The following is a 55380-nucleotide window of genomic DNA, read 5'->3' on the forward strand; positions in this document are numbered from 1 at the left end:
ACGTCGTTGGCGGCTTGAAGCAGGTCGGTGGTGTTGGTGGATTCGAGGACACCGCGCATGTTGGCAATCGTAGTGGCATCGTCAGTAATGGAAAGGGTGTTGGGGCCTTGTGCGCGGTAGGTGATGCGCACCCCTGGTTTGGCTATGCGTTTGGAACGCAGTTCTTTCAGGCGTGTGGCGGCGACGGTGGGGATGCGGTGTGCGGGTGTGGCGGTAAGTCTGACTCTCAGGTTCCAGGCGTCGAGGGTTTTCTTTACTTTTGAAACGTAGGTTTCAATGAGTGTGAGGGTGCCTAGGCTGTGGCGTTGTTGAATGGCGGCAGCGCGTGCCTTTTTCTGTTTGCCGGTGTAGCGGGTGGGGCCGAAGTACACCTGGTGCAGGCCTGCGAGTTCGGTGGCGTCGGCTGGGTCAGCGCCGAGCGCGCGGAGCTCATCGGGGGTGCCAGGTATATGCTCCACCAGCGCAATCCCCGAGTTGCGGAGGCGGAGGTAGGTTTCGATATCCCCCATGGGCACGAAGATTAAACCAGCACCCGCAACCCCGCAACCGGAGGAACAAAATCCCTGGGTAAAAGGGTAATGGGGCTGGTACGAGAAAAGCCCCTCAACAGGAGGGGCTAGACGCGGTGTTAACCGCGGTCGACGGCGCGGTTGCGCAGGGCGCGGGCGAGGCGGTCACGCTGCTCGGTCACGGCGCGGCGCAGGCCACCGGCCAGGTCGCGGGAGAGGAACTCGTCGGCGCGGTCGAGGGTCTCCTGGCTGACATCCCAGCGCGGGAACAAGCCGGTCACCGTGGTCAAGGCAATCTCGTTGGACTGCGCGGACCAGATCTTTTCCGCCACGTCGAAGAACTCTGCACTCGGCAGGAGCTCGTCTGAGCCAACAAAGGTCAGGCCCGCTAGCTTCGACTCCAAGTCGCGGTTGCCCAGTTCGCCGGCGACAATCTCGTCCCACACTGCGCGCTTGTTGTCCTCGGTGTTTACGGCAGCCAATGCCTTAAGCGAGGCCTGGTAGCCCGTCGCGGTGTTATCGCGGTTGAGTTCCTCAGCCACCGCCGTCATGGCGGCGCCGGCGGCTTCGGGGCCGGTGACGTCGGCAAGCGAGCCATCGGCGATGAGCGCAGTGAGTGCCTTCCAGCGCAGGCCCGCATCCGAGGAGGTCTTAAGGAGCTCTTGGAAGAAGGTGCGGGAGGCGTCGTGAAGCTTGATGCCGGCCAGCGCCTGGGTGAAGACGATGGAGCGCTCGGCGTCATCGGATCGGGCGCCGGCGAGGAGGGCGTCGGCAAGCTGCGTATTCTCCTTTGCCCACTCCGGGTCGGCGTAGGTGGACTGGGCCGTTGCGGCCTGGGCGAGGATGCGCTCGAGCACGGCGAGCTCAGTCTCCGCCACCGCACCGCGGGCGACGAGTGCCACGAAATCGCGGGCGCGCATCGAGCCCGCGCGGGTCATCTCCCACGCGGTGGACCAGCACAGAGTGCGGGCCATGGGGTCTTCGAACTTGTCGACATTCTCCAACAAGAACTTTAAGGAACCCGCATCCAGCTCGATGAGGCAGTAGGTGAGGTCATCGTCGTTAGGCAGCACGAAGTCGATGTCCGCTTGCTTGCGGCCGATGAGTTCCGGGATCTCGGTGGAGGCGCCATCGATATCCATCTCGATGCGCTCGGTGCGCACCACCTTCTCACCCTGCAAGGCATAGACGCCGACAGCGATGCGGTGCGTGCGCAGGGTATCGCCGCGCTGGGTGAGGTGGGCCTGCGTGATGGTACCGGACTCGTCCGCCTCCAACGCCACACCCAGTGTGTTGACTCCTGAGGTCTTCAACCACTGTTGCGCCCAGAATGAAAGGTCACGCCCTGAGGCCTCCTCCAAGTGGCGCAACAGATCCCCGAACGTGGCATTCGACCACTGGTGCTCCTGGAAATGGCGGCGCACGCCGGCGAAGAAGTTCTCACGGCCCACATAGGCCTGCAGCTGCTTGAGCACCGACGCCCCCTTGGCGTAGGTGATGCCGTCGAAGTTCTGCTCCACAGTCTCAATATCGGAGGCATCCGTGGAAATCGGGTGCGTCGTGGGCAGCTGGTCCTGCTGGTAGGCCCAGGCTTTCTCCACGTTGGCAAAGGTCACCCACGCGGTGTCGTACTGGGTCTCCTCCGCCTGGGAAATCGCCGCCGACCAGGTGGCGAAGGACTCGTTGAGCCACAGGTCATCCCACCACTGCATGGTCACGAGGTCACCGAACCACATGTGCGCCAGCTCGTGCAGAATGGTGTCCGCGCGGCGCTCGTACTTGTAGTGCGAGGCTTGCGACGTAAAAACATACTCGTCGCGGATGGTCACGCAGCCGGCGTTCTCCATTGCGCCGGCGTTGAACTCCGGAACGAAAATCTGGTCGTACTTGCCAAAGGGGTAGGCAAAGCCGAAGTTGCGGTGGTAGAAATCAAAACCCTGCTTGGTCTCCGTGAACAGGCGCTCGGCGTCGAGCGAATCCAGCAGCGAGGGGCGGCAATAAATACCCAACGGCACCTCAACGGTTTTAGCAGGCGAGCCCTCCGGGTGCTCCGCCAGCGTGCCCGTCCACGTATCCGTCACGCCCACATACGGGCCCGCACACAGAGCAATCAGGTACGTCGACAGCGGGTAATCCACCGCCGCGCGCACGGTGTTGCCTGAACGCGTGATGGGGGAGTTCGTAATCACTGTCCAGTGCTCCGGAACCTCAAGAGCCAGCGAGTACGTAGCCTTCAGATCCGGCTGGTCAAAGCAGGCGAAGACGCGCTTGGCGTCGGCAGTCTCGAACTGGGTGTAGAGGTAAGCCTCGCCGTCGACCGGGTCGACGAAGCGGTGCAGGCCCTCGCCCGTGCGGGAGTATCGAATCTTCGCCACGACCTTCAGCTCATACTCCGCCACCTGCAAACCCGACAGCGGGATCCCGTACGTCGGGTCATAAGCACTGGTGGGCAGGGGAGCGCCGTTTAGGCGGACCTCGAGAAGCTCGTCACCGCGCAAGTCAATAAACGTAGAACCGGCCTTCTTAACTCGGAACTTCACCACCGTGGTGGAGGTGAAAAACTCTTCCCCAGTGAGGTCGAGGGCGACGTCGTAGTGGCTTACCTCCAGCATGCCGGAGCGCTGCTGGGCTTCCTCGCGGGTGAGGTTAATCGAGGTCATGTAGGTTACTCCTCTTCGTCGGTGATTAAGTCTCTGCACCAGCGTAGTCACACGCCTAGGGTGGGGTGCCACAGACTACACAAGCAAAGGAGATTTACTGTGGCCCAACAAGTAACCTTCTGGTTCGACTGCTCCTGCCCCTTCGCATGGCTGACCTCGCGCTGGATTAAGGAAGTGGAGAAGGTCCGCGATATCGAGGTGACCTTCCAGCCGATGTCCCTCTCCGTGCTCAACAAGGGCCGCGACTTGGACCCGGAGTACATGAAGATGATGGAGGCCAACTGGGGCCCTGCCCGCGTAGCAGCCAAGATTGCCGTGGAGGCCCCGGACAAGGTCGACGCCTTCTACACCGCCATGGGCACCCGCATCCACACGGAGGGCCAGGGTGGCAAGAAGGGTTACGGCGCCTACGACGACATCATCAAGCAGGCGCTTGACGACGTCTCCCTCCCCTCCACCTTCGCCTCCGTGGCCAACACCGAAGAGATGGATGAGAAGCTCACCGAGTTCCACAACCGCGGCATCTCTGAGGTTGGCGATGAGGTCGGCACCCCGGTGGTGAAGTTCGGCGATACCGCTTTCTTCGGCCCGGTCATTACCCGCGTTCCCACCGGCGAGGAAGCCGGCGAGCTTTTCGACGCCTCCGTGCGCCTCGCCAAGTTCCCGTACTTCTTCGAACTCAAGCGCTCCCGCACCGAATCCCCGCAGGTTTAGTGCGTGGGATGGCCCACAGGCCGGTAGGATGTGGGCCATGCGCGTTTATTTAGGAGCAGACCACGCAGGGTTCGAGATGAAAAACATCATCGCCGAGCACCTGAAGAAGCAGGGCCACGACGTCATTGACTGCGGTGCCCACGAGTACGACGCCGAGGATGACTACCCGGCATTTTGCATTGAGGCCGCGCTGCGAACCGTCAACGATCCGGGCTCGCTCGGCATCGTACTGGGCGGTTCCGGCAACGGCGAGCAGATCGCCGCGAATAAGGTGAAGGGCGCGCGCTGCGCCCTGGCGTGGTCCCCGGAGACCGCACGCCTGGCCCGCGAGCACAACAACGCCCAGCTCATCGGTATCGGTGGCCGCATGCACTCCGAGGAGGAGGCACTCGCGATCGTGGATGCCTTCCTGGATCAGGAATGGTCCCGTGCTGAGCGCCACCAGCGCCGCATCGACATTCTTGCTGAGTACGAGCGCACCAACATTCCGCCGGAGCTTCCGGAGGCCTAGTTCATGTCCTTGGGGTGAGTGCCGCCGCGGCCCTCTTCCCCGAGGTCAAGATCAGTAATCGCAGCCATCTCGGATTCATCGAGTTCGAAGCCGAATACATCGAAGTTCTGCGCGATGCGCTCCGGGTTTTCGGACTTCGGGAACACGATGACGCCATTTTGCAGGTGCCAGCGGATGATCACCTGGGCGGGGGAGACGCCATACTTTTCGGCAGGCTCGGTGATTTCCGGCTGCTCGAAAAGGTCCGTCTTACCCTGGCCTAGTGGGCCCCAGGCTTCGATGTGCACCTGGTGGGCGCGGAAGGCATCGAGCTCACGCCAGCGCTGTAGGTAGGGGTGCAGCTCCACCTGGTTGACCACGGGGGTCTCATCAGTCTGGGTTTCTAGCTGGTCCAGGTGCTCGAGTTCGAAGTTGGAAACACCGATGGACTTGGCCTTGCCGGCCTTCTTTAGTTCAATGAGCTGCTTCCATGCCTCGACGTAGTGGCCGTTATCTGGGCAGGGCCAGTGGATGAGGTAGAGGTCCACGTAATCGAGACCTAGCTTCTCCAAAGACTCGTCGAGAGCTGCGGCCGCATCAGTCTGGCGGTCGTTCCACAGCTTCGTGGTGATGAACAGCTCCTCGCGGGGGATGCCGGACTTGGCAATCGCGCGGCCCACACCTTCCTCGTTGCCGTAGATGGCAGCGGTGTCGATGTGGCGGTAGCCCACCTTGAGGGCTTCGAGGACCAGTTCCTCGGTCTTGTCGGGTTCTACCTTGAAGACACCGTAGCCGAGCTGGGGGATGGTGTTGCCGTCGTTGAGTTCAATAATGGGTACAGTCATGCGGCCCACTCTACGTAGGGGCGGCGCATTCTGACAGAAAAGATGCATGGCCAGGCATGATGCGGCGGCAAAACAAGCCATGGGCGCTAACGAATGTGAAAAACGACTGAAGCCGCACCGGCTACCTAAAATAGGTGGTCAATGCAGCTTTTCGTGGAGGGAATGACGGGAATCGAACCCGCGTCTTCAGCTTGGAAGGCTGAGGTATTAGCCACTATACGACATTCCCACAACCGGCAATCTTCAACTTTCAAGGCCTTGACTTTGAAAGCCGTTGAATCGGCGTGCCGATTACTTTAGCGCACGTGGTCGCTGAAAGGAAAATGGGAACTTAAGCGGGGTAAAGCGCGTTACTTTGAGTAGGTGTACAAGCAAAACAACACATAGTTCAACACGCAATTCAACTCTGAGATGAAAGTGGTGCTTTCGTGAGCTCGTTATTGCTCCTTATCCTCGTCGTCGGTGGCGGCGCATGGTTCCTGTCCTCGCGCAACGGGAAGAAGCAGCAAGAGCTGCGTGAATCCCAGCGTTTTGAGGACGCGATGGCGGATGCACGCCGCTGGACCGAGCGCCTTGGTGGACAGGTCATGAACTTAAGCGGAACGGACACCGCCTCCCAGCAGGCCATGGCGGATGCGTCCGAGCGTTTTACCGCCGCGAACTCTGCGATTTCCCAGGCCACGACGGTCAAGCAAGCACACCTAGCGCGCGAATCTGCGCTGGAGGGTCTTTACTATGTTGCGGCCGCCCGCGAGATTATGGGCATGGATCCGGGCCCAGAGCTGCCGCCGCTGGAGGGCCAGCGCCAGGCCGGCAAGGTGACGGAGACCCGCACGGTGGAGGCAAACGGGGAGACGCTGACGGCGTCGCCAAGCGCATCTGCAGAAACCCCCAACTACTACCCGGGTGGTGTCGTAGCAGGACGCCCGGTCCCGGCCGGTTGGTACTCACGCCCGTGGTGGGCTGACGCGTTGACCACCGGCGTGTGGATGGTGGGCTACTCCATGATGTTCAACGCGATGTTCGCGGGCATGTCCGGCGTTGGTTACTCCGCCGCAGCCGCAGAAAGCGGTGACTGGGGCGGAGACATGGGCGGCGCCGACGGCATGGACCCCGGTGCCATGGATGGTGCCGGAGACATGGGCGCCGGTGACGCCGGGGGAGGCGAGGAAGGCGGCTTCTTCGATGGCCTCTTTGGCGGCGACGGGGGTGATGGCGGAATGTTTGATTTCGACTTCGACTTCTAGCGCTAAAGCTGCCCCTGACGTGGGGAAACAAAGTTTAATTGGGGCCGGTGTTGGGATAGTCAAGCAGCTATCGGTACACTAGCCCCAGTATGAAGCGCAGCTGCGTGCGGAACTTCCCGGCGCAGAGGCTTTCCATACGGGGCGTGGCGCAGCTTGGTAGCGCACCTGCTTTGGGAGCAGGGGGTCGCAGGTTCAAATCCTGTCGCCCCGACGTATGGGGGCCTGGACACTCATCCAGGCCCCTTAATTTCATCTTTGAACGATCACAATCAGGAGAGTTTCTCGTGAAGACCACCGTAGACAAGCTGAGCGATACCCGCGTCAAGCTCACCGTCAACGTTCCGTTTGCTGAGCTGGACAAGGAAATCGATCAGGCCTACGCGGCGATCGCGCAGCAGGTTTCCATCCCGGGTTTCCGTAAGGGCAAGGCTCCGCGCCAGCTTATCGACGCCCGCTTTGGTCGTGGCCCCATCCTCGAGCAGGTAGTCAATGACATGCTGCCGTCCCGCTACGAGCAGGCCGTTGAAGAAAATGACCTCAAGGTTATTGGTCAGCCGGAGATCGACATCGCCAAGCTGGAGGACAACGACTTTGTCGAGTTCACCGCTGAGGTAGATATCCGTCCGGAGTTTGAGGTGCCGGACTTCTCCAAGATTTCCGTCAAGGTGCCGGCGCTCGAGATCGGTGATGAAGACGTAGACAAGGCGCTCGAGGATCTGGCTTCCCGCTTCGGTGAGCTTAAGGACACCAAGCGCAAGATGAAGACCGGTGACTTCTGCATCGTGGATATCACCACTGAGGTCGACGGCACCAAGCTGGAGGAGGCATCCCACGAGGGGCTGACCTACCGCATTGGTGACGACAACCTCATCAAGGGCCTCGACACTGCCCTGCGCGGCATGAAGACCGACGAGGACAACGAGTTCACCACCACCATCCAGTCCGGTGAGCACGAGGGCGACGAGGCCACCGTCAAGGTCCATGTCCAGCAGACCAAGGAGCGCAAGCTGCCGGATCTCGACGACGAGTTCGCGCAGATGGCTTCCGAGTTCGACACCATCGACGAGCTGCGCGAGGACACCAAGACCCGCGTCGAGGAGTCCAAGAAGTCCGAGCAGGCTGCCGCCATCCGCGATGAGGTCCTGAAGGCCGCTCTGGCAGAGGTTTCCTTCGAGCTGCCGTCCTCCATCGTTGATGAGCAGGTTCACGCTCAGCTGCACCAGGTCATGGGTCAGCTGGCTCACGACGAGAAGGCTCTGGCCCAGCTGCTTGAGGCACAGGGCACGACCCGCGAGGAGTTCGACGCTGATGCTCGCAAGTCCGCTGAGGAATCCGTTCGCACCCAGCTCTTCCTCGACGCCCTGGCTGAGATCGAGGAGCCGGAGGTGTCCCAGCAGGAGCTGACCGACCACATCCTGTTCACCGCGCAGTCTTACGGCATGGACCCGAACCAGTTCATCCAGCAGCTGCAGTCCAGCAACCAGCTGGGCAACCTGTTCTCTGACGTTCGCCGCGGCAAGGCCCTGGCAACGGCTATCTGCCGCGCCGAGGTTACTGACGAGGCCGGCAACAAGGTTGACGTTGACCAGTACTTCGGTGAGATCGAAGAAGAGGACGCTGCTGAAGCTTCCGAGGAGAAGTAATCTCCCGCTTGTAACGCGCTGCTGCCACATGTGTGGTGGCGAGCGCGCATGAAACCCCGGATTCAGGTAACTCAAGGATGAGCCTGAATCCGGGGTTTTGTCATTGTGAACGCCCTCTAGGAGTCTTTGAGTACTTCGTAGAGGGCGTGATGGGTGTTGGCTAGGGATATCGCTAGCCGTTCGTGGCTCTACCGGCCTCGTCGGTTAGCTGCAGGAAGCGCATGACGTAATCCTTGACAAAGTCTGCGGTACGTTGATTGAGATGTCCGGACTCTTCGAAAAGGGTGGGGGATTGGCCCAGAAATACTTCGGGCTGACCAGGGAGCGGCATATCGAAGTAGGACAGGGCGAGGCGAAGGTTCTTCTGTGAACTGTAGCCGCCCATGCGGCCTACAGAGTGGCTAATGATACCTGCGGGAAGGTTCTTCCACGCCACATCTGAGTTGGGCTTAGAGCCGATGTCCACTGCGTTCTTGAGGCAGGCAGGGATAGTGCGGTTGTTCTCTGGCGTAATGAAGAGGATCCCGCTCGAGTTCTTGATGGTCTCGCGAAAGGTGGTGTACTCAGCCGGAGTGGGCTTGTCCGTGACGGCGGGGTCATCGTAGTCGAAGTCATAGAGCGGCAAGTCACGGATTTCCACGATGTTTGCCTCGTAGTCTTCAGGGATCATCGTGAGCACCTCGTGTGCAATCTTGCGTGCAAATGACTCTCGGCGCAGGCTGCCGACGATAACGCTGATACGTGGGGTGGTCATGGTAAACCTTCTTTCTTAGTTGGGTGTAGGGAGACGTGGTCAAGGGAGAAAAGGCTTGCAGCCAAAGGCCGGTGGTGGGCCGGCAGCGTGGGCGGCGGTGAGGAAGCCATCTACTTTGTCTCCTTCTTCATGGCGGAAGTACAGTTCGATGAGTCCTAGAAGCCCCCCGAGGACGGCCTCTCGTGCGGCGGATGTATTCAACAGCCGCATGGCTGCGGGTTGGTTTCCTTCGCGGATGGCTTCAAACAGCGCGATGGTCTCAAGCCAGCTTCCTTGGTCCGGTCGCGGAAAAGGTTTAGAAATCCCAGTCATCATCACTCGTTTCTTCAGCAGTACCAATGACATAGGAGGAACCAGATCCAGAGAAGAAGTCATGGTTCTCATCTGCTCCGGGGGCTAGGGCGGCGAGGATTTCTGGGTTCACTTCCGTTTCTTCGGGCGGGAAATAGTCCGGGTAGCCCAAATTCATGAGTGCCTTATTGGCGTTATAGCGAACGAACACGGCTACATCATCCATGAGTCCCAAAGGCTCATATAGCTCGCCGGAATAGTCCAGCTCTAGTGCATAAAGCTCTTCGAGCAAAGAAATGGTGAAATCATGCATCTCCTTCTGCCGTAGCGGGGTCGTGGATTCAAGACCGCGCTGATATTTGTAACCCGAGTAGTAGCCGTGCACTGCCTTGTCACGCAGAATGAGGCGAATCATGTCTGCCGTATTTGTCAGGGTGGCGTGGACAGAAAAGTGCAAGGGAAGATAGAAACCCGCGTAGAGAAGCAATGAGGAAAGCAGCGTCGATGACACCTTGCGTTTGAGTGGATCCGGCCCAAAATAGTGCGCGAGCACTTTCTTGGCGCGTGCCTGGAGAAGGTCGTTATTCACCGCCCAGCGGTATGCTTCATCAATTTCCTTTGTACTGCTCAGGGTAGAAAACACTGAAGAGTATGAACGGGCATGGACTGACTGCATGAAGGCGATGTTGGTATACACGGCCTCCTCGTGTTCGGTGCGGGCATCTTGAATCTGACAGATTTCTCCCACAGTGGCCTGGACAGTATCCAGGGTGGTGAGTCCCGTGAACACCCGCATGGTGAGGTTGCGTTCCTCGGGTGTCATCTTCTGCCACGCCGGGAGATCATTAGAAAGCGGGACCTTCTCTGGCAACCAAAAATTGGCGGTGAGACGGTTCCACACTTCAAGATCCTTGTCATCGCTCACCCGGTTCCAATTGATGGCGCGGATGCGGGCTGAAGGATCATGCCGGTAGCTCGGCGGAGTAACTGAAATGCTGGTTAGTTCAGCACTGTTTGATGTTGAAGACATAGCTTCCTTCTTTCTGAGTGAATGGTTGTAGACAAGGGGAGGGCCGTGCTCCTACAAAGCACAGGAGACGCAGCCTTCGACCTCGGTTCCTTGGAGCGCGGATTGGCGTAAACGGATGTAGTAGAGGGTCTTGATTCCGGCTTTCCAGGCATAGATTTGTGCCTTGTTGATGTCCCGCGTGGTGGTATCAGCGGTAAAGAACAAGGTCAGGGAAAGTCCTTGGTCCACGTGTTGGGTGGCCATGGCGTAGGTGTCGATGATTTTTTTGTATCCCACGGCGTAGGAGTCATCGAAATACTCCAGGTTGTCGTTGGTCATTTCCGGCGCGGGGTAGTACACGCGCCCCAAGCGGCCTTCCTTGCGTATTTCAATTTTGGAGGCAATCGGGTGGATGGACGCGGTGGAGTCATTGATGTAGGAAATTGATCCAGTGGGTGGAACTGCCTGCAAGTAGGCGTTGTAGATGCCGTCTTGCATCACTTGTTTCTTGAGCCGTAGCCAATCCTCGCGTTGAGGAATCTGCACGCCTGCTTCATGGAAGAGCTGTTTTACGTGTTCAGTGGCTGGCACCCAGTCTTTGTCGATGTATTTGTCAAAGTAGGCGCCAGTGGCATAGGTGGATTCTTCGAAGCCTGTGAATCGTTGACCTTTTTCAACCGCGAGTGCATGGGATGCGCGGAGCGCATGGTAGGTCACCGTGAGGAAATAGATATTTGTAAAGTCCAGTGCCTCGGCGCAGCCATAAGGAATACGCTGTGAAGCAAGGAAGCCGTGGAGATTCATTTGGCCCAGACCAATGGCATGCATGGAGGCATTTCCGTGAGCGATGGAAGGAACAGCTTCGATATTCGTCAGGTCTGAAACCTTCGTGAGGGCACGTACTGCGGTTTCGACGGTCTCCCCAAAGTCCGGTGATTCAAAAGCCTTCGCAATGTTGAGCGAACCTAGATTGCAGGAAATATCCTGGCCGACGGTGGTGTAGTCACCCGAAGCTCCGTAGGTCGATGGCGTGTTGACCTGGAGGATTTCACTACACAGGTTGGACATATTGATATGTCCTTTGAGGGGATTAGCGCGGTTGACCGTATCCTCAAAGAGGATGTAGGGGTATCCGGATTCAAACTGAAGCTCAGCCAGCGTGGTGAAAAACTCGCGGGCCTTAATGGTCGTGTGAGAAATTCGCGGATTGGCAACCAACTCGTCGTAGCACTCGGTGATGGACATGTCAGACATGGCTACGCCGTACTCGCGAGCGATGTCATACGGGCTAAAAAGATGCATATCCTTGTTCTCTTTGGCCAGCCGGAAGGTTATATCTGGAATAACAACCCCCAGCGAAAGAGTCTTGATGCGGACTTTCTCATCGGCATTTTCCCGCTTGGTATCCAGGAAGCGAAGAATATCTGGATGGTGCGCATGCAGGTAGACGGCTCCAGCGCCCTGCCGGGCGCCCAATTGGTTGGCATAGCTGAAGCTATCTTCGAGAATTTTCATGACTGGGACTACGCCGGAAGCCTGGTTCTCAATCTTTTTGATCGGGGCTCCGGATTCGCGCAGATTGCTCAGCAACAAGGCCACTCCACCACCGCGCTTTGATAGTTGCAGTGCAGAGTTCACGCTGCGGCCAATGCTCTCCAGATTGTCTTCGATTCGCAGAAGGAAGCAGGAGACCATTTCGCCGCGCTGGGCTTTGCCTGCGTTGAGAAAAGTAGGGGTGGCGGGCTGGAAGCGTCCGGTCATGATGTCATCCACCAGCTTTTCTGCGAGCTCTTCGTCGCCCTGTGCAAGGTATAAAGCTGTGGTGGCGACACGTTCTTCGTAGCCTTCTAGGAATCGGGAGCCATCAAAGGTTTTCAGTGCATATGAAGTAAAGAACTTAAATGCGCCGAGGAAGGTGCGGAACTGGTGTTTAGCTTGGTGTGCTCTGTCGTACATGGCGCACAGAAAGGCGTCATCATAAAGCTCAAGGAAATCCCGCTCGTAGTACTCGTTATCAACCAACCATTCCAAGCGTTGCTTGGTGGAATCGAACTGTTGCATGCGGGGAGCGACATGGTGTGTGACATAGTCTTGTGCTGCCTGAATGTCCTTGTCAAACTGGATTTTTCCAGAAGCGTCGAACAAGTTCAGCTGCGCGTTGAGTGCGTGGTAGCTTTTGCGCTTGCCGACACCGCCGGCATTGTCTGCTGAAACGGTGCGGGGCGTAGTGCCATTAGGTTGTGTGGGGGTGGCATCGAGAGGCCACATTGTGTTTTCCAATCTGTGTGATGCGGATGTGTTCTTCATCTTGTGGGGGATTAATGGGGTGTCATCGTTAGCTGCTTTTGCTGCTCCCAAAACTTTTGAAGGCCCTGCTTTACGGTGGCAATGTCCTTCTGGGTGCCGAGAAGCTCGAAGTGATACAGCTCGGGTACGTGGCACTTGGCGGAAATGATGCGTCCGGCGACGCAGTAAGCACTTCCGAAGTTGGTATTCCCTGAGGTAATAACGCCCCGGATAAAGGAGCGGTTGATTGGGTCATTGAGGAAGTCGATGACCTGTTTGGGGACTGCGCGTTTGAGCGAGCCTCCGCCGTAGGTGGGAACGATGAGTACGTACGGGTGTGAAACCTGGATCATCCCGGTTTTCTTGGGGCGCAGTGGAATGCGCACCGCGGGTCTATCTAAGCGTTCGACGAATCTTTTTGTATTTTCTGAAACGCTAGAAAAATACACCAAATCTGGTGAGTCTGACATAGCAATCCTGCTCATCCTGGCCTTAGCCATAAGTGGGATAGGTGATATTCGAAAAGACTAACTACGCAATGGCGTAGTTGCAACTACGGCCCAACGTAGTTTTGAAAAGGGCAGGTGAGAGTAGGATTAATGCAAAGGGGAAGGTCTAACGGCTGTGGTGTGCTACAAACACTGCGTCGGTAGCTGGGCGTCCAAGCACTACCCACTGAGTGCTGCCGGCCACCTGTATTTCGAGAGAATCTGAAAAGGGCGCTCCCTCGCGCGTGCTAAGAACAGCCCCTGTGACAATGCCGCGCTCTTCAAGGAACTTCAGCAGTTGTGGGTCGGAATCAGAAATGCGTTCCACGGTCACTTGCGGTTGTGCACCGCTGTCGGTGAGACGGTGCGCACTGGGGATTGTGATCTGTCCATCAACCGTAGGGATAGGATCGCCGTGCGGATCCCTAGTGGGGTAATTAAGGAACCTATCTACACGTTCTATGAGCATGTCGGACACCGCGTGTTCGAGATTTTCGGCTTCATTATGGACTTCGTCCCACGTGTAGTCCAATGCTTGAACCAAAAAAGACTCAAGCAATCGGTGGCGGCGCACCATGACCAATGCGTACTGCCTGCCAAGTTCGGTTAACTCCACAGAGCCATAGGGCGTGTGTGACACGAGCCCTTGCTTCGACATTTTGCGCACTGCATCGGAGACCGAGGAGAGCTTGAGTCCCAGCTGTTTCGCTATAAGTGTGGCGGTAACGGGCTCGGATGACCATTCTTTTAGCCCCCAGATAGCTTTCAAATAGTTCTGGGTACTGGTGGACAGCTCGGAAACAGACATGAGTAAATGTTAACCCAGCTTCCGTATGTGCCTTTGGCGCTGTGCCCCAACGCTTATAGCGAACAGAGGCCAAGTTTGAGAGGAATGCCGGTAAGGTGGGGCCAGTTAAAGCATTCTTCACTTCAAGGAGAACCACTAATGTCTGAGAATATTTCCATGGACTCATCCTCAACGGGTATGAACCTGGGTGATAGCGTCTATGAGCGCCTTTTGCGCGAGCGCATTATTTTCCTGGGAACCCAGGTGGATGATGAGATTGCCAACAAACTGTGCGCCCAGATCCTCCTGCTGTCCGCAGAGGACCCAACGCGCGATATTTCGCTTTACATCAACTCCCCGGGTGGCTCCGTCACCGCGGGCATGGCCATCTACGACACGATGAAGTACTCGCCGTGCGACGTGGCTACCTATGGCATGGGCCTGGCTGCCTCGATGGGCCAGTTCCTGCTGTCAGGCGGCACCAAGGGCAAGCGCTACGCGCTGCCGCACGCCCGCATTATGATGCACCAGCCTTCTGCCGGTGTTGGCGGTACTGCTGCAGACATTGCCATCCAGGCGGAGCAGTTCGCGCAGACCAAGCGTGAGATGGCGGAGCTCATCGCTGAGCACACGGGCCAGACCTTCGAGCAAATTACTAAGGATTCGGACCGCGACCGCTGGTTTACCGCCCAGCAGGCCAAGGAATACGGCATCGTCGACCACGTCATCGAGTCCGTCAACGGTCCTATCACCAACTAGGGAACAAGGAGTTTTATCACTATGTCTAACCTTCAGATGCCTTCTTCCCGCTACGTTCTGCCGGAGTTCATTGAGCAGAACGCACAGGGATCGAAGACCACCAACCCGTATTCCAAGCTTTTTGAAGAGCGCATCATCTTCCTGGGCACCCAAGTCGATGACACCTCTGCTAACGACATCATGGCGCAGCTGCTGGTCTTGGAGTCCCAGGACCCGGATCGCGATATCACGATGTACATCAACTCCCCGGGTGGCTCGTTTACCGCGTTGATGGCCATCTACGACACCATGCGCTACGTGCGTCCTGACGTGCAGACCGTGTGCCTGGGCCAGGCGGCATCCGCAGCGGCCGTTCTGTTGGCCGCCGGTGCTCCGGGCAAGCGCGCCGCTCTGCCGAACTCTCGTGTGCTGATTCACCAGCCGCGTACGCAGGGCACGCAGGGCCAGGTGTCGGACCTTGAGATCGAGGCCAACGAGATCGAGCGCATGCGCCGCCTCATGGAGGAGACCCTGGCTGAGCACACCGGCCGCACTGCGGAGCAGGTGCGCATCGATACCGACCGCGACAAGATCCTCACCGCGCAGGAAGCCGTCGAATACGGTCTTATCGATACCGTCTTTGATTACCGCAAGCTCAACGCATAGCTGAATAGACGAATTCAGCCCCGCTTTCGGATGTTTCCGGTAGCGGGGCTTGACGTCGTTATAAGGCTCTTAGCTCTCGTAGGGAGGCAGGATAGCCTCCGGGGACTCAGGCAGGATCTGGCCGCCGTCAATGATGAGGGTCTGTCCCGTTATGTAGCCTGCCTCGCGGGAGGCGAGGAAGGCCGCGGCGTTGCCGATATCGCGCGGGGAACCTAAGCGGTGCATGGGGACGGAGCGTGCCATTTGGTCGAGGTACTCCTGGCCTTGGCCCTCCAAACCCTCGGTGAGGATGTTGCCTGGCAGAACACCGTTGATGGTGATGCCATCACGGGCAACTTCCAGTGCCGCGGAGCGCATGAAGCCTTGTTGTGCGGCCTTCGAAGCGCCGTAGTGCGCCCAGCCTGGGTAACCGGTGTGCGAGCCGGTGATAGACGTCGTGATGACGATGCGCCCGTAGCCCGCTTTCTTCATATAGGGCAGTGCTTCCTGCACCACGGTGAACGTGCCGTGCGTGTTGATGGCGAACATGGCGTCCCATTGCTCGTCGGTCATGTCCTCGAGCGGGCAGTTGGGGAAGACACCGGCGTTGGAACAGACGATGTCGATGCGGCCATAGCGCTTGACGACGTCCCTGTAAAGGTTGCGGACGGAGTCGCGCGAGGTGACGTCGACAAGCAGGGCGTCCGCCCCGAGTTCTTCGGCGGCCTTCTGGGCGGCCTCGAGGTTGAGGTCAGCGATGACGACGGTCGCGCCGGCTTCGCGCAGAGCGCTGACGATACCGCGGCCGATTCCGGCGGCGGCGCCGGTGACGATGGCGACGTGGTCCTGAAGATCAAACATGTGGTGCTCCTCAGCGGTTGGGTCTGTGTGCGCCCTCCAGCCTAGGCCGCCACAGGCTGGGGTGCTGTCTGCTTGGTGGTTGCCGTGTAGGCGCGCACACCGATGAGGGAGACTGCTGCAAGTACTGCGGTGACACCAGCAAGGGTGTACAGGCCGGTGGGGGTCCAGCCGCTTTCGAGGAGGTAGCCCGCCAGGATGGGGGCGAGGGTAGCGCCCACGCGAGCGATGCCGATGGCAGCGCCCGTGCCGGTGGTGCGCAGCGCCGAAGGGTAAGCCTCCGGGGTGACGGTGTAGAGGCCGGAGATGCAGGCGTTGAGGGTAAGGCCTACGCCAACGCCGAGGGCAAACATGAGGGAAGGCACGGTGGTGGAGTTAATGAAGCCGATAAGGACGACGGAGGAGATAAGACAGAAGACGATGAGCAAGGGACGGGCGTCGATGCGCGTGGTAAATAGGCCGAAGAGAATGGCGCCGATGGCACCGCCGAAGGAGAGCATGATGCCCCCGATGATGCCCTGTTGCGCGGTAAGTCCCTCGGCGGTGAGCAACTTCGGGGTCCACTGCGAGGTGAAGTTGTAAGCAAACATGATGAAGCTAAAGGCCAGCCACAGCTTGATGGAGGTGCGCAGGAATTGCGGCGAGACGAGGTCCTTGTAGGAGGCCTTGTGGGCGGTGCGGGGGCGGACGCTGACCTCTCCCGTGAGGCCGAGTTTGGCAGCGATGGTACGGACAGAATCCATGCGGCCGCGCGCGGCGAGGAAGTCGGCGGACTCGGGGACGAAGGCAACAGTGAGGATAAGGGCGACAACGGTGAGTGCTGCCCCGACCCAGAAGATGGGCTGCCAGCTATCGAAGGAAGAGGCGACAACGCCGCAGAAGGAGGCACCGAGGCCATAGCCGGAGGCGTAGATGGCGACGGCCAGGCCGCGGAAGCGCAGGTTGGAATACTCGCTGACGAGGACGGTGACGCAGACAAGCACGCCGCCGACTCCGATGCCGGTGATGAGGCGGCACAGCAACAGCAGGCTAAATGTAGGCGCGAGGGCGGTGAGCACGAGGCCGACGAGGTCAATGACGAGCGAGACCGTAATGAGGGTGGTGCGCCCAAGGCGGTCAGCCAACGGGGCGAGAAAGAGCGAGCCAAGGCCGATACCGATGAGAGCGGAGGACAGGAGCCAGCCAAGGGAAGAATCGGACAGCGCGAACTCTTCGCTGACGGTGCCTGCGCCGAAGGCCATGGCCACCATGTCGTAGCCGTCGAGGGCATTGAGGAAGAGGGCAATGGCGATGATGAGCCATTGGCGTGCGCCCATGGGGGAGCGGTCGATGAGTTCGCGGATGTCCATGAAAATCTTTCTGCTGATAGAGCGGTTTCGATGTAAGTTAGTGAACCGCTCTGTCTATGTCCACTAACTGCCGTTTTAAATTCAAGGGCGCGCCGCTGAGTGAGGAATAGCGCTCGAGTCTGAGTGGTTTACTAGAGTGGAACAAACTGCGGTAAAATCGCCCCCACCATAACCCCAGAGAAAAGAGTTGAAAGGCCTTCATGGCACGTATGCAAGAAAGCGCTGACCTGCTCAAGTGTTCCTTCTGTGGAAAGAGCCAGAAGCAGGTGAAGAAGCTTATCGCCGGCGGCGGCGTCTACATCTGTGACGAGTGCATCGAGCTTTGCAACGAAATCATCGAGGAGGAGCTCGGCGCGGCTCAGGCCGAGGCGGACGAAGAGAAGGAGATGCGCCTTCCGCGTCCTTCGGAGATTTCGGCTTTTCTGGATAAGTACGTCATTGGCCAGGACCAGGCCAAGCGCGTGTTGTCGGTGGCTGTGTACAACCACTACAAGCGCATCAAGGCTGAGGAGGCCGCGGGCCTGGAGGGCCGCCGGAAGAAGGCGCAGGATGAAGAAGTTGAGATTTCTAAGTCCAACATCCTGATGCTGGGCCCGACGGGCTCCGGTAAGACCTACCTGGCGCAGACCTTGGCGCGTTTGTTGGACGTCCCCTTCGCCATTGCGGATGCCACGAGCCTGACCGAGGCTGGTTACGTGGGCGAGGATGTGGAGAACATCCTGCTCAAGCTGCTGCAGGCAGCGGACTTTGATGTGGAGCGCGCACAGCACGGCATCATCTATGTCGATGAGGTGGACAAGATCTCCCGCAAGTCGGAGAACCCCTCGATTACCCGCGATGTGTCCGGTGAGGGCGTGCAGCAGGCGCTGCTGAAGATCCTTGAAGGAACCGTGGCAGCTATCCCACCGCAGGGTGGGCGCAAGCACCCGAACCAGGAATTCATCCAGCTGGATACGACCAACATCCTCTTCATCGTGGCCGGCGCGTTCGCGGGTTTGGACAAGGTGATTTCGGAGCGCGTGGGTAAGAAGGGCGTGGGCTTCGGTGCCAAGCTGGAAACTAAGGATGAGAAGGAATCAGTCGACTTCTTCTCACAGGTGCGCCCGGAGGACCTGGTGAAATTCGGCCTCATCCCTGAGTTCATCGGCCGCCTGCCGGTGGTTGCCACGGTGGATAACCTGGACCGCGAATCGCTAGTTAAGGTGCTCGTGGAGCCGAAGAACTCTCTGGTCAAGCAATACCAGCGCCTGTTCAGCATGGATGGTGCGGAGCTGCACTTCGAAGACGCAGCGCTGGAAGCGATCGCTGAGCTCGCGCTCGAGCGCAAGACCGGTGCCCGCGGCCTGCGCGCCATCATGGAGGAGCTGCTCGTGCCCATCATGTATGACCTCCCAGACCGCGAGGACATCGCCAGCGTCCACATCACGAAGGACTGCGTGACTGACGGCGGCGAGCCGGAGTTCGTGTACTCGGACGAGGCGAAGGAATCCGCCTAAACGGCATCTCTTAAAAGGCATCTTCAAGGCTGAAGATGCCTTTTGTGCTGTCTACATGGCGTTTTCAGCCCGAAAACGCCGTCTGTCAGATGCCATCTGCCTGTTGGGGGCAAAGGAACCAGATGAATGGGACCATGTAGCTGTGGCGTGAGATCGTGACCTGGGCTTTTGCTCAGGCCGGCGCGCACATGGTTCCTCTGCTTTGGTCTCTTTGCCCGCGCGGTGCTGGGAGAGGGATCTAGCCGTAGAGACCCGTGGGCACGTCGCCCTCATCCTCGGTGGAGTAGACATCCAAGGGTGCTGACTCGGCGTCAAGCTCAGTTTCGTTCTGAGCGAGGTAGGACTCAAAACCGATGTCGGGGATATTCGCTGTGAGGAAGGCCAGCACGGCATCGACGGCCATGCGGTGTAGGCCTTCGGTGTTGTTGTGGGTATGCATGTCGATGTCGAGCAGGTTGCTCATCATCGCGTGATTCGTCACCCGGTACATCGTGAGCGCAGAAATCAACGTGAAGATGTCGTTGGCGGAAATGCCTGGGCGGAACGCGCCGGAATCTTGGCCCAGCATGAGGAGCTTGTCGAGGTGGAGGGAGATCTCGGAAACGTCGACAAGCGCCTGCGAGGACTCCAGCACACTGTGGGAGGATTCCATCGTCAGCATCCGAATGGCCTCAGGGTTATCCACATGCTGGCGGAACAACCAATCCACCAAGGTGCGCACGCCCTCGACCGGAACGGCGGAGTTGATCTCCAGGCTGCCCTCCGGCGGGTTGAGGCGCCGCGCCGCCGCCGCCAAGGCTTGCTGGTAGAGGCCCTTCTTGTCCCCGAAGTAGTAGTGGATCATGCGCTTGGACATCCCAGAGAGCTTCGACACGGATTCGAGCTTGGTCTCGGCATAGCCGTGCTCAGCAAACTCTGCAATCGCAACATCGATCACGCGCTCAACAGAGCCGGAGTCGACCGATGCAGTCTCAGTGCTCATGGAAAGTCCCGTCTAGTCGATGAATATGCGTACAGTTGTCCACTATGCCGAAAAAAGACGGTCATGGAGCTCAAGTACAAAGAACTCGCATCTTTCGGGGGTAAAATTACACCCCATGGGGGCGAAAAACGGGACTAGGCTGGGAAGGTGAGTACCGAGCCGAAAGGATTCACACATGACTGCTTCCCAACCCGTCAAGATTACCGTGACCGGCGCCGCCGGAAATATCGCTTACTCCCTGCTGTGGCGCATCGCTGCGGGCGATGTCTATGGCAAGGACACCCCGGTGGAGCTGGCTTTGCTGGAAATCCCGGACGCCATTGGCGCAGCTGAGGGCGTGGCGATGGAGCTTCATGATTCCGCATTCCCGCTGGTACGCGGCATCACCGTGACCGATGATCCGAATGTGGCCTTCAAGGACACCAAAGCCGCTTTCCTCGTGGGCTCCCGCCCGCGCACCAAGGGCATGGAGCGCGCAGACTTGCTGGAGGCCAACGGTGCCATCTTTACCGTGCAGGGCAAGGCGCTGAACGACGTCGCCGCGCGCGATGTCCGCGTCCTCGTCGTGGGTAACCCGGCCAACACTAACGCTTATATCGCTGCCAACAGTGCACCGGACCTGGACCCGAGCCAGTTCACCGCGCTCATGCGCCTGGACCACAACCGCACCCAGAGCCAGGTCTCCCTCAAGACGGGCATGCCCACCGCGGAGCTGACCAAGGTTGCCGTCTGGGGCAACCACTCTGCATCCCAGTTCCCAGACCTGACCTTCTCCAACGCCGAGGTTGATGAGACCTGGTACAAGGAAGAAATGATTCCGAAGGTGGCTAAGCGCGGCGCCGAGATCATTGCTGTGCGCGGTAAGTCCTCAGCCGCTTCCGCAGCGTCTGCCGCAGTGGACCACATGCACGACTGGATCCACGGCACTGAGGATTGGCGCACCGCAGCCGTCGTCTCGGATGGCTCCTATGGCGTGGACGAGGGCCTCGTCGCAGGTTTCCCCACCGTCGCCCGCGACGGCAAGTGGGAAATCGTTCAGGGTCTCGAGCTCAACGATTTCCAGAAGGAGCGCATCGAGGCCTCCGTGCAGGAGCTGCGTGAGGAGCGCGAGGCCGTAGCCCACCTGCTCGAGGGCTAAGCCTCAAGCACTAAGTTATCGATGAGCCGCACCGGCCCCACCTGCGCCGCCACCAGCGCCAGGGCGGGCCGGTGTTGCGCATCAATGGGCTCCAGCGTGGCCGGGTCCACCACGGTGAGGTAGTCCACCGTGACGCCGGGGGAGGAGGCGAGCTGGGCTTCAGCCTCGTCGAGGGAAGCACCGTCCCGCAGCGCAAAGAGCGCCTGGGACAGCGCCACGGCTTGCTCGCGCTCGGCAGGGCTCAGGCGAGCATTGCGGCTGGACTCGGCCACGCCGTCCGCTGCGCGCACGATGGGCGCGCTGATGATCTCCAGCGGCAGGTCGAGGTCCGCCACCAAGCGCCGGATAACGGCCACCTGCTGGGCATCCTTCTGCCCAAAGTAGGCATGGTCGGGGCGCACGAGGTTGAACAGCTTGCTCACCACGGTGGCCACGCCGTCAAAGTGGCCGGGCCGCGAGGCACCTTCCAAAACCGAGCCCATCTCGCCGGTGCGCACCCACACCCGCGGGGTGCCATCCGGGTACATCTCCTCCACGCTGGGGGCGAAGACAGCATCAACACCCAGCGAGTCCAGCAGCGCGGCATCCGCATCCAGATCGCGCGGGTAGGCGCGGTAGTCTTCGCAGTCGCCCAGGTCGGTGAATTGGAGGGGGTTGACGAAGACCGAGCACACCACGGTGTCGTTCTCTTCGCGGGCGCGGCGGAGGAGGGACGCGTGGCCGTCGTGAAGCGCGCCCATCGTGGGCACCAAGCCCACGGTGCCGGAGGCTGCGGCGCGGAAGGCGCGGAGTTCAGATTTAGTTGTGAGGATCTGCATGGCCAAAACCTTAGTCCTCGAAGGACTCCTCGGCGTTGGGGAAGGAGCGCTCGCCCACATCCGCTACGTATTCCTTCGCGCCCTCCAGTAGCGCACCGCGCAGGTCCGCGTAGCGGCGCACGAAGCGCGGCGCCTTGGGCCCGCCCAGGCCGAAGGCATCGGTCCACACCAGAATCTGGCCATTGGTCTGCGCACCCGCGCCGATGCCGATGGTGGGAATGGGCAGCTCCTTGGTGACCTCCCCAGCTAACGCGGCGGGGACCATTTCCAGCACCACGGCGAAGGCTCCGGCCTCGGCGAGGGCGCGGGCGTCGTCGTGAAGCTTCTCCGCACCGGCACCGCGGCCCTGGACCACGAAGCCGCCCAAGGCGTGGACCTGCTGGGGCGTGAAGCCGATGTGGGCGCAGACGGGGATGCCGGCGTCGACAAGCGCGGCGACAATCGGTGCGCGCTCCGCACCGCCCTCGAGCTTCACGGCCTGCGCGCCGGTTTCCTTCATGATGCGCACAGCAGACTCCAGGGCCTGGGTGGGGCCGGCCTCATAGGAACCAAAGGGCAGATCCACCACCACGAAGGCGCGAGAGGTGGCTGAGACCACGGCGCGGGCCAGCGGAATGATCTCATCGAGCGTGAGCGAGAGCGTGGTTTCGCGGCCCAACACCACATTGGCCAGGGAATCGCCGACGAGCAGGAGATCGACCCCGGCTTTATCGAAGATTCCGGCGGTCATGCAGTCATAGCTTGTCAGGCACGCGAAGGCCTGAGAGTTTTCTTTGGCGCGGGCGAAATGGCGGGTGCGGAGACGGGCGCGGGGGCCAGGGTTGTGAGACATGCCCTTACTCTAGACACGGCGCTGGTGCCAGTTGACGCACAGGGTAGAGTTGGCCAGGTGACTGATCAGAATAAAGAGCAACTCGTTGGCACCAACCGCGCGGACCAGCTTCCCCAGTCCTGGGAGCCGCAGGCAGTAGAAAAGGACCTCTACGAAGGCTGGGTGAACGCCGGTTACTTCACCCCGGACGCGTCCTCGGAGGCGGAGCCTTATTCCATCGTGCTGCCGCCGCCGAACGTCACCGGCCAGCTACACATGGGCCACGCCCTGGACCACACTCTGATCGACTCCATCATTCGCCGCAAGCGCATGCAGGGCTATGCCACCTTGTGGCTGCCGGGTGCTGACCACGCCGGTATCGCCACACAGACCAAGGTGGAGGCCCGCCTGCGCGAGCAGGAAGGCAAGAAGCGCTGGGACTATGAGCGCGAAGAATTCATCAACAAGGTCTGGGAGTGGAAGGAAGAGTTCGGCGGCACCATCCAGAACCAGATGCGCGCCATCGGCGACTCCGTGGACTGGTCCCGCGAGCGCTTCACGCTGGACGATGGCCTCTCCCGCGCCGTGCAGACCATCTTCAAGACCCTCTACGACGAGGGCCTGATCTACCAGGCCAACCGCCTGGTCAACTGGTCCCCAGTGCTGGAGACCGCCGTCTCCGACATCGAGGTCGTGTACAAGGACGTCGAGGGCGAGCTCGTGTCCATTCGCTATGGCTCGCTGAACGACGATGAACCGCACCTCATCGTGGCCACCACCCGTGTGGAAACCATGCTGGGCGACGTCGCCATCGCCGTCCACCCCGAGGACGAGCGCTACGCCCACCTGGTGGGTAAGGAGCTGCCGCACCCCTTCCGCGATGATTTGAGCCTGAAGATCATCGCCGATGATTACGTGGACATGGAATTCGGCACCGGTGCAGTGAAGATCACCCCGGCGCATGATCCGAATGACTACGCCATGGGCCTGCGCCACGACCTGGACATGCCCACCATAATGGACACCACCGGACACATCGCGAACACCGGCACGAAGTTTGACGGCCTGACCCGCGAGGAAGCCCGCGTGGAGATCCGTGAGGCGCTGCGCGAACAGGGCCGCATTGTCAAAGAGATCCGCCCCTACGTCCACTCCGTGGGCCACTCGGAGCGCTCCGGCGAGCCCATCGAGCCGCGCCTGAGCCTGCAGTGGTTCGTGGCCGTGGAGAAGATGGCGAAGATGTCTGGCGACGCCGTCCGCGAGGGCGATACCACCATCCACCCGAAGTCCCTGGAGCCGCGCTACTTCGAGTGGGTCGATGACATGCACGATTGGTGCATCTCCCGCCAGCTGTGGTGGGGACACCGCATCCCGATCTGGTATGGCCCGGAGGGCGAGGACGGCCAGCGAGACATCATCTGCCTCGGCCCCGATGAGGAAGCCCCAGAAGGCTATGTCCAGGACCCGGACGTGCTGGACACCTGGTTCTCCTCCGCGCTGTGGCCTTTCTCCACGATGGGCTGGCCGGATAAGACCGCAGATCTGGAGAAGTTCTTCCCCACGAACGTGCTGGTCACCGCCTATGACATCCTCTTCTTCTGGGTCGCACGCATGATGATGTTCGGCACCTTCGCCGGCGCCCACACCCCGGAGCTGCTCGGCGAAGGCAAGGATGGCCGCCCGCAGGTTCCGTTCACCGACATCTACCTGCACGGCCTGGTGCGCGATGAGCAGGGTCGCAAGATGTCGAAGTCCCTGGGCAATGGCATCGACCCGATGGATTGGGTGCGCGACTATGGTGCGGACGCACTGCGTTTCACCCTGGCTCGCGGCGCGAACCCGGGCGTGGACTTGCCGCTGGCTGTCGACGCTGCCGCCGCCGGACGTAACTTCGCCACCAAGCTCTTCAACGCCACCAAGTTCGCGCTCATGAACGGCGCGGGTGTGGCTAAGCTGCCGGCACGTGACGCGCTGACCGACGCCGACCGTTGGATCCTCGACCGCTCCGAAGAAGTCCGCGCCAAGGTGGACGCCTACCTGGATGACTACCAGTTCGCCAAGGCCAATGAGCTGCTCTACCACTTCGTGTGGGATGAGCTGTGTGACTGGTACCTGGAGATTGCCAAGACACAGATCCCGCGCGACTTCGATGCGGCGAGCGCCGAGGAGCAGGCCACCGGACACACCACCCAGATCGTTCTGGGCCGCGTTCTTGACCTGGTTCTGCGTTTGCTGCACCCGACCATGCCTTTCGTCACCGAGGTCCTGTGGAAGGCTCTGACTGGCGGGGAGACCATTGTCACCGCGCAGTGGCCTACCCAGGAGCACACCAACGGTGGCGCGGAGAAGGATGAGGTGGCCGCGCGCCGCATTCAGGACGCCGACAAGCTCATCACCGAGCTGCGTCGCTTCCGCTCCGATCAGGGTGTCAAGCCTTCCCAGAAGGTCCCGGGCCGCCTCGACTTCGCCGCGGCCGACCTGCAGGAGCAGGAGGGGCTCATCCGCAACTTGGCCAATACCACGGAACCTGGCGAGGACTTCACCGCGTCCGCTTCCATCGAGGTGCGCCTGTCCCAGGCCACCGTCGAGGTCGCTCTGGATACCTCCGGTGCCGTCGACGTCGAAGCCGAGCGCAAGCGCCTGGAGAAGGATCTGGCCAAGGCCCAGAAGGAACTGGACCAGACCGGCAAGAAGCTGGGCAACGAGGCCTTCCTGTCCAAGGCGCCGGAGGCAGTCGTGGAGAAGATCCGCGTTCGCCAGCAGGTGGCCCAGGAAGAAGTCGAGCGCATCACCGCACGTCTGAAGGGACTCAAGTAGTGGCGGGGGAGAAAGACCGCGAGGAATTCGAAATCGTTGATGCCCTCGCGGAGGGCACCGATGGCGGCCCGGTGGAAATTACCGACTCTGGCCTAACACTCAACCTCGGCGGCGAGGAGGACTACGAGGAGGCCGCGCCCGAGCAGGCCACGCCGGAAGAACTCGCTGAGCTGGCCCAAGTCACCGCGGAGCTCAATGCGCGTGCCCCGGAGACCATCATTGAGCCCAGCCTCGAGCGCATCGAGATGCTCATGGATCTGCTGGGCAATCCGGAGCGCTCCTTCCACGTCATCCAGGTTGCCGGCACCAACGGCAAGTCCTCGACAGCCCGCATGATCGACTCTCTCCTGCGCGCCTTCCACCGCCGCGTTGGCCTAGTCACCAGCCCGCACCTGCAGCTGGTCACTGAGCGCATCGGCATCGACGGCCACCCCATCCACCCGCGCGATTTCGTGCGTATTTGGCGCGAAATCAAGCCCTACGTAGAAATGGTGGATTCGCGCTCGGAGATCCCCATGTCCACCTTTGAGGTGCTCGTGGGCATCTCATATGCGGCCTTCGCTGATACGCCTATCGACGTCGCCGTGGTCGAGGTCGGCCTCGGCGGCACGTGGGATGCCACCAACGTGGTCAACGCCGAAGTTGCCGTGGTTATGCCCGTCGGCATGGACCATACCGACTACCTCGGTGACACCATCACGGAAATCGCCAGCGAGAAGGCCGGAATTATCAAGGCCCGTGAGCACGACGTCGACGACGTGCTCACGCCGGGGGAGAACATCGCCATCATTGCCGAGCAAGACCCAGAAGCCATGCGCGTGCTGCTGCAGCGCACCGTCGACGTCGGCGCCGGCGTAGCGCGCGCGGGCTCCGAGTTCGCCGCGCTGGAATCGCGCATTGCCGTCGGCGGCCAGCAGCTCACCATCCAAGGTCTCGGCGGCCTCTATGAGGACATCTTCCTGCCGCTGCACGGCGAGCACCAAGCCAAGAACGCGGCCGTTGCCTTGGCGGCGGTGGAGGCTTTCTTCGGGGCGTCGTCAGGCAATCAGCTCGACATCGCCTCCGTGCGCACCGGCTTTGCCAAGGCCATTTCCCCCGGACGCTTGGAGCGCGTGCGCACCAGCCCCACGACCTTCCTGGATGCCTGCCACAACCCACACGGTGCTAAGGCCCTGGCCGCAGCGCTCGACCGAGACTTCGATTTCGCGCGCCTCATCGGCGTGGTATCCATCTTCACGGACAAGGACGCCGCCGGCATCCTCACCGCTCTGGAGTCGGTCCTCACGGAAGTCGTCATTACGCAGAACACCTCGCCGCGCGCCCGCGATGCCTATGAGCTAGCGGAGCTGGCCCGTGACATCTTCGGCGAAGAGCGCGTGTACGTAGAGCCCGACTTGCCCAGTGCTTATACTCAGGCCGTTGAATTGGCGGAGGACGCCGACGTGCAGTCCGGATCCGGCATCGTGATTACCGGCTCGGTGGTCACTGCTGGTGACGCCCGCGCACTCTTTGGAAAGGAGCCCGCATGAGCCCCCGCAAACCCATCCCTGAGGAGGAGATCGGCCCGCTCGGACTAGGCCAAGCACCGGCCAAGGATCCCCTCAAGCAATTCGGCGGCATGGTGGTGGCCAGCTCCCTCACCATGGAACTGATCACCCTGGTTCTGGCGCTGCCAATGCTGTACAAGCTGTATGACGGCACTCTGTGGACCCCGTTTAACTACGGCGTGGTGATCGGCTTTATGGTGCTACTGCTTGCATCCTTCCCCTTCATGAATAAGCCGTGGATCGTTGGGGCACAGATTGTCCTCCACATTATCGGCATTGTTCTCGGCTTCATGGTCCATTGGTCCGTGGCCACGATCTTCATCATCTTCGCCCTGCTCTGGGCGCTCGCGGCCTATATGCGCTCGGTGATCGTCGCCCGCATGGAACGCGGTTACCTCACCACGCAGCACCTGACTGAGAAGTAGGCCGCAGCGGTGTATATTCGCCCGGAGCTGCGCGCGGGCGCGGCGTTCATCTCACTGTGGGATCCAACCAATCCGCTGATCCGCCGCGCCGGGCGTGTAGTTCCCGCGCTGTGGCCCGCACCCTATATCCAGGGCGTGCGCACGCAGCGGTGAAGAATTCCGATATCCGCGCGACCATCTATAGCCCGGAGAACCCGCGCGGCGCTGTGCTGTGGATCCACGGCGGAGGGCTGCTCATGGGCCATCCGCGCCAAGACGTTAAACACCTCAAGGAGACCGCCGCGGAAGTCGGTGTCACCGTCATTGCGCCGCACTACCGCTATGCCCCGGAGAACCCCTATCCGGCCGCGCTTGACGACGTCCACTCGGCCCACCACTGGCTCCTCACGCATGCGGAAGATCTGGGAATCAGCCCAGATCGGATTGTCATCGGCGGCCAAAGCGCCGGGGGAGGGCTCGCCGCCGCACTGTGCCAGCGCCTCCTAGATGAAGGCGGAATTCAGCCGGCGGGGCAGTGGCTCTTTTGCCCGATGCTCGATGACCGCGCTGCCTCCACCGACCGCAATCCCATCTGGGACGCGGACTCCAATGCGCAGGCTTGGCGCTACTACACCAACGGCAACCCAGACGCACCCTATGCCGTGCCCGGTCGCCGCACGGAGTTAGCAGGCCTGCCACCGGCTTGGTTGTATGCGGGGAGCAGCGAGCTTTTCTACGACGAAATTGTGGACTACGCCGAGCGTCTGAAGTCTGCCGGCGTGCCCACGCAATGCGAGGTCGTAGACGGCGGCGTGCATGCCTTCGAGCTGTGGGCTCCCCATACCGCGGTGGCAAAGCGCCTGCTCATGAGTTCTCGCGCCTGGCTGCAGTCGACGCTGGACGCGCTACACTAACGGGCATGCTCTTTCTCCTCTATGGTATTTCCGCGCTGCTGTGCATCGCCGCACTCGTGGCCAAGCTGTATGTTGGGGGCTTTGCGCTCCCGCTTGCGTTGATGCTCCCGGCCTTTGTGTTCCTCGTCGTGGGCATGCTCAAGCAGCAGCGCGATGAGAAGCCGGTGGAGTTTGCGGATCTGGAGGAGTGGCAGCGCGAGGATCTGAAAAGCCTGCTGGAGAGCGGTCAATACGGCACGGCCGTGCGCCAAGTGCAGCTGTGGTTTCGTGGCACGAGCCATGAGCGTGCGGAGGAAATCGTGCAACGCCTTACGTAGCGCTTAATAATTGGCCCACTGGCAGGACGCGGGAGCACCCATTCTGTACTATGTGCCCTATGACTGAACGTACACTGATTCTCATCAAGCCGGACGGCGTCAAGAACGGCCACGTGGGCGAGATCATCTCCCGCATCGAGCGCAAGGGCCTGAAGCTCGTCGCCATGGATCTGCGCGTCGCCGACGAGGAGACCGCAAAGAAGCACTACGCCGAGCACGAGGACAAGCCTTTCTTCGGCGAGCTCGTTGACTTCATCACCTCTGCACCGTTGGTTGCTGGCATCGTCGAGGGCGAGTCCGCTATCGCCGCATGGCGTCAGCTGGCCGGTGGCACCCACCCGGTGGAGAAGGCTACCCCGGGTACCATTCGCGGTGACTTCGCTCTGACCGTTGGCGAGAACGTCGTCCACGGTTCCGACTCCCCGGAGTCCGCTGAGCGCGAGATCTCCATCTGGTTCCCGAACCTCTAACTATGATTACCGCGCTGAGCGCGTAACGAAGCCCGAGCATAGCGCTCGGGCTTTTGTCATTTCTGACCCTTAACCCGAACCCGTCCTGTGTGCTCGAGCGCAGATCCGATCAGGTACCGGTTAGTCGAACGACAGCAGCGTGCGCAAGGCCGCAAAAGCGTCTTTGTGCACCTGATGGGTGACGGTGCGGCCGCATTGCTGTCTGGATAGCAAGCCGGCTTCCCGCAGGCGCGCTAGGTGGTGCGAGACCGTGGGCTGACTCAGCGCAGTGAGCTCGGTGAGTTCCGTGACGCTCATGGGCCCACAGCCTTCATCACACAGGATGGACAAAAGACGCAGGCGGGCAGGGTCTGCCAGCACTTTGAATTGCTGCGAAAAATGCCTCGCCTCGGCGTCGCTGAGCGGGCCTGTGCTTAAGGAGCAACACTCAGTGCTGGGCGCGCTGGTTTCGGGCGTGGAAGAGGAAGCCATGCGATCAGTATAGGGGTTATCCTTGCACCCTACGTTATATTGACGCGTATCAATACGTGCTGTATATTGCATGTTTGTATTGTCCATTGTTTAACGTCGAAGGAGGGGGGACATGGCTGTGTCGCAGCGCCCGAAGTTGTCTTTTCTTGACCGATTTTTACCCATGTGGATCATTCTGGCGATGGCTGCCGGACTGCTCATTGGCCACTTCATTCCCGGGATTGGCCAAGCCTTGGGCGCCGTTGAAATCGGCGGGATTTCCATCCCGATCGCCATTGGTCTCCTCGTCATGATGTACCCACCCTTGGCCAAGGTTCGCTACGAGAAGACCAAGGAAATTGCCACGGATGGCCGCCTCATGGCGGTATCGCTCGTCCTCAACTGGCTGGTGGGGCCGGCGTTTATGTTTACCCTGGCGTGGCTGTTCTTGGCGGACCAGCCGGAGCTGCGCACCGGCCTCATCATCGTGGGCCTTGCTCGCTGTATCGCCATGGTGCTTGTGTGGTCGGACCTCTCATGCGCTGACCGCGAGGCAACGGCTGTGCTTGTCGCCCTGAACTCCATCTTCCAGGTCGCTATGTTTGGTGTTCTGGGTTGGTTCTACCTGCGCGTCCTCCCCGGATGGCTGGGCCTGGACACGACGAGCGCTGACTTTTCCTTCTGGGCCATCGTCAAGGCCGTACTCGTCTTCTTGGGCATACCGTTCCTGTTGGGTGCGCTGTCTCGCGTGTGGGGCGAAAAGGTAAAAGGACGGGAATGGTTTGAGAACCGCTTCCTCCCAGCCGTATCGCCCCTGGCCATGATTGGTCTGCTGTACACAATTGTGTTGCTCTTTTCCCTGCAGGGCGAGCACATTGTGGAGCAGCCAGCAACGGTAGTGCGCGTGGCCGTGCCGCTGGTTATCTACTTCGTGGGCATGTTTGTGCTGTCGCTGGGCGTAGCAAAGGCCGTTGGCATGAATTACGCGCAGTCTGCCAGCGTGGCGTTCACTGCAGCAGGAAACAACTTTGAGCTTGCTATTGCAGTATCCATCGGCACCTTCGGAGCGATGTCTGCTCAAGCCCTTGCCGGAACGATTGGTCCTCTTGTTGAGATTCCAGTCCTCGTTGGTCTGGTCTATTTCATACTTTGGATTGGCCCGAAACTCTTCCCGGGAGATGCCACTCTTCCGCGCTAGCGCGTGCGTGCAGCGTCCATGCTGCGCACGCCAGCTTCGGTCAGAGTGATGTTAAAGGTCCGCTCACCACTCCACTTGATGAGACCAGGCAGTTTCACCACGCCGGCCGCTTCGAGTTCACGGAGTTCTTCTTCGAGCCCCTCCTCGTAGCCGATCAGCCGCCCCAGCTCAGAGATGGAGGTGGTATTGCCAGTGACTGCACCGGCGGCGACTAGCCCGCTGAGGACTTCCGGGTGAGTTTCTACTGCGGCGATGCTCGCTTGAGTGACGCCTTCGAGGCTTCCTTGTTCGGTGATGGCCTTGATGCGTCGCTTGCCCACTCGGTAGGAGGTGGTACCGAAAGCGCGGCCACCGAAGATGAACGCAGGGATGGAGAAAGCAGTAAGTCCAGCGGCGATAAGGATAGGGTTGGGTGAGACATCGCCGATAATCCCGGTGGATTTAATTCCCTCAGTGATGAGAGGGGAGAAGATAGCAAGCACCGGTAGAAAATAGGCGAGAAGAGGGTAATCGCCCGCCCGGTACTCTTCTTGGGAGGCCTGCACCAACCTCGGCTCGCTGCGAATGATGCGGAAGACTCCGTAGAGCATCACCATGATGAGTACCGCGTAGACCGGGACCGCGTAGGGGTAAGGGAGGTCAACGGCGCGAAGGCCGGAGGCGATGCCCGCGGGCACGGCCACGGTCACAATATCCCGCAGTGCAATCTCGTTACGAGCGCGCGCCTGCGCCACTGTGCGTGGCGCGTGGACAGGTATTTTCCGCTCTGCCGGTGTGTTTGTGGGCGCGCTGTCGGACATAGCGGCGATACTAACATGTGAGCCTCGGTCGAGCTCTGTGCCAGAATGGAAGGCACTGACAACTAAATAAAGATGAAGAGAATTTTTTCAAAGTCTCACCGCCGTGTGGCGGCAACCTGCGCCCGGGGTGAGCACAACGTCAGGAGATTAGCCACTGATGGCATCCAAGAAGAAAACAGAAACAGAAGAAGCACGCACTGAATCGACGTTGGCCGCGGCTGTAGCGGGGATTGACCGCGAGGCGCTCGCGCCTAAGACTCGCCTTTATGCCTTGGCTAAGCAGGTGGGCGTGGCCTCCAAGGAATTGGTGGCCCAGTTCGCGGAGATGGGCATCAAGAAGTCCGCACAATCCACACTTACGCCGGAGGAGGTGGGTCAGCTTATCGATGCCCTCGTGCCAGCCACTGAGGACACCAATCAGGCCGCCGCCGAGGACGCCGAGCAGGCTGCAGTCACGGCCGATGCTGCGCAGACCCCCGAAGAACCTGTCGAAGAAACTACTGAAGCCCCGGCTGAGGAAAAGCCGGAGAAGACGGTGAAGAAGAAGCGCACCAAGCGCGCGGCGAAGCGCGTGAGCAAGGCAGGCAAGAAGGCTGAGCCGAAGGAGCAGGCAGAGGAACCCGCACCGGAAGAGTCTGCTGCGCAACAGGATGGCGCGGGGGAGCCGCAGGAAGCTGCACAGGCACAGGACTCGACACAGGATACTGAACAGGCCGGGCAGCCGGAGCAGCTGAGCGAGGAAGAAGAAAAGCTGCGCGAGCGCGTGCGCAAGAACGTTGATAACGAGATTTCGCAGATCGTCGACAAGGTCGATGCCGAAATGCTGCACGAGGCGCTCGCCGAGGCCGGTGATAGCGACGAGGACGACGAGCTCACTCCGCTGATCACCCCGATGGCTGAGGAAGACCCGGACGTGTACGACTTCGCGCCGGTCTTCATGGCGCCGAAGATCACTCCGCTGGCCAAGCGTCAGAAGTCAGAAAAACGCGAGGAAGAAATCGAGGAAGATTCGGCACCGGCAAGCCAGCCGCGCGGTCGCCGTCGCGGCAGCCGCGGTACCTCTCGTGGCCGCGGAGCAGAAGGCCGCGGGGTAGTCCGCGAGGAAGTCGAGCACATCGACGAGCCGAAGGCGATTAAGGGCTCAACCCGCATCGAGGCGCAGCGTCGCCGCCGTGCGGAGCTGCGGGAGAAGGGCCGCGAGCGCCAGCACATCGTCTCCCAAGCGGAGTTTTTGGCGCGCCGCGAATCTGTAGAGCGCACCATGGTGGTGCGCGATAAGCAGCGTACCGACGGCGCTGGCATCATCACCCAGGTTGGTGTGCTGGAGGATGATCTCCTGGTCGAGCACTTTGTCACGACCGAGACGCACCCTTCCCAGATTGGCAATATCTACTTGGGCCGCGTGCAAAATGTCTTGCCTTCGATGGAGGCCGCCTTCGTCGATATCGGACAGGGCCGAAACGGCGTGCTGTACGCGGGAGACATCGACTGGCGCGCCCTGGGCATTGGTGGGCGCAGCCGCAAGGTGGAAAACGCGCTGAAGTCCGGTGACCAGGTTTTGGTCCAGGTGGCCAAGGATCCCATCGGGCACAAGGGCGCACGTTTGACCACTCAGATTTCCCTGGCCGGTCGTTTCCTGGTGTATGTGCCGGGCGGGCGCAGCGCGGGCATTTCCCGCAAGCTGCCGGCGCCGGAGCGCAAGCGCCTCAAGGGGATTCTGGAGCGCGTCATCCCGGGGGATGGCGGCGCCATCATCCGCACCGCAGCGGAAAACGTGTCGGAGGAGGACATCGCGTCCGACGTCAACCGCCTCCACTCATTGTGGGAGGACATTAGCGCCCGCGCCGCGCACGAAAAGGCAACGAAGGGCGCCAAGCCGGTCACCCTGTACGAAGAGCCGGACCTGCTCATCAAGGTGGTGCGTGACCTTTTCAACGAGGACTTCAGCACCTTGGTGGTGGACGGCAAGCGTTCCTACAACACGGTCAGCGCCTACGTTGATTCCATGGCGCATGACTTGGCCGACCGCGTGGTGCGATACGACGCCCGCGAGCACGATGGCGAGGATGCCTTCAGCGCCTACCGCATTGATGAGCAGCTGCAGAAGGCCCTGGGCCGCAAGGTGTGGCTGCCGTCTGGCGGCACCCTCGTCATCGACCGCACTGAGGCCATGACGGTCATTGACGTCAACACGGGCAAGTTCACCGGCTCCGGCGGCAACCTGGAAGAGACGGTGACGCGAAATAACCTCGAGGCGGCCGAGGAGATCGTGCGCCAGATGCGCCTGCGCGATATCGGCGGCATGATCGTCGTGGACTTCATCGATATGGTCTTGCCGGAAAACCAGGATCTGGTGCTGCGCCGCCTCAAGGAAGCGTTGGGGCGCGACCGGACTCGTCACCAGGTTTCTGAGGTCACCTCACTGGGCTTGGTGCAGATGACGCGCAAGCGCGTGGGCACCGGCCTCATCGAGACTTTCTCCACCGAGTGCGAGGCCTGCCATGGCCGAGGAATCATCATTCACGAGTACCCGGTTGATGAGGAGACGGAAGAGGATAACTCGAAGCCGCAGCGCCGCGGCCGTAAGGAACGCCGTGCACCGCAGCGCGATCCGAAGAAGCACCCGGCCGCCGTCCGTATGCATCGCGAGGACGACGATGCCGCTTCCGAGCATGAGGCTGCCCGTGCTGACAATGAAGAAGCAGCGCGCGACGAAGAATCTTCGCTGGAGGAACTCGTGGCCAGCGTGGTCGTCGTGGACGACGATGACGCGGAGACGCCGGATAGCGCGTCCATTGGCTACGCGGTAGCGGAAAGCCTGGAAGCGAAGCGATCGAAGCCGAAATCCAAGCAGAAGCGCTCGCGCAAGCCGCGCCGGGCAACGCGTACCTTCCGGGAGCCACAGCGCGAGGAGACGAGTGAGGGCTTGCGCGCGCAGCAAGGCAAGCAGGATAGGAACGCTAAGAACGCTGAAGCGGAGAAGAAGTCCTCCGCACAGCGCTCGGAGCCAACCTACGAGGAAGCCGTCGAGGCTTTCGAGAACTCGCCGCGCCGCAAGCGCCGCACACGCGGAAATTCCCGTTCGGATATTCGCCCGAAGCGCGAAGACTTTGCACAGGACGAGACCCCAGCCAAGGACGCTCCGCTGGCCACCTCTAAAAAGGAGGCCAAGGCAGAGCGCAAGGCCGCGGAGTCGGGCGAGAACATGAACGTGCGCGCGACCCGCAGCCGCGGTCGCCGCCGAGTGGTGCGCAAGATGGCGCAGAGCCAATCCGCGCCGGCACCGAAGGAACGCGGTAGGGGCGCGGAGCACAGCACTGAGGCGAAGGAGCGCGAGGAGACTACGGCGTCGACAAGGCGCAGGGGCGGGCGCGGGAGGCGTCGAGTAGCACGGCGCAGGTCGCGCTAGAAAAGGCGTTTTGCCTTTTCGCCCCCTCACGGGGTAGTCTTTGACAGTCGCTGTTTAGACCATGAATGCGCTCGATGGGACGCGCTGCGGTTTCCGCACGTCTCTCGCGGATGTGGTTCTAAACGCCAATGTCCAATGTCCATTCGTTAGCGGCACCACCCAGCTGCTAGCGAGCCGAGTTTAGATAAGGGGTAGCCCTCTATGTACGCGATCGTCAAGACCGGCGGAAAGCAGTACAAGGTTGCTGAAGGTGACCTCGTCAAGGTCGAGAAGATCGAGGGGGAGCCGGGTTCCTCCGTTGCTCTCACCCCGGTTCTGCTCGTCGATGGCGCAACCGTCAAGTCGAAGGCCGCAGACCTCGAGAAGGTCTCCGTCTCCGCTGAAATTGTCGAGCAGGGCAAGGGCCCGAAGATCGACATCCTCAAGTACAAGAACAAGACTGGTTACAAGCGTCGCCTCGGTCACCGTCAGCCGGTGACCACGCTGAAGATTACCGGTATCAAGTAAGCCTTAACCGGCACTAATTCATCCCTGAAGGAGGGAAAACCACATGGCACACAAGAAGGGTGCTTCCAGCTCCAGCAACGGTCGCGATTCTGAGTCCAAGCGTCTCGGCGTCAAGCGCTTCGGTGGTCAGCAGGTTAAGGCCGGCGAGATCATCGTGCGTCAGCGCGGCACCAAGTTCCACCCGGGTGAGAACGTTGGTCGCGGCGGCGACGATACCCTGTTCGCTCTCGCTGCAGGCTCTGTTGAGTTCGGCGTCAAGCGTGGCCGTCGTCTGGTCAACATTGTTCCGGCTGAAGAGGCTGCTGCAGAAGCAACTGCCTAAGAGCTTCATGGCTTAATCCCGAGCGTTTGCTCGGGATTTTGTCGTTTTCACGCGGCCGGCGTGGCGGGAGAGCGTGGAGAAGACTAAAGGGGCCGTGGGCTTCAGATCCCCGGCAGTGCTCAACTAGGACGGTATGCCAGGAACCGTTAGACTAACGGGCATGGCACGATTCATTGACCGAGTGGTTTTGCACCTGCAGGCAGGCGATGGCGGACACGGCTGCGCCTCCGTTCACCGCGAAAAGTTCAAGCCGCTCGGCGGGCCCGATGGCGGCAACGGCGGCCACGGCGGAGACATCTTGCTGGAGGTCTCAACCCAAATCCATACGCTGATGGACTTTCACTACCGCCCGCACATCAAATCCGAGCGTGGCGGCAACGGTGCTGGCGACTGGCGCAACGGCGCGCGCGGCAAGGACCTCATTCTGGAGGTGCCGGCAGGCACCGTGGTCTATACCGAGGATGGGGAGATGCTCGCGGACCTCACGGTCCCGGGGACCCGCTTCGTGGCTGCGGAGGGCGGTTTCGGCGGACTTGGTAACGCAGCACTGGCCTCGGCTGCTCGTAAGGCTCCGGGCTTTGCGCTGCAGGGAGAACCTGGTGAGGCGCGCGATCTCATCCTGGAGCTGAAGTCCATGGCGGACGTCGGCCTCGTGGGCTTTCCTTCCGCGGGTAAGTCCTCCCTTATTTCTGTTCTCTCGGCGGCCAAGCCGAAGATTGGTGATTATCCTTTCACCACCCTCCAGCCCAACCTGGGCGTGGTGGACATGGGCCATGAGTCTTTCACCATGGCGGATGTTCCGGGCCTGATCCCTGGGGCCGCCGAGGGCAAGGGCTTGGGACTCGACTTCTTGCGCCACATCGAGCGCACCGCGGTGCTGGCCCACGTGGTGGATACCGCCTCCATCGAGCCGGGCCGCGATCCGCTCTCTGATATCGAGGCCCTCGAGACCGAGCTGGCCAAGTACCAAGAGCTGCTGGAGCAGGACACCGGCCTGGGGGATCTGCGCGAGCGCCCGCGCGTCATCATCCTCAACAAGGCGGACATTCCCGAGGCCGAAGAGCTAGCAGAATTTGTCAAGGGTGACCTCGAAGAGAAGTACGGCTGGCCCGTCTTCATCATTTCTGCGGTGGCGCGCAAGGGCCTCGACCCGCTGAAGTACAAGCTCATGGAGATGGTCAACGAGCACCGCAAGGCTCAGCCCAAGGTCGCCGCGGACAAGAACCACACCATTATTCAGCCGAAGTCCGTGGGCAAGAAAAAGAAGGGCAGGTTCGCCGACTTCACCGTCACCCCAGACCCCGAGGTGGAGGGCGGCTTCATCGTCGAAGGCGAGAAGATCGACCGCTGGATCCGCCAGACGGACTTCGAAAACGACGAGGCCGTGGGCTACCTTGCGGACCGCCTTGCCAAGGCCGGTGTCGAAGAGGAACTGCACCGCCAAGGCGCGCAGGAAGGCTGCCCCGTGACCATCGGAGATATCACCTTCGAGTACGAGCCCATGGCTGGTGGCCGCGCGACCGACGCTGGCCGCGGACAGGATGGCCGCCTCATGAGCACCGAGCGAGTCTCGGCTGCCGAGCGTAAGCGCGCTTCCCAGGCACGCCGCGGTCTCGTCGATGAGTTTGACTTTGGCACCGATGGGGAGGTCACGCGCGAGTCCGCGAACCGCGATCGCTGGCAGGGCTAGCCCGGTATAATGAGCCGGTATGTCATCCGAACACGACAACCAGATCGACTATCCTCTTCCCCTCGAACCCTTCGAGGGGCCAACCCCGGAAATGGACTACCCGGAGACCGCCACGCTGTCGGAAAAATCCAGCGGCTTTTCCTCGCCTTTGCGCGACCAGATCGCACAGGCCAAGCGCATCGTCATCAAGATCGGCTCCTCCTCGTTGACGCGCGATGACTTCGTGACCTCGACTGAGAAGATCGATAAGATCGTTGATGCCGTGTGCGCCCGCATGAATGTCTCCGACATCATCATCGTCTCCTCCGGTGCGGTGGCCGCGGGCATGGGCCCGCTGGGCCTGACCACACGCCCCACAGATCTCGCCACCAAGCAGGCAGCTGCCGCGGTGGGCCAGGTCCACCTCGCTTACGAGTGGGGCGTGTCCTTCGCCCGCTATAACCGCACCATTGGGCAGGTGCTGCTGACCGCGTCGGACGTCGGCAAGCGCGATCGCGCCCGCAACGCCCAGCGCACCATTGACCGCCTGCGCCAGATGCGCACGGTGCCGATCGTCAACGAGAATGACACCGTCGCGACCTCCGAGATGCACTTCGGTGATAACGACCGCCTTTCCGCGCTCGTGGCCAATCTGGTTGGCGCGGATGCCCTTTTTCTCTTCTCCGACGTGGACGGCCTTTATGACAAGAATCCGGCGGAGCCCGATGCCAAGTTCGTGGAAGAGGTGCGCACCGGTAAGGACCTCAAGGCGGTGGTGGCCGGTGATGGCGGCAAGGTCGGCACCGGCGGCATGGCCACGAAGGTCTCCGCTGCCCGCCTTGCCACCCGCGGCGGCATCCCGGTGCTGCTGACCTCGGCGGATAACATCGGACAGGCGCTTGACGACGCCTCCGTAGGCACCGTCTTCCACACCCGTGAGGAGCGCCGCCTGTCTGCGTGGAAGTTCTGGGCGCTCTACTGCGCGGATACCGGCGGCTCGCTGCGCCTCGACGAGGGCGCCATGGAAGCCGTGGTCCGCGGCGGAAACTCCCTGTTGGCCGTGGGCATCACGGATATCAAGGGTGAGTTCAGCGCCGGTGAGATCGTGGACATTATGGGCCCCAAGGGCCAGGTCATTGGCCGCGGTGAGGTGGGCTATGACTCCGCCACGCTGCGCAACCTGCTGGGCAAGCACACCGAGGAGCTGCCGGAGGACATGCGCCGCCCGGTTGTTCACGCCGACTACCTGTCCAATTTCGCGTCCCGAATTTAATGCGCTATTTCATGGGCCCCGATGTGTGGGCAGCGACCGTGGCAGATATCGACGCAGCCGGGCACGAGCGCGTGGAGAGCTTGGCGGAAGCCGAGGTCTTTGTGAACACCGCCTCGGACCCGGCGCAGACCCCGGAGATTCCGGAGAATATCCAGTGGGTGCAATACTGCTTCACCGGGGTGAACCGCCATATCGAGGCCGGGCTCATCCGGCCGGATGGCCTGCCGTGGTGCAACTCCGCCGGCGCTTTTGCCAAGCCCGTGGCGGAATCCGCGCTGGGGCTCATGCTCTCCCAGGCGCACCACCACAAGGCTTTCGCGCTGGCGAAGTCCTGGTCGGTGGCGCGTGAGCTCGATGAATCCCAGGCCTGGCTCTATGACCAACAGGGGCCTACGCGCGTGCTCATCGTGGGCGCGGGAGGAATCGGCACGCAGCTCATGGCCTATCTCCGGCCCTTTGGCGTGCACATCACCGCGGTGAACCGCTCGGGCCGCCCAGTGGACGGCGCGGACGTAACACTCCCTATCGAGCGCGTCGACGAAGCATGGGGCGAGGCGGATTTCGTGGTGAGCATTCTGCCGGCGACAGAAGCGACGGAAGCTCTCTTTGATGCTGCGGTGTTCCGCGCCATGAAGCGCTCGGCGGTGTTTATCAACGTCGGCCGCGGCAGCACCGTAGTCACTGATGATCTCGTGGATGCACTGCGCACGGGCGAGATCGCGGGAGCGGGCCTCGAGGTCATGGATCCGGAGCCGCTTCCGGATGGCCACCCGCTCTATGAGCTTCCCAACGCTACGCTGACCCCGCACATGGCGGCCTCGGATCACGTGGCCCAGTACCACCTGGGTGCTATCTTCAATGCCAACGCCGCCGCGTGGGAGCGCGGCGAGGATATGCCCACGCGCGTCGACCCGGACGCCGGATACTAGCTAAGGAGGATGTGCATGAAGTACGCCATCGAACCACACCCGTGGGAGGAAACCATCGAGGTGCTTGACGCCGCGGGCTTTGAGCGCGCCCGGCTAGATGAGGCCTCCTTCCTCATCTACACCGGCGACGGCACCGACTTCCCGGACCCGCTGCCGGAGAACATTGGTTTCGTGCAGATTCCTTCGGCGGGCGTGGACCACGTGCTCGACGCAATGAAGGGGAGCAGCGTGCCGTGGTCAAACGCCGCCGGGGTCTATGACAACACGGTGGCGGAATCCACCATCGCGCTGCTTCTGGCGCAGCTGCACGCGCACCGTCGCGTCAACGGCACGTTCGATTCCTATGCGGACATGGAGGCCCACACCTCCTACCTCTACGACGATAAGACGGTGGCCATTATTGGTGCCGGTGGCATTGGCAAGCGTCTGATTAGCATGCTGTCTGGTTTCGGGCCGCGCATCATTGCGGTCAACCGCTCCGGCAACCCGGTTGAGGGCGCTGAGGAAACTTACCCGATTTCCCAGGTGGACAAGGTTTGGCCGAAGGCTGATTACTTCGTCCTTATCGCTCCGCTGACCCCGGAGACCCGCCACATGGTGGATGCGGAGGCTTTCCAACAGATGCCGGAGCATGCAGTGGTGGTTAACGTGGGCCGCGGCCCACTCATCAACACCGAGGACCTCCTCGCAGCACTCGAGTCGGGCGAGATCGCGGGTGCCGCGCTCGACGTCACCGACCCAGAGCCGCTGCCGGAGGATCACCCGCTGTGGCGGGATCAGCGCGTGGTTATCACCCCGCACATTGCCAATACGCAGCGCTCCGTGCGCGAGAAGATTGGCGCGCACGCCATCAAGGTGGCCAAGGCCTTCGCGGCGGGGGAGGAGCTGCCTACCCTGGTTGATCCGAAGGCAGGCTACTAATGGAGAACCCCGATATCCGCGTTGGTGATGCTGAGCGTTCCGCGGCCCTGGAGCAACTGAGCCAGCACTTCGTCAACGGTGCGTTGGGCCCCGATGAATTTGAGCAGCGCACCGGCGAGGCTGCCGCGGCGCGCACGCGCGGGGACGTCGAAAAGCTCTTTGCGGACCTGCCGGAGCTTTCCACGCCAAGCGCCCCAACACCCGCACGCCGCCACGAGGCGGAGTTGGAGGACATGCTCTCCCGCGGACGCAAGGTGCAGATAGTGGATTCCGTCATTTGGTCAGTGGCGATGATCGCGCTCTTCCTAGGCCTCTTCGTCTTTGACTGGAGCTATTTCTGGATCTCGCCCGTCATCGCGTTCTTCGCTTCCTGGGCTGCGCGCGGGGTGCTGAAGTTCAGCGAGTCGGATGAAGAGCTCTTCGACGAGCTTTCCGAAGGAGAAAAGAAAAAGCGCGCCGAGCGCCTGCGTGCCGCGGCGGAGCGCCGCCGCGAGCTCGAGGCCTAACTAAGGGCCGATCCGCGCCCATAGCTGCACAAAATCCCTGACAAGCGGGCAGACCTTCCGTACGCTGGTATGGCATGAGCAACACCGAACGTGAAGAAGTTCTGTCCAAAGCCCGCGCCGCCAAGGCGGTGGCGCCGCAGTTCGCGCAGCTGACCACCCCGCGCAAGAACGAGATTCTCAATCGCGCCGCGGAAAACCTCATCGCGCACACCGAGGACATCCTCGCTGCTAACCAGCTCGATATCGAAGCCGGCCGCGCCAACGGTATGTCCGAGTCCCTCATCGACCGCCTGTCGCTGGACGCCGCCCGCATCGAGGGCATTGCCGGCGGCCTGCGCCAGGTGGCCTCCCTCCAGGACCCGGTAGGGGAGATCCTGCAGGGCCGCACCATGGATAACGGCATCCAGATGAAGCAGGTTCGCGTGCCGCTCGGCGTGATGGGCATGGTCTATGAGGCCCGCCCGAACGTCACCGTCGATGCTTTCGGCTTGGCCCTGAAGTCCGGCAACGTGCCGCTGCTGCGCGGCTCCAAGTCCGCGAAGAACTCCAACGCTAAGCTCGTGGAGCTCCTCCAGGACACCCTCGTGGAGTTCGATTTGCCGCGCGAAGGCGTGCAGCTTTTGCCCTGTGAGACCCACGATTCTGTGCAGGACCTCATCACCGCCCGCGGACTGGTGGACCTGGTCATCCCGCGCGGCGGCGCGCGCCTCATCAATGCCGTGGTGGAAAACGCTACCGTCCCCGCCATCGAGACGGGTACCGGCAATTGCCACTTCTACGTCGATGCCTCCGCTGACCTGGACAAGGCTACCGATATGGTGATCAACGGCAAGACCCGCCGCACCTCGGTGTGCAATGCTACGGAAGGCGTGCTGATCGACGCCGCGCTTGACGACGCCGCAAAGCTCCGCATCATCACCTCCCTCCAGGAGGCAGGGGTCACCATCCACGGCGATGTGAAGGAGCTCCAGGCCTTCGGCGTTAAAGACGCCGTGGAGGCCACCGACGAGGAGTGGCGAGAAGAATTCCTCTCCATGGATATCTGCGCCAAGGTGGTCGATGGTGTTGATGGCGCCATCGCGCACATCGCCGAGTACACCACCGGCCACACCGAAGCCATCGCCGCCCAGGACGCTGACGTGCTGCTGACCTTCGCCAACGAGGTGGATGCTGCAGCAGTCATGCTCAACGCCTCCACCGCGTTTACTGACGGTGAGGTCTACGGCATGGGCGCAGAAATCGGCATTTCCACCCAGAAGTTGCACGCGCGCGGCCCGATGGCTCTACCGGAGCTGACGTCTACCAAGTGGGTGCTGCAGGGCACCGGCCAGACGCGCCCCTAGAGGCGGCTCGAAAGCTACTCGAAAGCTACTCGAAAGGAATTTTTCGAGCCTGACCTGCGCAAAACATCCTACTCGAAAACTTTTCGAGTAGATTGTTCGCCTTGTGTGGGGTTCGTGCTGCGCGGCGGGACAGGACTGGGTACTCTAAAGCGCGGTAATAACAAAGAACTGATTGGTGCCTTCCGCTCATGCTGTCCCGCATTGCTTCCTCCGTCGCCGCCGCCGTCGTGGCCGCGGCCGCCCTCATCGTCCCGAACACCGTATCTGTACCCGCCGCGCATGCCGAGGAACAGTGCCCCGCCGTGGTCGTCGTCGCCGCGCGCGGCTCCGGCCAGAACGGCCAGATCTACCCCACGCAGTACTCCAACCAGGGTGGCCGAGCCTCCAATGGGTGGGAAGGCGAATCCATCCGCGCCATGCTGCACGGCGCTGAAGCGCGCTATCAGGCAACACACGGCGGCAACTCCCTGATGAAGGACGTCTACGTGTTGGGCCTGGAGCCGCAATACTACCCGGCGACGTACCCGGAGTATTCCGTGCCGAACGAGTCGCTGCCCACCACCGCGGCCGACTTGGTTCGCCTGGCCGCACAGTACGCCAACCCGGTCATCAACACCGCGGTCTCCGCCATCAACCAGTTCATGTACTCCGTACAGACCGGCAAGCGCGGCGTGACCAGCGCCATCAACAACTACGAGGCCGCTACCGGCTGCCACCCGCAGTACATCCTTTCCGGCTACTCCCAAGGTGCTATGGTCCTGTCCAACCACGAGCTGGAGCTAGCCCACCGCGGCCAGCTCGCCGGTGTCGTGACCTTTGGCAACCCGCTGACCCGCGCCGGGGATCCGGCCGTTGTCGGTGCGACCCAGGGTGCGGGCGGCCCGATGGGCCACTTCCCTCAGATGCGCGCCAACGTCAGCCGCGTGGACTACTGCCTGCCCCTCGATGCCGTGTGCGATCTCTCCGCCCATACCCTCTACGCCGCTAAGCCCACTGGCGGCTCTCACGGCCAGTACTTCTTCACCTACCACGAGTGGGATAACCAGGTCTACGATTCCATCGGCCGCATGGTAGACAGCGTTCGTTTCCGCTAAACAGGAAAGGGTGAAGCCTCTTTCTCTTAGCATGTGTGCCGCGCTTGGCGCAGCAGCGTTTCTCCTGAACGTTCCTGCGGCCTTGGCGGGCGGTATCGACACCTGCCCCGACACCGCGGTGCTTGTCGCGCGCGGCTCGGATCAGAACGAGGAGCAAGGCGAATACGTGGGCCCGCAGCGCTACTCCGCGCGTGCGCCAGAATCCACGGGCTTTGAGGGGCGTAACTTTGCTGCGCTGTTTCACCAGGTCGAGCAGCGCCACCTGGGCGCTATGGATGGCGTCTATGTACTTGCGCTCGATCCGGAGGCATACCCCGCCGCCATGAACCTGCCGCCCTTGGCTCAGGAGGGAGAGGTCCTCAGCCCGCGTGACGTCGTGCGGCGAATCATGGAGATCCTCCAGCAGCACCCCATTGGGGACTTGGCGTATTCGGTGACGCTGGGGGCCGTCGATAGTCTGCGCACCGGTGTCCGCAACGCCCCGAAGGTGGTCGAAGACTATGAATCCACCACCGGCTGCCGCCCGCGCTGGGTGGCCGCCGGCTACTCGCAGGGCGCGCTCGTCGCGACAAGCGCCCAAAGCTACCTCGCTGAGACCGGGCGCCTGCATGCGGTGCTGACGTTCGGCAATCCGCTCCACCAGGTGCCGTGGGTTCAGAACCGCGCCGGGCTACCGGAGCACCGCTCCGTCGATTATTGCTTGGACGGTGACTTCGTCTGCGACTTCTCCCCGGAAGCCGCCAACCGAGCGTTAGCCACGAAGGCCAAGCGCCATGCCTCCTACTTCCTGGGGGAGCCTACCGAGCAGGACGTGCAGGTCATTGATGCTGTGGCCGGTATACTCACCAGCCATGACTAGTCCACAACGCATCGGCATCATGGGTGGCACCTTCGATCCGATCCACAATGGCCACCTCGTCGCTGCTAGCGAGGTAGCCCACCGTTTCCGCCTCGATACGGTGGTCTTCGTGCCCACCGGCCAGCCCTGGCAGAAGGCAGATAAGCAGGTCACCGCCGCCGAGCATCGCTACCTGATGACCATGGTGGCCACCGCTTCAAACCCGCGCTTTACGGTCTCCCGCGTAGACATTGACCGCGAGGGCCCCACCTACACCATCGATACGCTGCGGGACTTGCGCGAGCTTTTCCCCGATGCCGAGCTCTACTTCATTACCGGTGCGGATTCTGTCGCTTCCATCATGAGCTGGCGGAACTGGGAAGAGATGCTGGAGATGGCGCACTTCGTTGGCGTGACCCGCCCCGGCTACGAGCTACGCAAGGACATGTTGCCGGAGGGCTCCCAAGACGACATCGAGCTGATCGAGATTCCTGCCATGGCCATTTCCTCCACCGATTGCCGCGCCCGCGCCGAGCAGGGCCAGCCGGTGTGGTACCTGGTGCCGGATGGGGTGGTGCAATACATCGCCAAGAATCACCTCTACAGCCCGCACCCGGAAAAACCGCTGTAGTATCCGCGCAGAGGCGGGGGGAATTCGACTAGGAAAATGCGCCTTGTCGTGTAAGACTAGAGTTCTTAAGAGAAAAGTACTTGTGTAGGGATTGTCATGTCGATTACTGATGAAGCACGCCAGATGGCGGAAACCGCCGCCTTGGCTGCGGATGAAAAGTTGGCCACCAACATTGCCGCTATTGACGTTTCCGACGTGCTGGCGATTACCGAGGTCTTCGTCTTGGCCTCCGCCGATACCGAGCGCCAAGTGGCGTCCATCGTTGAGGAAGTCGAGGACGAGCTGACCAAGCAGGGCTTTGAGCCCAAGCGCCGCGAAGGCAATCGTGAGAACCGGTGGGTCTTGCTCGATTACGGCCCCATCGTGGTCCACGTCCAGCGCAACGATCAGCGCGAGTTTTACGGCCTGGATCGCCTCTACCACGACTGCCCGCTTCTCGACATCCCCGGTCTGGACACCCCGGAACGCCCCGGCGAGTGGTCTGATGAAGTCAACCCGCGCGACGTGGACTCGATCGATGAGATTCCCCTGGCCCAGCCAGAGCCGGAAGATGACGAATTATGACCCGCCGTCTCCTCCTCATCCGCCACGGGCAAACCACCTACAACGCCACCGGACGGATGCAGGGGCACCTGGACACCGAGCTGTCGGACGTAGGGTACTCCCAAGCGCGCGCTGCCGCTGACCTGCTCGAGGATAAAGGCATCACCGCGGTTGTCGCCTCGGACCTCATCCGTGCCCGCGAAACCGCTGAGATCATCGCCCGTCACTTGGGGCTTGCGGTAACCGTCGATAAGCGCCTGCGTGAAACCCACCTGGGGGAGTGGCAGGGGATGACCTCCGCCGAGGTGGATGAGCAGTACCCCGGGGCGCGTGCGCTGTGGCGCCACGACCCCACCTGGGCGCCGCCGCAGGGCGAAAGCCGCGTCGATGTGGCCAACCGAGCCCGCCCGGTCATTGATGAGCTCATGCAGGAGCACTTCGACTGGGATGAAGGCGCGGTGCTTGTCGTCGCGCACGGCGGCGCCATTTCCGCGCTGACCTGCCACCTATTGGGCCTTGAGCACCACCAGTACGGGATTCTCTCCGGTTTGAAGAACACTCACTGGTCGCAGCTGACCGCGCGGCCCGAGTTCGATGCCGCTCGTCCGCTCTCCCCGCTGGAATTCACCCCGGAGAACGTCGCCCGCGCCCAGTGGTACCTCGACGGCTGGAACATGGGCGGCGCCGTCGTTGGTGGCGCCGGGGCGGACGTCTAGTGATTCGCGTCGTCACCGATTCCGCCGCGGGGTTGCCGGCGGATATCGTCGAGGAGCTCGACATCTGCGTCGTGGACCTGCACGTCATGGAAAGCCACGGCAAAGATGGCGCGGAGCTGTCCACCTCTGGTCTGACTGCCTTGGAGCTAGCGGCCCTGTATGGCCGTCAGATGGAACGCTCCGGCGATGACGGGGTGCTAGCCATCCACCTGTCGAAGGAACTGTCCTCGACGTGGTCGGCGGCGGTGACTGCCTCCGGCGTTTTCCCCGACACCGTGCGCGTCATCGATTCCGGCACCGCGGGCATGGTCATGGGTGCCGCTGCCATGGCCGCAGCGAAGCTTGCCCAGGAAGGCGCCTCACTCGACGAGTGCTATGCCGCCGCCATCAACACCCTCGAGCGCGGGCACACCTTGGTCTATCTCAGCTCGACGGAGGAGCTGCGCCGTTCCGGGCGCATGTCCGCGGCCACGGCGATGCTGTCGACCGCGCTGCTGGCCACCAAGCCAATCATGGCGATTGCGGGCGGCAAGCTGGAGATGGTGGGCAAGACCCGCACCCAAACCAAGGCCTTTACCAAGCTCGTGGATCTGGTGGCCTCCCGCGCGGAGGGCAAGCCGGCGTTCATCGTGGTGCAGTACAACGAGGACAAGGTCTCGGCCCGCCGGCTGGAGGACCTACTGCGCTTGGCGTTGCCGGATTCCTCCTTCATGCTGGTGCCGCTTACCGACGTCCTCGCGGTCCACGTCGGCCCCGGAGCCATCGGCGTCTCCGCGGTCTTTAGCTGACGGCGGAGCCGAGCTAAAGACGTTGTTGATGTCTTCAACAAGTTATCCACAGGCTGCGGCTTAAGCCCTCGACGGGGGTGTGGGCGCTGCGTAGCGTCGCGGGCATGAACGCCATTGCTGATCGTCTCCGCGACCTCACCCGCCCCACCGGGGAAGAAGAACTGCTCAACGTCGACTTTCCGCGCTTGCGCGTCCCGCCCTGGTTGGCGCTTGTCGTAGCCGGGCTAGCCGGCGTCGCGCTCCTCGCCTGGCTGGGGCTGAGCCGCAGCGCGGAGAACCCTTATGAGGTGGCCGCACCGAGCAGCGAGGTGGCGGCCGACATCGTGGTCTCCGTCGTGGGCGACGTCGAGCAGCCGGGCCTGGTGACCTTGGCACCGGGCGCGCGCATCAACGACGCCCTTGAGGTGGCACGCCCGCGCGTGCCCACCGACAACCTCAACCTGGCGCAGAAGCTTAACGACGGCGAACAGATCACCGTCGGCGCTCCACCCGCTGCCCCAGGCGCTGCGGCCGAAGACACTATCTCCCTCAACTCCGCCACCGCGGAGGAGCTCACTGAGCTTCCCGGGGTAGGGCCGGCCACGGCTGCGGCGATCATCGCGCACCGCGAGGAAGTCGGGAGCTTTACCACCGTGGAGCAACTCATGGACGTCTCCGGCATCGGACCGGCGAAGTTCGCGAAGCTCAAGGACAAGGTTCGGCCGTGAGGGAACTGCGGCTCGTACCCGCCGCGGTGGTCGCATGGTTGGCCACGCTCGCAGTACTTTTCGGCTACCCCTGGCTGCTGGGTGGGCTCGTGCTCTTCGCTTTAGCGCGCGGGCAGTGGCGTGGCCAGGGCATCTTGTGCGCGGCAAGTGGGGCCATCTTTGCCACCCTTGCGCATGTGCGCTCGGTGCGCGCGGCGGGCTTTCATTTTGGTTCGGAGGTGACGGGAAAACTTGCCGCCGACCCCACCCAGACCGCCTCCGGGTGGATGGTGCGCTTGCGCGTGCCCGGCTACCCGGCGCAGCTGCCGGTCTTCCTCAAGGAAAAACCGGAGGCCTTCAGCGGCTCCCTTGTCACGGTGCACGGTCACCCCGGTCCGTCTGACCGGGTAGGGGTAGGGCAGACCGTCTTCAGCGGCGAACTCACCGCGCACGCCCATAGCTGGACCGCCGCGGTGGCGGAGAACTTCCGCGCCGTGTGCGATAACGGCCTTATCCCTGGCATGGTGCTGGGCGATACCAGCCTGCAAAGCCCCGAGGACAAGCAGCTTTACATCGACACCGGGCTGTCGCACTTGAGTGCTGTGTCGGGCTCTAACGTCGCCATCGTGTGCACCGCGGCCGCGTTGGTGGTGCCGGGGCCGCGGGCGAGGGTGGGGGCGTCGGCAAGCGCGTTGGCGTTATTCGTGGCGCTGGTGGGGTGGGAGCCCTCCGTCCAGCGCGCCACCGTCGCTGGGCTGGCCGGTTTGGTGGCGGTGCTCCACTCCTCGAAGATGGAACCGCTCCATGCGCTCTCCCTCGGCGTGCTGTTTCTCCTCGCGGCGGATAGCGACCTGGCCGTCAGCTTCGGCTTCGCGCTTTCCGTGGCGGCGACCGCCGGCATCGTAGTACTCAGCCCGCTGCTGTTGCGCGTGTTGGGCACAGGTATTGTCGCCCGCGCCTTCGCCGTGGCCATCGCCGCGGATATCGTGACCATGCCGCTCATCGCGCTGATGTCCGGGCGGGTCTCGGTGGTCTCTGTCATCGCCAACGTGTTGGTGGCTCCGGTCGTGCCGGTCATCACCGTCGTGGGGCTTATCGCCGCCGCCCTGGCGCAGGTGGGGCTGGGCAGGCCGCTTGTGATCCTCATTGAGCCCTTGGCGGATTGGATCCACTTTGTCGCCTCCTCGATGCCCGTGACCACCGTGGCCGCCGGCCCTATCGCGGTGCTGCTGCTCGGCGGGTGGATCATCGCGGCGTTGCTAAGATGACAGGCATGTCTTCAGCCCCCGTGCACCTCATCCTCGGCGATGACGAATTCCTGGCCGAGCGCGCCCGCCTGAGTATCCAACACGGCGAAGTAACCAAGCTCAAGGCCTCCGAGGTCAGCGAGGGCGAAATCCTGGAAGCGACCAGCCCCTCCCTGTTTGGGGAGGACCGCGTCATCGTCATCAGCGACGTGGAGAGGGCCGGTAAGGAGGTCACGAAGATCCTCCTCGACGCCTGCGCCAACCCGATGCCCGGCATCACGCTCATTTTGATCTACTCGGTGACGGCGAAGACGCTGAAGAAAAAGAAGAAGCCGCCGGAGCTCATCGCGGCGCTGCGCAAGACGGCCGAGGTGCACGAGGTCTTTTCCCTCTACCCGAACGAGCTCGCGCAGTGGGCCACCCGCGAGTTCGCCTCGCACGGGGTGCGACCGACCCCGGATGTGGTGCAGGCGCTTCTCGACGGCGTCGGCTCCGACCTCCGTGAACTCGCCTCCGCCATCTCGCAATTGGTCTTCGACACAGGTGGCAAGGTAACCCGCGAGGCGGTGCACGCGTATTACGTGGGCGTGGCTGAGGTGGCCAATTGGGATATTGCGGATGCTGCTGTGGCTGGCCGCGTGGAGGCGGCGGTCTCCACGTGCCGTCGAGCGCTGCAGTTAGGGGCGAGCCCCGTGGCCATCGCCTCGGCGCTGGCTAACAAGGTGGGCAATATCGCGCGGCTTTACTCCGCGCGCGGGGATCAGTATTCCCTGGCCTCCCAGACCGGCATGGCGCCCTACGCGGTAAAACTCACCCAACCGGTGGCGCGGCGCTGGTCGGGGGAGAATATCACCAAGGCCGTGATCCTCATGGCGGAGCTGGATGCTGCGGTCAAGGGCCAGGGCGGGGACGAGGACTTCGCCATCGAGGCGGCCGTTAAACGGGTGGCGGAGCTGGCGCGCTAGACTAACCCTCCATGGATGACATCCAGAACTTTGCCACCAAGCTTTTTGACTTTGCCCGCAACGGCGATGCCACGCTGCTCGAGTACATCAAGCAGGGCGTCAACGTGGACACGGTGAACCAGGACGGGCAGTCCTTCATTATGCTTGCCGCCTACCACGGCCATGCGGAGCTGGTACGCCAGCTCGCCGCGGCGGGGGCCGACGTCAACCTCCTCAACGACCGTGGCCAGTCGCCATTGGCCGGAGCGATTTTTAAGAAAGAAGACGCGGTGATCGACGCGCTTCTCGACGCCGGCGCCGACCCCTCCGCCGGCCAGCCTAATGCCCTCGACTCGGCCCGCATGTTCGGCCGCGAGGACCTTCTCGAGCGCCTGTCATGAGCTGGTCCGCGTTTGCGGCCATCCTCCTGATGAATCTCGTCGGTGCGGCAGCACCCGGCCCGGACATCGTCCTAGTGACGCGCTATGCCACGCGCTCGCGCCGCCACGCCATTGCGGCGGCGACGGGCATCCAGGTAGGCGTGCTGTTCTGGTGCACGCTGACCGTGTTCGGTGCGGCCGCCCTGCTCACCGCCTTCCCCGGTGTCCTCTCGTTGATTCAGGTGATCGGTGGCTGTTTCCTGGTGTTTATGGGCGTGCTCTCCATTCGCTCCGGGCTGGAGCTGCGCAAGCAGCCGCCCGTCGATGAGGAGGAGGCGGCCGCACGCTTGGGGTCGGTGGGCAAGGTCTTCCGCACGGGTTTGGCTACCAACTTGTCCAACCCGAAGATCGTGCTCTTCCTCGCCGCTATGGTCGCCCCGCTGCTGCCGCCGCACCCGCCGGTGTGGGTATCGGTGGCACTGGTGCTGAGCCTAGCGCTGTCGAGCTATCTGCTCTTCGTCTTTCTCTCGACGGTTATTTCCACCCGCGCGATTCGCCGCCGCCTCCTGGCCGCCGGCCCGTGGATCGACATAGCCTCCGGCGCCTTCTTCGTGGTGGCCGGCTGCGCTCTGGTGTGGGCCGGCATCCAGGCTGCCTAGTCCTGTTCCAGCAGCTCCGCGAGCCACTGCGACCATGCCGCGACCGTGGCGGAGCGGCGGCGCAGGGTCGAATCACCCAGGCCCAGGTTCGCCGCCCGCATGAAGACCATTGCCTCTTCTTTATCCACCGCTCGGCCCGTATCCACGACGTGCCGCACCATGTCCCGGAACACCGGGCGGCAGGCCAGTGCCTCGATGAGGGTGAGGTTGCGTTCATCGCGGGTGCCGTTGAGCTTGCTCAGGCCCAAGTAGCGGGCGGCGTTGGTGTAATAATCCGCCTGGCGTGGAGTAAAACCAAATTCCTCGGGCATCTCCGCCTTGGGCACAGGGTTCTCCAGCAAGCTGATGACCCGCGCAAAGGAGTCCGCCTGCGGAAAGGGAACGCGCGTGCCCTCGACCTGCGTGCGCGCCAGCACCGCGCGCACCGTCGCGTCGGTCACGCCAGACTCGCCCAAAACATAGCGCGCCGCGCTTACGAGCTCGATGCTGCGGAAGTCCTCCGGCTGTCTAAACGCGTAGCGGTAGAAATGGAAAATGCCGTTGGAGTAGACCAGGTACACCGGCACCACCTCTTTATCCAGAGCCAGCGAGAAGCGGCGGAAAGGGAAGTAGAGCTGGCGGATGTTGAAGTCGGGGGAGAGATGGTTCTTCGCCTCCACGAGCACGAGGTGTTCGGCGGATTCGAAGCCGGCATCGATCTCCATCTGGGCGCGGTCCACCACCACGTCGCGCCCGCCGATACACATGGGTAGCGTGAGCGTCGACATGCGCCCGCTGACCGTCGGCACCAGCTCACCGCCCAGGAAATCTTCGAGCATGCCGCTTAAGCTCGCCGCGGTCAGTGCCGCTGCCTCCGAGGTCAGGTTCTCGAAGTCAATGGACTGGATGTGGCTCGGAACCGGCATCGACTTCAGCGGCCCGGCCTGCTCCGGGAAAGGCTGGTACAGGTCAAAGCGGCCAATCAGGTAGGCATCGCGGCGAATCGGCAGCATGGACAAACCGTGCTTTCGAAACACCTCGGGGCGCGCCGCCGAAAAGTCATGCTTGGCCATCAACCGCGGCTCGCGGCCCGATAGCTCCTTCAGCTTCGCGGCGGGCAACACCGCAAAGCCCTGGTCCGCGATGTCGGCGGCGATGTGGGGGTAGACGAGGTCCCAGGCGGCGTCGTTAAGCATAATTGCGCACGAGCACCTCATCGACCTTGCCGCGCTTCGACGCCACGGAATTCACCGCGCGCGTAGCCCCCACGATGTCGATGTGGTAGTCCGCGTACAGCTCCTTGATGAAGTCCGTCGCGGAATTCGACAGCAGGAACTTCACCCCGCGGGCGTTGAGGTCGTCGCAGGTTTCCTTCAGCCGAATCTGGTCCGCGCGGCCAAAACCACCCGACTGGTAGCCGGTGAAATTGCTCGTGGGGTTGACCGGATCGTAGGGCGGGTCGAAGTAAACGAAATCCCCCTCGTTGGCCTCCACCGCGGCGTAGTCGCCGTTATAAAACGTCACGTCGTGGGAGGACAGGTACTCCGAAACCGCACGCAGATTGGGCTCATCACAGATCTTCGGGTTGGCATAGCGGCCAAACGGGGCATTAAACTGGCCGGCGTTATTCACCCGATAAAGCCCGTTGTAACAGGTCTTATTCAAATAAATCGTGCGGGAGGCCCGTTCGACGGGGCTCAAGTGCGCAAAACCCGGCTCGCGGTCGCGGGCGCGCATCTCGTAGAAGAAATCCGAATCATTCGGATAGCCCTTTAACAGGGCGATGAGCTCGTCCACGTTATCGCGGACCACCTCGTAGACGGTGATGAGCTCGGTGTTCAGGTCATTGACCCGGGCGCGTTCGGGCGCCAAAGAAAAAAGAACCGCTCCGCCGCCCAAGAAAGGCTCGACATAAGTATCGAAGCTCTCGGGCAGCACGGAGTGGATAGCGGGTAGCAGCTGGCGCTTTCCCCCGACCCACTTCAGGAGCGGTTTCATTTAGGCCATCTTGTTGAAGGCGGTGGCCATGCCGGACTTCTTGTTAGCCGCAGTGTTGCGGTGGAAGACGCCCTTAGACACGGACTTGTCCAGTGCGCGGGAGGCAACGCGCAGCTGCTTCTCGGCTGCAGCCTTGTCACCAGCGGCGACGGCCTCACGGAACTTGCGGATCTCGGTACGCACGGCGGAGCGTACGGACTTGTTGCGCTGACGAGACTTCTCGTTGGTCAGGATGCGCTTCTGCTTGGACTTGATGTTTGCCATCGTTATACCTCTTAGAGTCGTAGGAATGTGCAACCGAGGAAGGCGGACCCAAGGTCCTGACCGCCAGCGTGCCCCGGCATCCCAAAAAATTTAGCAGGGCTCGGACCGAATCCCCAAATCAGGCCCAGTGATAACGCGAGCGCAGCCGGTTGGCAATGCGCTCGAAGCGGCGTTCCGGGAAGAGCGTGCCCTGTCGGCGGCATTGTTCCTCGGAGATTTCCAACACGCGGTCCATCCGCACCCAGCACTGCCGGCCGGATTCGTCCCATTCGCCGGTGCCGATATCGAGCCATTCCTCTTTGTTCGCGTGGCCCGGGTTGGGGGAGATGAGCAGACCCAGCACGGTGGTGCGCGTGCGCGAGACAATGAGCACGGCCCGCTCGCGCGGCGGGGACTGCTTGCCATCCGAGGGTGCCCACACCCAGACAACCTCGCCGGAGTCTGCCTGCCCGTCCATGTCGGGGGTGAAGAAGACGCTGCGCGGGTGGGCGGCGGCACACTCGACGCGAATGTCGGCGGCCTTGCGCGGTTCCGTTACGGAATCATTCTGGTTCAACCCCAAGCCTTCGGTGATGCGCTCGAGACCGACGTCGACAGGCTCGGGGCCTCCGATACCGAGAATGCGTGCCAACCTAGACATGTCGTCTATTCTAAACACATGTCTACAAACTTCGCGGCCACTACGTTTACGGATCCGTCCAAGATCCGAAACTTTTGCATTATCGCCCACATCGACCACGGCAAGTCGACGCTGGCTGATCGCATCCTGCAGTTGTCGCAGGTGGTGGAGGAGCGTGATATGCGCGACCAATACCTCGACAACATGGATATCGAGCGCGAGCGCGGCATCACCATTAAGGCGCAGAACGTGCGCTTGCCCTGGATTCCTCGCTCCGGTGAGTTCGAGGGCCAGGAGATCGTCATGCAGATGATTGATACCCCTGGCCACGTGGACTTTACCTACGAGGTCTCCCGCGCGCTGGAGGCCTGCGAGGGCGCCATCCTGCTTGTCGACGCCGCCCAGGGCATCGAAGCCCAAACCCTGGCCAACCTTTACCTGGCCATGGAAAATGACCTGGAGATCATCCCGGTCCTGAACAAGATCGACCTGCCCGCGGCCGACCCGGAGAAGTACGCCCTGGAGATTGCCCACATCATCGGCTGCGAGCCGGAGGAGGTGTTGCGCGTGTCCGGCAAGACCGGCGAGGGCGTGCCGGAGCTGCTGGATAAGGTGGCTGAGCTCATCCCGGCACCGACGTCCGAGTTCGGCGAGGATGCCCCGGCCCGTGCCATGGTCTTCGACTCCGTCTATGACACTTACCGCGGCGTGGTGACCTACATCCGCATGATGGATGGCAAACTGACCCCGCGCCAGAAGGTCACCATGATGGCCACGGGTACCAACCATGAGCTGCTCGAGGTGGGCATCGTCAGCCCCACCATGCAGAAGTGTAAGGGGCTGGGCCCGGGTGAGGTGGGCTACCTCATTACGGGCGTGAAGAACGTGCGTGAGACCAAGGTGGGTGACACGATTACGTGGGCGTCGAATGGCGCTACTGAGCCTCTCAAGGGCTACGCCGACCCGAACCCTATGGTGTACTCCGGCTTGTTCCCGATCTCCCAGGCGGACTTCCCGGACCTGCGTGACGCGCTGGAGAAGCTGCAGCTTAACGACGCCTCCCTCACCTTCGAGCCCGAGACCTCCGTCGCCCTGGGCTTCGGCTTCCGCTGCGGATTCCTGGGCCTGCTGCACATGGAAATCACGCGCGACCGTCTGGAGCGCGAGTTTGGCTTGGACCTGATTTCGACTGCGCCTTCGGTGACCTACCGCGTGGTGGCAGAGGACGGCGAGGAGTCCATGGTGCACAACCCGTCGGACTGGCCCGGCGGCAAGCTGCGTGAGGTCTACGAGCCGATCGTGAAGATGACCATCATCGTGCCGGAGGAGTTCGTCGGTTCGACGATGGAGCTGTGCCAGTCCAAGCGCGGTCAGATGGGTGGCATGGACTACCTGTCTGAGGACCGCGTGGAGCTGCGCTACACCATGCCCTTGGGTGAAATCATCTTCGACTTCTTCGACATGTTGAAGTCCCGCACCAAGGGCTACGCTTCCCTCAACTACGAGGAGGCTGGCGAGCAGCTGGCGGACCTGGTGAAGGTGGATATCCTCCTCAACGGTGACCCGGTGGATGCCTTCTCCGCCATCGTGCACCGAGATTCCGCGCAGTGGTACGGCAACAAGATGACGAAGAAGCTCAA

General features: G+C 61.8%; 56 protein-coding genes, 2 tRNA genes and 1 pseudogene (1 of these 59 only partly in view). 38 read left to right on the forward strand and 21 right to left on the reverse strand.

The genetic code is table 11. The annotated features are described in order from the left end of the window. Positions 1-509 (reverse strand): annotated as a pseudogene (locus HMPREF3009_RS13560) (HNH endonuclease); the annotation flags it as partial. A 119-nt stretch (positions 510-628) separates the two neighbouring features. Further along, complete coding sequence (gene pepN, locus HMPREF3009_RS06500) at positions 629-3169, reverse strand: aminopeptidase N (protein ID WP_070680845.1); 2541 nt, start codon at positions 3167-3169, stop codon at positions 629-631. A gap of 99 nt (positions 3170-3268) precedes the next feature. Here pepN and HMPREF3009_RS06505 point away from each other — a divergent pair, with 99 nt between their 5' ends. Next, a complete protein-coding gene (locus tag HMPREF3009_RS06505; protein WP_070511991.1) occupies positions 3269-3883 on the forward strand; it encodes a mycothiol-dependent nitroreductase Rv2466c family protein in 615 nt (204 codons plus the stop codon). A 37-nt stretch (positions 3884-3920) separates the two neighbouring features. Continuing rightward, positions 3921-4394, forward strand: a complete 474-nt coding sequence (locus HMPREF3009_RS06510) for a ribose-5-phosphate isomerase (RefSeq protein WP_046647313.1) — start codon at positions 3921-3923, stop codon at positions 4392-4394. Here HMPREF3009_RS06510 and HMPREF3009_RS06515 read toward each other — a convergent pair. After that, positions 4391-5218, reverse strand: a complete 828-nt coding sequence (locus tag HMPREF3009_RS06515) for an aldo/keto reductase (protein WP_070680848.1) — start codon at positions 5216-5218, stop codon at positions 4391-4393. The genes HMPREF3009_RS06510 and HMPREF3009_RS06515 overlap by 4 nt on opposite strands. 154 nt (positions 5219-5372) lie before the next feature. Continuing rightward, a tRNA-Gly gene (locus HMPREF3009_RS06520) sits at positions 5373-5447 on the reverse strand. A 199-nt stretch (positions 5448-5646) separates the two neighbouring features. Between HMPREF3009_RS06520 and HMPREF3009_RS06525 the strand changes: the two genes are divergently transcribed. From HMPREF3009_RS06525 to tig, 3 genes are all read left to right on the forward strand, one after another. Continuing rightward, entirely contained in the window at positions 5647-6465 is an 819-nt protein-coding gene (locus HMPREF3009_RS06525) for a hypothetical protein (RefSeq protein WP_070680851.1), read from the forward strand. Between the two features lie 137 nt (positions 6466-6602). Next, positions 6603-6676, forward strand: a tRNA-Pro gene (locus HMPREF3009_RS06530). A gap of 73 nt (positions 6677-6749) precedes the next feature. After that, positions 6750-8108 (forward strand): trigger factor, encoded by a 1359-nt coding sequence (gene tig, locus HMPREF3009_RS06535; RefSeq protein WP_070680854.1) that lies wholly within the window; start codon positions 6750-6752, stop codon positions 8106-8108. 172 nt (positions 8109-8280) lie between these two features. On the opposite strand, the gene HMPREF3009_RS06540 is transcribed toward tig, so the two are convergent. The 6 genes from HMPREF3009_RS06540 to HMPREF3009_RS06560 all read right to left on the reverse strand — a co-directional run bounded on the left by HMPREF3009_RS06540 (position 8281) and on the right by HMPREF3009_RS06560 (position 13744). Further along, positions 8281-8862 (reverse strand): NADPH-dependent FMN reductase, encoded by a 582-nt coding sequence (locus HMPREF3009_RS06540; protein WP_049154325.1) that lies wholly within the window; start codon positions 8860-8862, stop codon positions 8281-8283. 39 nt (positions 8863-8901) lie between these two features. Further along, the gene (locus HMPREF3009_RS13450; RefSeq protein ID WP_023020917.1) at positions 8902-9207 is read right to left on the reverse strand and encodes a hypothetical protein; all 306 of its coding nucleotides are present in this window, start codon (positions 9205-9207) and stop codon (positions 8902-8904) included. Continuing rightward, positions 9158-10183: a class 1b ribonucleoside-diphosphate reductase subunit beta gene (nrdF, locus tag HMPREF3009_RS06545; RefSeq protein WP_023020918.1), complete on the reverse strand. Its 1026-nt coding sequence runs from the start codon at positions 10181-10183 to the stop codon at positions 9158-9160. Before nrdF ends, HMPREF3009_RS13450 begins: the two co-directional genes overlap by 50 nt. Before the next feature lie 51 nt (positions 10184-10234). Next, positions 10235-12430, reverse strand: coding sequence for a class 1b ribonucleoside-diphosphate reductase subunit alpha (nrdE, locus tag HMPREF3009_RS06550; RefSeq protein WP_070680855.1), 2196 nt, complete (start codon positions 12428-12430; stop codon positions 10235-10237). A 50-nt stretch (positions 12431-12480) separates the two neighbouring features. Then, entirely contained in the window at positions 12481-12948 is a 468-nt protein-coding gene (gene nrdI / locus HMPREF3009_RS06555) for a class Ib ribonucleoside-diphosphate reductase assembly flavoprotein NrdI (protein ID WP_070680858.1), read from the reverse strand. Between the two features lie 115 nt (positions 12949-13063). Continuing rightward, positions 13064-13744, reverse strand: coding sequence for a metal-dependent transcriptional regulator (locus HMPREF3009_RS06560; protein WP_070680861.1), 681 nt, complete (start codon positions 13742-13744; stop codon positions 13064-13066). A gap of 138 nt (positions 13745-13882) precedes the next feature. On the opposite strand from HMPREF3009_RS06560, the gene HMPREF3009_RS06565 reads away from it, so the two are divergent. Both HMPREF3009_RS06565 and HMPREF3009_RS06570 read left to right on the forward strand, forming a co-directional pair. After that, positions 13883-14482 carry an ATP-dependent Clp protease proteolytic subunit gene (locus HMPREF3009_RS06565; protein WP_070517922.1) on the forward strand — a complete coding sequence of 200 codons (600 nt, stop codon included), beginning with the start codon at positions 13883-13885 and terminating at the stop codon, positions 14480-14482. Between the two features lie 21 nt (positions 14483-14503). Beyond that, positions 14504-15127 (forward strand): ATP-dependent Clp protease proteolytic subunit, encoded by a 624-nt coding sequence (locus tag HMPREF3009_RS06570; RefSeq protein WP_070447792.1) that lies wholly within the window; start codon positions 14504-14506, stop codon positions 15125-15127. Positions 15128-15196: 69 nt separating this feature from the next. Here HMPREF3009_RS06570 and fabG read toward each other — a convergent pair whose 3' ends face one another. Together fabG and HMPREF3009_RS06580 are read right to left on the reverse strand one after the other, a co-directional pair. Then, a complete protein-coding gene (gene fabG, locus HMPREF3009_RS06575; protein ID WP_070680864.1) occupies positions 15197-15967 on the reverse strand; it encodes a 3-oxoacyl-ACP reductase FabG in 771 nt (256 codons plus the stop codon). Positions 15968-16008: 41 nt separating this feature from the next. Then, entirely contained in the window at positions 16009-17313 is a 1305-nt protein-coding gene (locus HMPREF3009_RS06580) for an MFS transporter (protein ID WP_070680867.1), read from the reverse strand. 200 nt (positions 17314-17513) lie between these two features. Here HMPREF3009_RS06580 and clpX point away from each other — a divergent pair, with 200 nt between their 5' ends. Then, entirely contained in the window at positions 17514-18809 is a 1296-nt protein-coding gene (gene clpX / locus HMPREF3009_RS06585) for an ATP-dependent Clp protease ATP-binding subunit ClpX (protein ID WP_046648969.1), read from the forward strand. 238 nt (positions 18810-19047) lie between these two features. Here clpX and HMPREF3009_RS06590 read toward each other — a convergent pair whose 3' ends face one another. Continuing rightward, entirely contained in the window at positions 19048-19791 is a 744-nt protein-coding gene (locus tag HMPREF3009_RS06590) for a TetR/AcrR family transcriptional regulator (RefSeq protein ID WP_070680870.1), read from the reverse strand. Positions 19792-19966: 175 nt separating this feature from the next. Between HMPREF3009_RS06590 and HMPREF3009_RS06595 the strand changes: the two genes are divergently transcribed. Then, positions 19967-20929: a malate dehydrogenase gene (locus HMPREF3009_RS06595; protein ID WP_070680872.1), complete on the forward strand. Its 963-nt coding sequence runs from the start codon at positions 19967-19969 to the stop codon at positions 20927-20929. Here HMPREF3009_RS06595 and panC read toward each other — a convergent pair. After that, a complete protein-coding gene (panC, locus tag HMPREF3009_RS06600; RefSeq protein WP_070680875.1) occupies positions 20926-21747 on the reverse strand; it encodes a pantoate--beta-alanine ligase in 822 nt (273 codons plus the stop codon). The genes HMPREF3009_RS06595 and panC overlap by 4 nt on opposite strands. Positions 21748-21757: 10 nt before the next feature. Beyond that, a complete protein-coding gene (gene panB / locus HMPREF3009_RS06605; RefSeq protein ID WP_070680878.1) occupies positions 21758-22579 on the reverse strand; it encodes a 3-methyl-2-oxobutanoate hydroxymethyltransferase in 822 nt (273 codons plus the stop codon). 57 nt (positions 22580-22636) lie between these two features. On the opposite strand from panB, the gene HMPREF3009_RS06610 reads away from it, so the two are divergent. From HMPREF3009_RS06610 to ndk, 7 genes are read left to right on the forward strand one after another with little or no spacing between them, the layout of a single operon-like run. After that, positions 22637-25375 (forward strand): valine--tRNA ligase, encoded by a 2739-nt coding sequence (locus tag HMPREF3009_RS06610; RefSeq protein ID WP_070517913.1) that lies wholly within the window; start codon positions 22637-22639, stop codon positions 25373-25375. Beyond that, on the forward strand, positions 25375-26904 hold the full coding sequence (locus HMPREF3009_RS06615; protein WP_070517912.1) for a bifunctional tetrahydrofolate synthase/dihydrofolate synthase: 1530 nt from the start codon (positions 25375-25377) through the stop codon (positions 26902-26904). Before HMPREF3009_RS06610 ends, HMPREF3009_RS06615 begins: the two co-directional genes overlap by 1 nt. Then, positions 26901-27347, forward strand: a complete 447-nt coding sequence (locus tag HMPREF3009_RS06620; protein WP_049157140.1) for a DUF4233 domain-containing protein — start codon at positions 26901-26903, stop codon at positions 27345-27347. The genes HMPREF3009_RS06615 and HMPREF3009_RS06620 overlap by 4 nt, the downstream gene beginning before the upstream one ends. 9 nt (positions 27348-27356) lie before the next feature. Beyond that, positions 27357-27500, forward strand: a complete 144-nt coding sequence (locus tag HMPREF3009_RS13740) for a hypothetical protein (protein WP_232761004.1) — start codon at positions 27357-27359, stop codon at positions 27498-27500. After that, on the forward strand, positions 27497-28240 hold the full coding sequence (locus HMPREF3009_RS06625; protein WP_232761005.1) for an alpha/beta hydrolase: 744 nt from the start codon (positions 27497-27499) through the stop codon (positions 28238-28240). Before HMPREF3009_RS13740 ends, HMPREF3009_RS06625 begins: the two co-directional genes overlap by 4 nt. A gap of 5 nt (positions 28241-28245) precedes the next feature. Next, entirely contained in the window at positions 28246-28557 is a 312-nt protein-coding gene (locus HMPREF3009_RS06630; protein ID WP_049157137.1) for a hypothetical protein, read from the forward strand. A 59-nt stretch (positions 28558-28616) separates the two neighbouring features. Next, on the forward strand, positions 28617-29027 hold the full coding sequence (gene ndk / locus HMPREF3009_RS06635) for a nucleoside-diphosphate kinase (RefSeq protein WP_039676402.1): 411 nt from the start codon (positions 28617-28619) through the stop codon (positions 29025-29027). Between the two features lie 120 nt (positions 29028-29147). Here ndk and HMPREF3009_RS06640 read toward each other — a convergent pair whose 3' ends face one another. Further along, a complete protein-coding gene (locus HMPREF3009_RS06640; RefSeq protein WP_046648980.1) occupies positions 29148-29498 on the reverse strand; it encodes an ArsR/SmtB family transcription factor in 351 nt (116 codons plus the stop codon). A gap of 112 nt (positions 29499-29610) precedes the next feature. On the opposite strand from HMPREF3009_RS06640, the gene arsB reads away from it, so the two are divergent. Next, a complete protein-coding gene (arsB, locus tag HMPREF3009_RS06645; protein WP_049157134.1) occupies positions 29611-30675 on the forward strand; it encodes an ACR3 family arsenite efflux transporter in 1065 nt (354 codons plus the stop codon). Here arsB and HMPREF3009_RS06650 read toward each other — a convergent pair. Beyond that, positions 30672-31475, reverse strand: a complete 804-nt coding sequence (locus HMPREF3009_RS06650) for a hypothetical protein (protein ID WP_049157132.1) — start codon at positions 31473-31475, stop codon at positions 30672-30674. The genes arsB and HMPREF3009_RS06650 overlap by 4 nt on opposite strands. A 157-nt stretch (positions 31476-31632) precedes the next feature. Here HMPREF3009_RS06650 and HMPREF3009_RS06655 point away from each other — a divergent pair, with 157 nt between their 5' ends. From HMPREF3009_RS06655 to HMPREF3009_RS06750, 20 genes are all read left to right on the forward strand, one after another. Further along, entirely contained in the window at positions 31633-34884 is a 3252-nt protein-coding gene (locus tag HMPREF3009_RS06655; RefSeq protein WP_046648983.1) for a translation initiation factor IF-2 N-terminal domain-containing protein, read from the forward strand. Positions 34885-35085: 201 nt separating this feature from the next. Beyond that, positions 35086-35391: a 50S ribosomal protein L21 gene (gene rplU, locus HMPREF3009_RS06660; RefSeq protein ID WP_010190885.1), complete on the forward strand. Its 306-nt coding sequence runs from the start codon at positions 35086-35088 to the stop codon at positions 35389-35391. A 43-nt stretch (positions 35392-35434) separates the two neighbouring features. After that, a complete protein-coding gene (gene rpmA, locus HMPREF3009_RS06665; RefSeq protein WP_010190882.1) occupies positions 35435-35713 on the forward strand; it encodes a 50S ribosomal protein L27 in 279 nt (92 codons plus the stop codon). A gap of 160 nt (positions 35714-35873) precedes the next feature. Beyond that, positions 35874-37403: a GTPase ObgE gene (gene obgE, locus HMPREF3009_RS06670; RefSeq protein ID WP_049157130.1), complete on the forward strand. Its 1530-nt coding sequence runs from the start codon at positions 35874-35876 to the stop codon at positions 37401-37403. Positions 37404-37494: 91 nt separating this feature from the next. Then, positions 37495-38655: a glutamate 5-kinase gene (gene proB, locus HMPREF3009_RS06675; RefSeq protein WP_232745485.1), complete on the forward strand. Its 1161-nt coding sequence runs from the start codon at positions 37495-37497 to the stop codon at positions 38653-38655. After that, complete coding sequence (locus HMPREF3009_RS06680; RefSeq protein ID WP_070509961.1) at positions 38655-39584, forward strand: D-isomer specific 2-hydroxyacid dehydrogenase family protein; 930 nt, start codon at positions 38655-38657, stop codon at positions 39582-39584. Before proB ends, HMPREF3009_RS06680 begins: the two co-directional genes overlap by 1 nt. 15 nt (positions 39585-39599) lie before the next feature. Continuing rightward, positions 39600-40505, forward strand: a complete 906-nt coding sequence (locus HMPREF3009_RS06685; protein ID WP_070517909.1) for a D-isomer specific 2-hydroxyacid dehydrogenase family protein — start codon at positions 39600-39602, stop codon at positions 40503-40505. Continuing rightward, a complete protein-coding gene (locus tag HMPREF3009_RS06690) occupies positions 40505-41011 on the forward strand; it encodes a DUF1707 SHOCT-like domain-containing protein (protein ID WP_070517908.1) in 507 nt (168 codons plus the stop codon). Before HMPREF3009_RS06685 ends, HMPREF3009_RS06690 begins: the two co-directional genes overlap by 1 nt. 74 nt (positions 41012-41085) lie before the next feature. Then, on the forward strand, positions 41086-42354 hold the full coding sequence (locus HMPREF3009_RS06695; protein WP_070680883.1) for a glutamate-5-semialdehyde dehydrogenase: 1269 nt from the start codon (positions 41086-41088) through the stop codon (positions 42352-42354). Positions 42355-42542: 188 nt separating this feature from the next. Next, a complete protein-coding gene (locus HMPREF3009_RS06700) occupies positions 42543-43448 on the forward strand; it encodes a cutinase family protein (protein ID WP_070680886.1) in 906 nt (301 codons plus the stop codon). A 10-nt stretch (positions 43449-43458) separates the two neighbouring features. Continuing rightward, positions 43459-44307, forward strand: a complete 849-nt coding sequence (locus tag HMPREF3009_RS06705) for a cutinase family protein (protein ID WP_070680889.1) — start codon at positions 43459-43461, stop codon at positions 44305-44307. Continuing rightward, positions 44300-44917, forward strand: a complete 618-nt coding sequence (gene nadD, locus HMPREF3009_RS06710) for a nicotinate-nucleotide adenylyltransferase (RefSeq protein WP_049156470.1) — start codon at positions 44300-44302, stop codon at positions 44915-44917. Before HMPREF3009_RS06705 ends, nadD begins: the two co-directional genes overlap by 8 nt. Positions 44918-45013: 96 nt before the next feature. Next, positions 45014-45481 (forward strand): ribosome silencing factor, encoded by a 468-nt coding sequence (gene rsfS / locus HMPREF3009_RS06715; protein ID WP_046648992.1) that lies wholly within the window; start codon positions 45014-45016, stop codon positions 45479-45481. Continuing rightward, entirely contained in the window at positions 45478-46176 is a 699-nt protein-coding gene (locus HMPREF3009_RS06720; RefSeq protein WP_070680892.1) for a histidine phosphatase family protein, read from the forward strand. Before rsfS ends, HMPREF3009_RS06720 begins: the two co-directional genes overlap by 4 nt. After that, the gene (locus tag HMPREF3009_RS06725) at positions 46176-46964 is read left to right on the forward strand and encodes a DegV family protein (RefSeq protein WP_049156464.1); all 789 of its coding nucleotides are present in this window, start codon (positions 46176-46178) and stop codon (positions 46962-46964) included. Before HMPREF3009_RS06720 ends, HMPREF3009_RS06725 begins: the two co-directional genes overlap by 1 nt. A 104-nt stretch (positions 46965-47068) precedes the next feature. Further along, the gene (locus tag HMPREF3009_RS06730) at positions 47069-47671 is read left to right on the forward strand and encodes a ComEA family DNA-binding protein (protein ID WP_070680905.1); all 603 of its coding nucleotides are present in this window, start codon (positions 47069-47071) and stop codon (positions 47669-47671) included. After that, positions 47668-48918 (forward strand): ComEC/Rec2 family competence protein, encoded by a 1251-nt coding sequence (locus HMPREF3009_RS06735; RefSeq protein ID WP_070680895.1) that lies wholly within the window; start codon positions 47668-47670, stop codon positions 48916-48918. The genes HMPREF3009_RS06730 and HMPREF3009_RS06735 overlap by 4 nt, the downstream gene beginning before the upstream one ends. Next, positions 48915-49862 carry a DNA polymerase III subunit delta gene (holA, locus tag HMPREF3009_RS06740; RefSeq protein ID WP_046648994.1) on the forward strand — a complete coding sequence of 316 codons (948 nt, stop codon included), beginning with the start codon at positions 48915-48917 and terminating at the stop codon, positions 49860-49862. The genes HMPREF3009_RS06735 and holA overlap by 4 nt, the downstream gene beginning before the upstream one ends. An 11-nt stretch (positions 49863-49873) precedes the next feature. Continuing rightward, on the forward strand, positions 49874-50242 hold the full coding sequence (locus tag HMPREF3009_RS06745) for an ankyrin repeat domain-containing protein (protein WP_049156457.1): 369 nt from the start codon (positions 49874-49876) through the stop codon (positions 50240-50242). Continuing rightward, positions 50239-50880 carry a LysE family translocator gene (locus tag HMPREF3009_RS06750; RefSeq protein WP_049156454.1) on the forward strand — a complete coding sequence of 214 codons (642 nt, stop codon included), beginning with the start codon at positions 50239-50241 and terminating at the stop codon, positions 50878-50880. The genes HMPREF3009_RS06745 and HMPREF3009_RS06750 overlap by 4 nt, the downstream gene beginning before the upstream one ends. On the opposite strand, the gene HMPREF3009_RS06755 is transcribed toward HMPREF3009_RS06750, so the two are convergent. The 4 genes from HMPREF3009_RS06755 to HMPREF3009_RS06770 form a co-directional block, all read right to left on the reverse strand. Next, on the reverse strand, positions 50877-52055 hold the full coding sequence (locus HMPREF3009_RS06755; RefSeq protein WP_232761006.1) for a type II restriction enzyme: 1179 nt from the start codon (positions 52053-52055) through the stop codon (positions 50877-50879). The two genes, HMPREF3009_RS06750 and HMPREF3009_RS06755, sit on opposite strands and share 4 nt — an antisense overlap. Continuing rightward, complete coding sequence (locus HMPREF3009_RS06760) at positions 52048-52857, reverse strand: DNA adenine methylase (protein ID WP_070680902.1); 810 nt, start codon at positions 52855-52857, stop codon at positions 52048-52050. Before HMPREF3009_RS06760 ends, HMPREF3009_RS06755 begins: the two co-directional genes overlap by 8 nt. Continuing rightward, positions 52858-53121 carry a 30S ribosomal protein S20 gene (gene rpsT, locus HMPREF3009_RS06765; RefSeq protein ID WP_010190855.1) on the reverse strand — a complete coding sequence of 88 codons (264 nt, stop codon included), beginning with the start codon at positions 53119-53121 and terminating at the stop codon, positions 52858-52860. Positions 53122-53239: 118 nt separating this feature from the next. Further along, entirely contained in the window at positions 53240-53761 is a 522-nt protein-coding gene (locus tag HMPREF3009_RS06770) for a type II toxin-antitoxin system PemK/MazF family toxin (protein WP_049156445.1), read from the reverse strand. Positions 53762-53779: 18 nt separating this feature from the next. On the opposite strand from HMPREF3009_RS06770, the gene lepA reads away from it, so the two are divergent. Next, positions 53780-55380 carry the 5' portion of a translation elongation factor 4 gene (gene lepA, locus HMPREF3009_RS06775; RefSeq protein ID WP_049156442.1) on the forward strand. 247 nt of this gene lie beyond the right edge of the window, so only the first 1601 of its 1848 coding nucleotides appear in the window; it begins with the start codon at positions 53780-53782; the stop codon falls past the right edge of the window.

It is taken from the genome of Corynebacterium sp. HMSC034H07, from assembly GCF_001815175.1.
Lineage (GTDB): Bacteria > Actinomycetota > Actinomycetes > Mycobacteriales > Mycobacteriaceae > Corynebacterium > Corynebacterium hiratae.

Excerpts from the sequence above, each read along its gene's own strand:
- pepN (WP_070680845.1), bottom strand. The coding sequence starts at position 3,169 with ATGACCTCGATTAACCTCACCCGCGAGGAAGCCCAGCAGCGCTCCGGC.
- HMPREF3009_RS06510 (WP_046647313.1), top strand. The coding sequence starts at position 3,921 with ATGCGCGTTTATTTAGGAGCAGACCACGCAGGGTTCGAGATGAAAAAC.
- HMPREF3009_RS06515 (WP_070680848.1), bottom strand. The coding sequence starts at position 5,218 with ATGACTGTACCCATTATTGAACTCAACGACGGCAACACCATCCCCCAG.
- HMPREF3009_RS06540 (WP_049154325.1), bottom strand. The coding sequence starts at position 8,862 with ATGACCACCCCACGTATCAGCGTTATCGTCGGCAGCCTGCGCCGAGAG.
- HMPREF3009_RS13450 (WP_023020917.1), bottom strand. The coding sequence starts at position 9,207 with ATGTCATTGGTACTGCTGAAGAAACGAGTGATGATGACTGGGATTTCT.
- nrdF (WP_023020918.1), bottom strand. The coding sequence starts at position 10,183 with ATGTCTTCAACATCAAACAGTGCTGAACTAACCAGCATTTCAGTTACT.
- nrdE (WP_070680855.1), bottom strand. The coding sequence starts at position 12,430 with ATGTGGCCTCTCGATGCCACCCCCACACAACCTAATGGCACTACGCCC.
- nrdI (WP_070680858.1), bottom strand. The coding sequence starts at position 12,948 with ATGGCTAAGGCCAGGATGAGCAGGATTGCTATGTCAGACTCACCAGAT.
- HMPREF3009_RS06560 (WP_070680861.1), bottom strand. The coding sequence starts at position 13,744 with ATGTCTGTTTCCGAGCTGTCCACCAGTACCCAGAACTATTTGAAAGCT.
- HMPREF3009_RS06565 (WP_070517922.1), top strand. The coding sequence starts at position 13,883 with ATGTCTGAGAATATTTCCATGGACTCATCCTCAACGGGTATGAACCTG.
- HMPREF3009_RS06570 (WP_070447792.1), top strand. The coding sequence starts at position 14,504 with ATGTCTAACCTTCAGATGCCTTCTTCCCGCTACGTTCTGCCGGAGTTC.
- fabG (WP_070680864.1), bottom strand. The coding sequence starts at position 15,967 with ATGTTTGATCTTCAGGACCACGTCGCCATCGTCACCGGCGCCGCCGCC.
- HMPREF3009_RS06580 (WP_070680867.1), bottom strand. The coding sequence starts at position 17,313 with ATGGACATCCGCGAACTCATCGACCGCTCCCCCATGGGCGCACGCCAA.
- clpX (WP_046648969.1), top strand. The coding sequence starts at position 17,514 with ATGGCACGTATGCAAGAAAGCGCTGACCTGCTCAAGTGTTCCTTCTGT.
- HMPREF3009_RS06590 (WP_070680870.1), bottom strand. The coding sequence starts at position 19,791 with ATGAGCACTGAGACTGCATCGGTCGACTCCGGCTCTGTTGAGCGCGTG.
- HMPREF3009_RS06595 (WP_070680872.1), top strand. The coding sequence starts at position 19,967 with ATGACTGCTTCCCAACCCGTCAAGATTACCGTGACCGGCGCCGCCGGA.
- panC (WP_070680875.1), bottom strand. The coding sequence starts at position 21,747 with ATGCAGATCCTCACAACTAAATCTGAACTCCGCGCCTTCCGCGCCGCA.
- panB (WP_070680878.1), bottom strand. The coding sequence starts at position 22,579 with ATGTCTCACAACCCTGGCCCCCGCGCCCGTCTCCGCACCCGCCATTTC.
- HMPREF3009_RS06620 (WP_049157140.1), top strand. The coding sequence starts at position 26,901 with ATGAGCCCCCGCAAACCCATCCCTGAGGAGGAGATCGGCCCGCTCGGA.
- HMPREF3009_RS06630 (WP_049157137.1), top strand. The coding sequence starts at position 28,246 with ATGCTCTTTCTCCTCTATGGTATTTCCGCGCTGCTGTGCATCGCCGCA.
- ndk (WP_039676402.1), top strand. The coding sequence starts at position 28,617 with ATGACTGAACGTACACTGATTCTCATCAAGCCGGACGGCGTCAAGAAC.
- HMPREF3009_RS06640 (WP_046648980.1), bottom strand. The coding sequence starts at position 29,498 with ATGGCTTCCTCTTCCACGCCCGAAACCAGCGCGCCCAGCACTGAGTGT.
- arsB (WP_049157134.1), top strand. The coding sequence starts at position 29,611 with ATGGCTGTGTCGCAGCGCCCGAAGTTGTCTTTTCTTGACCGATTTTTA.
- HMPREF3009_RS06650 (WP_049157132.1), bottom strand. The coding sequence starts at position 31,475 with ATGTCCGACAGCGCGCCCACAAACACACCGGCAGAGCGGAAAATACCT.
- HMPREF3009_RS06655 (WP_046648983.1), top strand. The coding sequence starts at position 31,633 with ATGGCATCCAAGAAGAAAACAGAAACAGAAGAAGCACGCACTGAATCG.
- rplU (WP_010190885.1), top strand. The coding sequence starts at position 35,086 with ATGTACGCGATCGTCAAGACCGGCGGAAAGCAGTACAAGGTTGCTGAA.
- rpmA (WP_010190882.1), top strand. The coding sequence starts at position 35,435 with ATGGCACACAAGAAGGGTGCTTCCAGCTCCAGCAACGGTCGCGATTCT.
- obgE (WP_049157130.1), top strand. The coding sequence starts at position 35,874 with ATGGCACGATTCATTGACCGAGTGGTTTTGCACCTGCAGGCAGGCGAT.
- proB (WP_232745485.1), top strand. The coding sequence starts at position 37,495 with ATGGACTACCCGGAGACCGCCACGCTGTCGGAAAAATCCAGCGGCTTT.
- HMPREF3009_RS06680 (WP_070509961.1), top strand. The coding sequence starts at position 38,655 with ATGCGCTATTTCATGGGCCCCGATGTGTGGGCAGCGACCGTGGCAGAT.
- HMPREF3009_RS06685 (WP_070517909.1), top strand. The coding sequence starts at position 39,600 with ATGAAGTACGCCATCGAACCACACCCGTGGGAGGAAACCATCGAGGTG.
- HMPREF3009_RS06690 (WP_070517908.1), top strand. The coding sequence starts at position 40,505 with ATGGAGAACCCCGATATCCGCGTTGGTGATGCTGAGCGTTCCGCGGCC.
- HMPREF3009_RS06695 (WP_070680883.1), top strand. The coding sequence starts at position 41,086 with ATGAGCAACACCGAACGTGAAGAAGTTCTGTCCAAAGCCCGCGCCGCC.
- HMPREF3009_RS06700 (WP_070680886.1), top strand. The coding sequence starts at position 42,543 with ATGCTGTCCCGCATTGCTTCCTCCGTCGCCGCCGCCGTCGTGGCCGCG.
- nadD (WP_049156470.1), top strand. The coding sequence starts at position 44,300 with ATGACTAGTCCACAACGCATCGGCATCATGGGTGGCACCTTCGATCCG.
- rsfS (WP_046648992.1), top strand. The coding sequence starts at position 45,014 with ATGTCGATTACTGATGAAGCACGCCAGATGGCGGAAACCGCCGCCTTG.
- HMPREF3009_RS06720 (WP_070680892.1), top strand. The coding sequence starts at position 45,478 with ATGACCCGCCGTCTCCTCCTCATCCGCCACGGGCAAACCACCTACAAC.
- HMPREF3009_RS06730 (WP_070680905.1), top strand. The coding sequence starts at position 47,069 with ATGAACGCCATTGCTGATCGTCTCCGCGACCTCACCCGCCCCACCGGG.
- holA (WP_046648994.1), top strand. The coding sequence starts at position 48,915 with ATGACAGGCATGTCTTCAGCCCCCGTGCACCTCATCCTCGGCGATGAC.
- HMPREF3009_RS06745 (WP_049156457.1), top strand. The coding sequence starts at position 49,874 with ATGGATGACATCCAGAACTTTGCCACCAAGCTTTTTGACTTTGCCCGC.
- HMPREF3009_RS06750 (WP_049156454.1), top strand. The coding sequence starts at position 50,239 with ATGAGCTGGTCCGCGTTTGCGGCCATCCTCCTGATGAATCTCGTCGGT.
- HMPREF3009_RS06755 (WP_232761006.1), bottom strand. The coding sequence starts at position 52,055 with ATGCTTAACGACGCCGCCTGGGACCTCGTCTACCCCCACATCGCCGCC.
- HMPREF3009_RS06760 (WP_070680902.1), bottom strand. The coding sequence starts at position 52,857 with ATGAAACCGCTCCTGAAGTGGGTCGGGGGAAAGCGCCAGCTGCTACCC.
- rpsT (WP_010190855.1), bottom strand. The coding sequence starts at position 53,121 with ATGGCAAACATCAAGTCCAAGCAGAAGCGCATCCTGACCAACGAGAAG.
- HMPREF3009_RS06770 (WP_049156445.1), bottom strand. The coding sequence starts at position 53,761 with ATGTCTAGGTTGGCACGCATTCTCGGTATCGGAGGCCCCGAGCCTGTC.